The organism is Labilibaculum euxinicum (assembly GCF_009795715.1).
Lineage (GTDB): Bacteria > Bacteroidota > Bacteroidia > Bacteroidales > Marinifilaceae > Labilibaculum > Labilibaculum euxinus.
The window spans coordinates 1-57671 of the sequence record NZ_WTCR01000018.1; the positions used below are offsets into that span (position 1 = coordinate 1).

The following is a 57671-nucleotide window of genomic DNA, read 5'->3' on the forward strand; positions in this document are numbered from 1 at the left end:
AGTGAAAAAATTTCAAAAAAATAAAGCCCGTTCCGGTGATAAAAAAATTACTCCCCAAATCACCCAAAATCCTGCCCACTTTCCGTTGAAAGCGGTGCAAAGATAAACCATTATTTTTCCCAATTCCTAATACATTTGAAAAGTTTTTTCACAAAAAGAAATAGCTGCCTGATAATCAGAAGCTATTTTTTTATCCGAATGGGAAAAACAAATTACAAAATTCAAATGAGAATGTCCAGACTAATGGTGAAGATTTTTTAATAAAAGTGATTTTTCTTTATCAAAGACAATATTTGGATATTGACTCTCTAACTTCTTCACATCACTTAATGTACTGGTAATAAACTCCTGATGACTGACCGTGTCTGGATTAAAGGGACGATGACTGGCTGCCAAAACAATTTTATCTACCCGTTTCATCACGGCAAGTGTTTCATTCTCCATATATGTATCAACGAAACGAGTCCAAATATAATTGACTGATGTGGTATTCATATGCAGCATGTCCTCTCCATAAAATCGATAATCTCTTAACTCATCCATAACAATTTCGTAAGAAGGAAAGTAAGACACCTGTTCAAATAACTCCACCAGCTGCTCAATCGCCAAAAGTAAAGTCGCTTTACTAAGCTGATTTCCATGTGCTCCATCTTTCCAATGGCGAATTGGACTCACCGTAAAAACTATTTTTAAATCCGGATTGAAAATTGCTAAAGAAACAATCAATTTTTTATAGAATTGGACAATTTCGTCAACATCAAGTCGGTAACGATGAAATTCCTTTGCTGGTAATTTATGGCAATTGGAAACTATCACTCCAGTATCGAGCAATTCATAAACCCAGGCAGTTCCGAATGTAATGTAAAGAACATCTGAATTTGCGAGATCTAATGATGACTTTTTAATTTCGGTATTGATTGCATCCAAACATTCATTCACATCGGCATTGGAGAATCGTCCGTGATGAGAAAAACTAAACCACATGTCATTGGCAAAATTTAAATCTTCTTCAGAGAATTTTTTGTTCTCGATTAGTATTTTTAAACTATTGCCTACACTGATCGGGTTATAAATTACTCCAAACGGATTGGTATTGACATCAAATTTATATTTGCTGAGCTGCTCACCAATATTCTCGGTAAAACAAGAACCCAGCATAATTGCTTTTGAATTGTAACCAAACTTATCCCGCGATGCTGGAATCTTTACCTCAGTTCTAAAAATTGTCATATTCTAAATAATTTGCTTGTTCTTTGCTAATAGAGCGTCCAACCAATTTATAATATCTGTAAAAACCTCTTGATGACAGAATTCATTATGCAATTCATGATAAGCTTTATCGTACTGAATAAATGTACAGCAATCCTTAATTCCCTCCGAGAAAATTTTACTTGCATTGGATTCTGTAATCTGATCATTATTTCCATGCAACAACAATAATGGCTTTTTTACTTTATCCGGATTCTTCAAAATACCGTATCCGGCATCATAAGCATCAACAAATAACCTGAATGAAACCATATGATGCACCAATTCATCCTCATCATATTTAATGCACACCTCCTTGTTATGAGATAACATTTTAGCATCGAAGCTGGTTTTAATACTAAAGGAAGGAAATAAATTCGCAAGTGTCCGAAGAAAAGGAATTGCAATTTTCGGTGGTGCCTCCTGCGTAACAATCCATGGCGAAGTGGAAATGACGCCCAAATAATCGGATTTCCGGGTGATTAAATGATTCAAAACCTCTCCTCCTCCCATGCTATGTCCGTATAGAAAGCATGGGGTATCTTCAAAATGCTTTTTTACATCCTTAAGAGCGAAATCAATATCGTCCATTAATTTTTCGTAAGATTGAATGACTCCTCTTTTTCCATCAGACAAACCATGCCCCCGCTGATCGTAACTCAAGACAGCAATATTCTTTTCGACGAACAATTCAGCCCAATTGTGATATCTGGAAGAATGTTCACCAATGCCATGAACTAAACAAATTACTGCTTTGGGTGGAACTGCAGGTTGCCAAACTTGAAAAAACAAACGCGTATTATCATTTGTAGTTAGATTGTAAATATTGTGTATCATCAAATTTGATATTAACGACGAATAAAATTCATGTACAGAGGGGCATCAAACTTTTTCGGGAAGAACAAAAAAAGTAAAATCCACTTCTTGAATGTATAAATATAGAAAAAAAGGGAAAACAAAAGTTCATTACTAAAACCTATAGGAAGCAATTCAATATAAGCTATTCGCTCTCTGTATGAAGAAAATCGAGATTGCGTTTTAATCCTTTGAATTTTGTTCGTTTTACAGCAGAGTTTTTAAATATCTCACCAAACTTATACGCATCCAATTGTTCCCACTCTGCCTTTGATAAAGAAAGTAAATCAGAATCAGGTTGAAATTCAGGAACTGAATTGGATTTTACCATTCGATTCCAAGGACAAACATCCTGACAAATATCACAACCAAATACACGATTTTTGAATTTACCCTTCATTTCTTCGGGAATTTCACCTTTGAGTTCTATGGTGAAATAGGAAATGCACTTGCTGCCATTAACCACATAGGGTTCCGTTATTGCTCCGGTAGGACAAGCGCGAATGCACTTACTGCATCCTCCGCAAAAATCCTGATATTTTTCTTCCTCATACTCCAACTCCATATCGATTAGTAATTCGCCCAGGAAAAGAAATGATCCTATTTTACGGTTGAGCAACAGTGAATTTTTTCCAATCCAGCCCAAACCTGCTTTTTTTGCCCATGCATGCTCTAATATTGGAGCGGAATCGACAAATGCGCGACCCGAAACTTCACCAATTTCTGTGTTGATGTATTCCAAAAGCTGGTTTAATCGATCCTTTAATACGAAGTGATAATCTTTTCCGTACGCATATTTTGCAATTACGGGTGCTTCAGGATCTTGTTGCTGCTGTTTTGGGAAATAGTTCAGACCTACAACAACAATTGACTTGGTATTTTCAACCAATAAACGAGGATCCAATCGTTTCTCAATATTATTAGCCATATACAACATCTCACCATGATATTTTTTATCCAGCCAAGATTGAAAATTCTCTTTTTCCTCATCCAGAAAATCTGCTTTTGCGATTCCACAAAGATCCAAACCAAGCTCGATAGCTTTGGCTTTTATGAGGTTTGATTTGGCAGAAAGAGTGAGATTCATGGTGCTAAATTAAGATTGTTACCGAAATTCACGATAAACGTAGATAAACATTTTGCATTTTATAATAATAACAAACTAATATTGAAGCTCATCTTAATAAATAGTTATTTTGGTTTTAGGATCAAGTCATACCCTTACATGGGAGGCTTGATTATAGTCAGAGCATAACATCCTTAAATTTGTTCAATTCTTTGAAATTTAAACATTGTAACTTTTCAATTACCTTATCCTTAAGCCGGACAGCTCTTACTTTTCTCCTTAAATGAGAAAAGTAAGCAAAAGAATCAAGCCAATAGAAAGCTCTTCTGCATTCTAAATCAACTAAAGTATCGCGTGGCACGCTCTATTGACAGCACTCGCTTAGACTTCAAAACTCAAAAAAATATTCATTTAAATAGTTTTATCTGGAAATGCAACAAAGCCGTGTCTTAAGCTTATTATATTGAACCCGAAAACTCGAATTATTTTGCGTTAGGGATTGAAGTGGTTACCCCACAGCGAAGAATGAGCGAGGAGTAAAAACAAAAAGCCCGACCTGAGGAACGAAGGGAACGCCCAAAACAAAAATCAGAAACCAAATTCGCAGAAACTAAAAAAGGACTGTAAAAAAAACAGCCCTTTGATATATTTAGAGAAAACCCAATTCGAGTTTTGCTTCTTCGGTCATCATATCCTTGTCCCAAGGTGGATCGAAGGTTAACACAACGGTTACATCTTCGATTTGCGGCAATGATTTTGTTTTTTCATTTACCTCTTCCAAAATTTGATCGGCCATCGGGCAATTTGGCGCTGTAAGAGTCATCAGGATTTTCACCTCATCTTCCTCATACATATCAATTTCATATATCAATCCCAGATCGTAGATATTCACTGGAATTTCGGGATCGTAAATGGTTTTTAAAACCTCGACGATTATTGCTTCTGTTTCTTTTTTTCCCATCTTTTCCTGATTATTTGCTTACGTGATTGAAAGCAATTCCATACATTTTTATTTGTTTCACCATGGAAACCAATCCATTAGAGCGAGTGGGCGATAAATGTTGCTTTAAGCCGATTTCATCGATGAATTTTAAATCGGCATTCATAATATCTTCAGGAGTTTGATTGTTGAAAACACGAATCAACAAAGCTGCAATTCCTTTTACGATGATCGCATCGCTGTCGGCCTCCAACTTTACAACACCGTTTTCGAGGGATGCATTGAACCAAACTTTTGACTGACAACCTTTTATAAGATTCGATTCTGTTTGATATTTTTCATCCAAACCGGAAAGATCTGTTCCCAACTCAATTAGGTAGGCATATTTGTCCATCCAATCTTCAAAACCTGCAAATTCCTCAATTATATCTTCCTGAATTTCGTTTATTGTCATACTATAGATTTTAGATATGAGATTTTAGATATGAGAAAATATCCCCCATTCAAAATCTGCGAACGTATCTAATTTATATTTTTTCCAGCCGAAAGTTACAATAATTTTCTATCTGTGAAAATCGAACCCACGGACTATTTTACTGCAAACATTTTGCAGACTTTCAGAATTCCGTTATAAAGTGAATCAATTTCTTCCTTTGTGTTGTAAAAGGAAAATGAAGCACGAACAGTACCGTCGATTCCGAAATGCTGCATTACAGGTTCGGTGCAATGCGTACCTGTCCTTACTGCAATTCCCATTTGATCGAGCAACATTCCCATATCGTAGAAATGAATTCCCTCCACCAGAAAAGAAATGACTGAAGTTTTCTCTTTTGCGGTTCCATAAATTCGCAAACCATCAATTGAAAGTAACTTTTCAGTTGCGTATGTCAACAGTTCCTGTTCGTAAGCATCGATATTTTCAATTCCAATACTCTCCACATATTCAATTGCAGCACCCAATCCGATTGCATCGATATAATTTGGCGTTCCTGCCTCGAATTTATACGGAAGTTCGTTATAGGTTGTTTTCTCGAAAGTTACTTCGGAAATCATTTCCCCTCCGCCTTTCCATGGCGGCATTTCATTCAGCAATTCTTCTTTGCCGTATAAAACACCAATTCCGGTTGGTCCGTAAATTTTATGTCCGGAGAACACCAGAAAATCCACATTCAAATCCTGAACATCGATTTTTTTGTGCTGTACCGATTGAGCGGCATCAATTAAAACACGAACATTTTTAGCATGCGCAATCTCAATTATTTTACGAATAGGATTTATGGTTCCCAATGAATTGGAAATGTGATTAACTGCAATAATTTTTGTACGATCCGTAATTAAATCATCCAATTTCTCAATCATCAATTCCCCATGATCGTTAAAAGGCAATACTTTTAAAGTTGCTTTTTTCCGTTCACAAATTAGTTGCCAGGGAACAATGTTGGAGTGATGTTCCAGTTCAGAAACAATCACTTCATCGCCTTCCGAGATAAATCGATCGCCGAACGAATTGGCAACCAAATTTACAGATTCGGTGGCTCCGCTGGTGAAAATCACCTCGTGCGAATGTTTTGCATTGATGAAATTCTGCACAATTACTCTTGCATTCTCGTTTCCATCGGTGGATTTGTTGCTCAAATAATGAACGCCGCGGTGAATATTCGAATTGTACTTGTAATAGTACTCAACCAACTTATCAACTACCTGACGAGGCTTTTGCGTAGTTGCAGCATTATCAAAGTAAACAAGAGGTTTACCGTGAATCAGTTCCTCAAGAATGGGAAAATCTTTACGTATTTTATTGATATCTATTGTCATTCTATAAGAGAATCAAGTACCACAGTACCAGAATTAATTAAATCTAATTTTTACAAGCAAGTGCGCAAGTATTGCATTTCGATATTTCACCTCTTAATCTTGTATCAACCAAGGCATCAATTCGATCTTTAAGCGGCTCCACTCTAATTTTTTCAATTATTTCGTGAGCGAAAGCAAACATCAACATCTGACGCGCTTCTTTCTCATCAATTCCTCTTGCGCGCAGGTAAAACAGTGCATCCTCATCCATTTGACCTACTGTAGCACCATGACTGCACTTCACATCGTCGGCATCGATAATCAACTGAGGTTTTGTGTTGATTTGAGCATCATCGCTCAATAACAAATTGTTGTTTGATTGATAAGCCAATGTTTTTTGAGCATCGCGGCGAACATATATTCGACCTGCAAATGCTGCAGTTGCCTCACCATCCATTACTCCTTTAAAATGCTCGTTGCTTAAACAATTCGGTTTTGAATGATCTATCGATGTGAAATTATCAACATGTTGTTTGTTGTCCATCAAATACATTCCGTATGTATTGTTTTCACAATGTTCACCATCCAACAATACATGATGATTGTTGCGAATGGTTCCTCCGTAAAGAGAAATGGTATTGGTCAACACATTTGAATGTTTATCCTGACGAATAAAAATGGAATTCAATATTACTGAATTCAAATGCTGATTTTGCAAGGTATACAAATCGAACACCGCATTGGGTGCCACATTTACTTCTGTAACTGAATTGCTTAAATATTTATGATGCGTTAAGGTATGATCGCAAACAATAATTTTGGCTTGCGCGTTTTCCTCAATCACAAATAAATTACGTTGAGTTGCCATTAAATCGCGATCGGAACGCAAAAGGTTCACCACCTGAATAGGCTTGTCGATTACGACACCTTTAGGCACATAAATGAATAACCCATCTTTTGCCAAAGCTGTATTCAATGCTACGATACCATCCTCTTCAGGCTTGGCATACTTGCCGTAATGTGCATTAAAAATATCAGGATATTTTTGTGCAGCTTCCTGAACTCCACAAACGATAACTCCTTCGGGTAATTCGGTAAGCACTTTATTATTTCCGTAAAACCAGCCATTTGTCAGCAATACCATATTGGTATCCAACTCGGGCACATCGCACTGAAAAATATCATTCAGGTCAACATCCACTTCCATATAACGAAGATTTACATTGTATGGATGATCAAAAGCTGGTATTAGATTGGTGTATTTGTAATTCTCGTTGACACGAGTAGGTACGCCTAATTCCTGAAACTGAACAAAGGCTTTTTCACGAGTCTTATTCATGCAATCAGAAGAACCATTCGAAAGCAATTCTTTACCTTGTTCGAACAGATCAGCAAAATCCTTATTTATTGTATCTATGTTGGCCATGTTATTTTAGATATTAGATAATAGATATGAGAAATAAGATAAATCCAATTTCCAACACCTCTACTATTTTCCGTTTTCTTCTTTAATCCAGTCGTATCCTTTTTCTTCCAGTTCAAGAGCAAGCTCTTTACCGGCAGTTTTTACAATTCGACCGTCAAACAAAACATGAACAACATCAGGAATGATGTAATCTAATAAACGTTGGTAGTGAGTAATTACAATTGTTGAATTCTCAGCAGTTTTTAATTTATTCACCCCATTTGCAACAATACGAAGAGCATCAATATCCAATCCTGAATCGGTCTCATCTAAAACTGCCAATTTAGGTTCCAGCATCGCCATTTGAAAAATCTCATTCTTTTTCTTCTCTCCACCCGAAAATCCTTCGTTTACCGAACGATTTGTCAGTTTTGAGTCGATCTCAACCAATGCTTTTTTATCGCGCATTAGCCTTAAGAAATCAGATGCAGTTAATGGATCCAAGCCTTTGTGCTTTCGATGTTCGTTAACCGCAGTTTTCATGAAATTAACCGTTGAAACTCCAGGAATTTCTATCGGGTACTGAAACCCCAGGAAAATTCCTTCTTTAGCACGATCTTCAGGTGCCATATCCAACAAATTTTTCCCTTGAAAGATAATTTCACCTTCGGTTACTTCATACAAATCTCTTCCTGCCAATACTGAAGCTAAAGTACTTTTACCAGCACCATTAGGTCCCATAATAGCATGAACTTCTCCCGGCTTAATCTCAAGATTAATTCCTTTTAAGATTTCTTTTCCATCAATGGAAACGTGTAAATTTTTAATACTTAACATTTCACTTCTATTTTGTCGCAGTTATGCGTTGGGTTCTACTTATTATATATCTATTATCCTACAGATCCTTCCAAACTAATCGCCAAAAGCTTTTGAGCTTCTACTGCAAATTCCATTGGCATTTTGTTGATTACCTCTTTGGCGTATCCATTTACAATTAAACCAATGGCATCCTCGGTAGAAATACCCCGCTGATTGCAATAGAAAATCTGGTCTTCACCAATTTTAGAGGTAGTAGCTTCGTGTTCGACTTTAGCCGATTTATTGCCAATTTCGAGATATGGGAATGTATGTGCACCACATTTGTCTCCTAAAAGTAATGAATCGCATTGAGAAAAATTACGGGCTCCTTCACAATTCTTGGTTACTTTAACCAATCCCCGGTAAGAGTTGCTGCTTTTTCCTGCTGATATTCCTTTTGATATAATCGTGCTTTTGGTGTTGTTACCAATGTGAATCATTTTTGATCCGGTATCAGCCTGCTGATGATTATTGGTTACAGCAACCGAATAAAATTCACTCGACGAGCCATCTCCTTTTAATATGGTAGACGGATATTTCCAGGTTACTGCCGATCCGGTCTCCACCTGAGCCCACATCAATTTCGCATTTTTACCTTCGCAAATACCCCGTTTGGTTACAAAATTGTAAATACCTCCCAATCCCTCTTTGTTACCAGGATACCAGTTTTGAACTGTTGAGTATTTCACCTCTGCATTGTCCTTCACAATAATTTCAACGATAGCTGCATGCAGCTGATTTTCATCACGCATTGGTGCCGTACATCCTTCCAGATAACTCACGTAACTATCATCTTCACATACTATTAATGTACGTTCGAACTGCCCTGTATTTTCCGCATTAATACGGAAATAGGTAGACAGCTCCATTGGACAGCGAACCCCTTTCGGGATGTAAACAAATGATCCGTCGGAAAATACTGCTGAGTTAAGGGCTGCAAAAAAGTTATCCTGAATTGGAACAACCGTGCCCATATATTCCTGAATTAAATCGGGATGCTCCTGAACTGCATCACTAAACGAACAGAAAATAACCCCTTTTTCAGCCAAAGCTTGTTTAAATGTCGTTTTTACCGACGATGAATCCATCACCACATCAACTGCAACATTCGATAACAGCTTTTGTTCATCCAAAGGAATACCCAGCTTATCGAAAGTAGCACGAATTTCAGGATCAACATCATCCATACTCTCCAACTTTGCTTTTTGTTTTGGCGATGAATAGTAAATGATATCCTGATAATTAATTTCAGGTATTTTTAAATAGGCCCATTCCGGCATTTTCATAGTCAGCCAATGACGATAAGCTTTTAATCTAAATTCAAGCATAAATTCAGGCTCATTCTTTTTAGCCGATATCATGCGGATAACATCCTCGCTAAGACCTCTGCCTATATCATCATTTTCAATATCAGTAACAAAGCCATATTTATAATCGCTCTGCGTTACCTCATCTAATATTTTATCTTGTTCTTCTTTTGCCATGTTGTTTAAGTATCAGGTAGAAAGCTTCAAAATCACATGAGATTTATCGCATTTCCTTAAAAGAATTCAATATTTTAAATTAAAGGGGAAGAGTACAGACCTCAAATTCCGTAAGAAATTTTAAATCGTTCAGCTTACTCACAATTGCATGCCCCAATGGAATTTCATGCAAATATAATAAAGTATTTAGATATCTTTTTACTTGAAACGAATAAAATACCTCCAAGTCCTTTTATTTGTTAACGTAATTTAAACGGAAAGGATACATTTACGAAACGAAGATTTTCCAATGCTTTTTGATACTACATTTTCTATTTCGGATTACTCCTAAACAGTTCCATGAATCATTTCGAATAACTTAGCTGAAGTATGATAAATACAACAGCTTAACTGAATTAAATAATATCTAACAGAAATATTCCATCTCGCAATTTAAGAACTAACAGTTTGAAAACATTACACTTACATAACATTCTCAAAGTTCACCATTAATAACTTAACAATATTTAACAGATGATCGGGTTACCTTTTTAACATTACAGGAACTAATGAGTAAATCACAAACAGCCAAAAAAGTAATCATATGACACATTTAGACTTTTTAGAAAAGACTGAGTATATTAAAAAACTAATAAACACTGGAAACACCGGCACTCCGGCAGAATTAGCCCAACGTTTAAACATATCGGAACGCAGTCTTTTCCGACTAATAAAAACACTAAAAGAGAATAAGAACCCCATTACCTACAGCCGCACAAAACAATCCTACATAATAGATTAATTACAAATAAGCTCACCGCCGATTAGTGGCGGTGAGCTTTTGTAGATTTATTGCTGTTATTTTTAATAAAACAAGTTTTCTTGGACTTCGCGTATAGAAAGCAATATTAAAACGCGGCTCGCGTATCAGAGCCAATAATTGTAAAAAATGAAAAAAATATTATTAATTATTCTGCTTTGCTCTCCATTGTTATGCAATTCACAAAGTCTGCATATTGATAGTGCAGCAAAAACGGTTGTTTATAAATATGAACAAGATAGTTTATATTCAAATGTTCAATCAATTCATCAGCTTATTTTCAACATAACTGCTAGCTTCCAGATGTTTAGCGACGATTCAACGAGTGTGATATTTCGTCCACTAATATTTTTAGACGACAAAGTTTACATCGAAGACAACTACCCTGATATTAAATTTAAAGACATTGAAAAATTTGAGATTATAAAAAGTCACAATGGTAAGTTTCGCTATGGTGAGGATAATTCGAATATTTCCATAATAATAAAAACAAAAAAATAATTTAGCACAACTACCTCTGAAAAGAGATATCCAATTTCACTACTAGCTCTCTTATTTGTGCTGATAGGTATTATACAGCAGCCAATTATACGCCTGGCTATAAAAATCCAAGTGGTATGTATAACCTACTGGAACATATCGCAGATCAGTTCTCAATACTTAGCTGTTGGAGCAGTTTTGTTATTTATCCTAATGCCAACTATCTCAAAGTTGAAACGAGATGACAAAAAGCAGCCTAACAGACAAAGTAATCGTTCAGAAAAATTAACCCATGCAAACCCTACTTGCATACCATATTATTAATATTTTAAAATAACTGAAAATGAAAAACAACGATTTAATCCAGGTCACATTTACAGCAGAAGAATTGACAGAAAATAATGCTCATTTGGATGCCTTGCTGGCTTTTGCCGGGAAAAGTGCCCCTCAACTATCGTCGGAAGACAGAACGAACTATGGTTCGATTAACGAAACCAATAAATTATTGGTGAATAAAGCAAAATCGTTTATGGATCAGCATCCCGATTTGGTTCCTCAGTTTGTGAATATAGACGAGTTTGAACGCGATTACAGTGCACGGGAAACTATAGAAGAAATGATTCAGAAACTCGACTTAATTAAACGCAAACTAAGTGATACTAAAATTCTTTTGGATCATGATAACTATCAGGATACAATGGCATTTTACCGGTCTATTCGATATTACGCTGCAGAACAGCAGCAAGGAGCAATTCCTATTTACGAAGAATTGAAACAATTCTTCCCTCATGGCAAGAAAAAAGAGGCCGAAGTGGTTAAATAATTACTTTATACCGATCAGTATCTAAAATTGTATTAAGCATTCATCAGCGAAAGCGAAACTCAAAACATGCGGGTTTCGCTTTTCTTTTGAAGCATTTATACATGCACAGGATGAATTGAAGCCCCACCAAGGCATCTCGAAGCTTGATTTAGATGGCTTGAAGAATGAATTTCATGCATTTTTTCACGAAGAAGATGCTTGGAAACATCAAAGTCAAGCCTCGAAGCATCATTTTACTGCTTCGAAGCTTGATTTTCAAGAGTGGAAGCACCTGCTTCATTCTTCGACCTTTGATCGGAATGCATAAACCCAACGATTTGGTAAACCCATTGGGTAAATTCATGCATGGAACCATCAGAAAACCTAAAAGTTTTGCCAATAAGGCTAAAAAATTAAAGTTAAATTCAAGGCAACCAGACCTGACAACATCCTAAAACCCGTCCCATCTCCTCTCAATTCTATTTCCAATTTTTATTTTTCAAAAAAAACAGCCGTCAATTGACGGCTATTCCTATTCATTTTGCAATATCTCAGATTCCTCCAATAGGATCTGCATTGCCATCAGGATCTCCATTTACAAAACCGTCGGTTACTGGATTCCCATCGGTCATTAGCAGAATACCGCACATGTGCGGAGCAGCCATTGAAGTTCCACTTATTGTATTGTATGCATCGCCTTTCCAGGTTGAATAAATACTAACACCTGGCTCGCAAAAATCAACAGGCGGATTTCCATAATTTGAAAAGTAGGCGAAATTATCATTTATATCCATTGCCGAAATAGTCCAAATATAAGTTCCATTAACTCTTGCCGGAGAGTGATTGTTAGCATCATCACTTTCGTTTCCGGCAGCTAATGCGAAGTAAATGCCATTTTGAGAAGCGGCATATACAGCATCATCCAAAGCAATAGAAATACCTCCGCCTAAACTCATATTGGCAGCATCGCCGGGAGAAGCAGCACTTGCAACATAATCAACTCCTGCAATAACTCCGGAAGTGGAACCACTACCCCTACGATCTAAAACCCGAACTGCAACAAGATTTGCTCCTGCAGCAACTCCAACTACTCCAATTTCATTATCAATAGCACCAACCGTACCAGCGCAATGGGTTCCGTGTCCATTTTGATCATCAGCTCCCACACGAGAACCAGTGAAATCTCTGCTTCTGGCCACATCAACATTTAAATCAGAGTGATCTAAATCGATACCGCTATCAATAATCCAAGCTGTTTTTCCAATACCACTTCCATAACCAACCCGTGTAATTCCCCAGGGAATAACCTCACTAGTAGGTTCTGGTGTTGGAACAGTTCCAGGCTTTTTTAGAGCAATAATTTTATCTTGTTCAAGGTATTTTACTCTGCTATCCAATTTCAATGCTTCAACAAAATCAGGTGTTGTTTTAACACTAAAACCTTTAATTACAGTAGCAAAAGCTAAACCTACTTCAAATTCAGAACTCGATTTTGTTTGAAACATAGAATTGGCAAAAGCTTTTACTTCGGCAATTCTCTCATCGTAACTGCCTTGATTAGCAGATTTAACCGAGCTCTCATTCAGAACAACAATATACTGTCCTTCAATTGGCTCACCATTCTGAACATCGGTTAACACTAGGTTATCCCCATCATTTTCTTTAAGATCGGCGGTATTGTCATTCTGACAATTGGTAATGGTAAATAAAGCAGCCACTACCATCAATAGCATAAGTTTATTTTTCATTATAATTTAAATTAAGATTTAGTAATACCTACTTAATTTATGAAAGAGATACCACAAATACAAATCTTTTTTACGTCTAAAACATTCACTAATAACAATTTATTCACCATTAGTCACTAAAATCAGACCATTTACACAATTTCATTCCATACACTTAAAGCTTTCCATAACTATAAAAAAAACTAAATCTATAAAATAATCACCTCCTTAAAATTATAAACCATGACCAATAACATCACCTTCTCAGTTTCCAATTTTTATCTACCTTTGCAGACAAATATCAATAACTAAGGAGACTATGCAGGAAAATAATGCTAAAGGAACCGATATTGCCACATTGGGCGAATTCGGATTGATTAAACACCTTACCAAAAATATAAAACTAAAACACGCAAGTACCAACGTTGGTGTTGGCGATGATGCCGCTGTTTTGGATTATCAGAATAAAAAAACTGTTGTTACCACCGATTTACTGCTGGAAGGTATCCATTTCGATTTAATGTACACACCGCTTAAACATTTAGGCTACAAGTCAATTGCTGTGAATGTTTCGGATATTTATGCCATGAATGCCCTGCCAAAGCAGGTGACTGTTTCTATTGCCATCTCGAAGCGATTCACCCTGGAAGCTATCGAGGAGCTTTACGAAGGAATTAATTTGGCCTGCGAAAATTACAATGTCGATTTAGTGGGTGGCGACACCACATCCTCTTTAACCGGATTGTGCATTTCGGTGACTGCAATTGGCGAAGCTGATGCTGAGCAACTGACTTACCGCAGCGGAGCCAAAGAGAATGATTTAATCTGCGTAAGCGGAAATTTAGGAGCGGCCTTTGCCGGATTACAGCTGTTGGAGCGCGAAAAACGTGTTTACGACAACAATCCAGCCATGCAACCCGATTTAACGGGGCATGACTACATCTTAGAGCGTCAGTTGAAGCCTGAGGCCCGAAAAGACATTTATGAGCGTTTGCAGGATGCGAAGATTGTTCCTAGTTCGATGATTGATATTTCGGACGGATTGTCATCGGATATTATGCACATCTGCGAGGAATCGAAAGTTGGCTGCCAGATTTACGAAGAGAAAATTCCTGTTGACTACGAAACACACAAAATGGCCGAAGAGCTGAACATGAACTACAGCACCTTTTCGTTAAACGGCGGTGAAGATTACGAGTTGCTGTTTACTGTTCCTTTGGATCAATTCGATGCCATTGAAAAAATAGAAGATGTGAAAATAATCGGTCACATCACCGATATCTCGAAAGGAAAATATTTGGTAACACGGGATGGTGTGGAAATTGAATTGCAGGCTCAGGGCTGGAATCCGATAAAGGAGGATTGAAAACTTTAAACATTCGGGCTGAAAGCCCAATTAAATTCAGCCCGGGGTATTTCCCCGGGTATTTTTATTGCTGCAGGAAAACGCCCTGAAAGGGCAACTTATACCGGCAAACTCTAAAAATACCTTTAACATATATGAACAATAACCTGCTCAATCAGGCATGTTATATCAGCACTAAATATTAATCTCTCCACAAATATTCTTCGTTATATTCGATTCCATACTCTTTTAAAAATAGAAGATATTCGTCTCTAAATGTTAATTTTCGGTGATGTTCTTCCTGATTTTCAATATACTGCTTCGTTTTATCATGCACAGAAGAACTAACAGAAAAGCCAATATATCCTCCTTGCCAGGCAAATTTTGAATAGTCTGACCCCTTTGTCTTGATCCAACGACTACTATGTCTTTTGATCTCTTCAACCAGTTTTGCAAGAGCAATGTTCTTCGACATTATACACAATACATGCACATGATCTTCTACTCCATTAATTATTATTGGAATTGAATCATTATCCTTTATAAGAGCACCAATATATGCATACAATTCTTTACGGTTTTCCTTTCTTATTTTAATCGTATTGTTCTTCACATGAAAAATAATGTGAACGAACAGTTTGGATAATGATTGTGCCATGAGATCAAATATAAAACTGCCCTTTCAGGGCGTTTAATTACTCTATATATTTACCAACCCAAAGCAATGCTTTGGGCTGAAATAAATTGCCGCTTTGCGGCGCTAAGCTGCACTTAAATTAACAATATAATTTAATATTAATCTCCTCTATAACTATTATAAAATAAAAAAAGTGAGACTCTCAATTGAAAGTCTCACTTTTTATATCAAACATCTATCGGGATTACTCAGAATAAAAATGATATAATTCCGCTGGATAAATCTATCGGGATTACTCAGGAAAATATCCTCTCATAATTCCACGTTTCGAATTTTTTACAAATAAGATAATGTCATCACGCTCAGGAGAAGCAGGCATCTCGGCCTCGATAGCTTCCAGTGCATTAAAGTTATTCATTCCTTTTTGGTACAGGTAACGGTAAACATCCTGAATTTCACGGATTTTTTCATTTCCAAATTCACGACGACGCAATCCAATTGAATTCACACCAATGTAGGAAACCGGCTCGCGACCTGCTTTTACAAAGGGAGGAACATCTTTACGAACCAACGATCCACCTGAGATCATTACGTGTGAACCAATGTGAACGAACTGATGAACAGCAACCAGTCCGCTAAGAATAGCGAAATCATCGATAATTACCTCACCGGCAATTTGAGTTGCATTACCAATGATACAATTATTACCAATAACACAATCATGCGCCACATGCACATATGCCATCAACAAACAGTTACTTCCGATGATGGTTTTTCCTTTGGCTACAGTACCTCTGTTAATGGTAACACACTCACGAATGGTGGTGTTGTCGCCGATTTCAACAGTTGTTTTTTCGCCACGAAATTTTAAATCCTGCGGAACAGCACCAATAACGGCTCCCGGAAATACCACGCAATTTTTACCAATATGGGTTCCTTCCATGATTGTGGCATTCGACCCAATACGTGTTCCTTCTTCAATTACAACATTTTTGTCAATGGTAACAAAGGGCTCAATCACTACATTATCAGCGATCTTAGCCTCAGGATGTACATATGCTAACGGTTGCTTCATTTTTTTTATATTTCGTTTTATGCAAAACTCCCGTTACAAGAAGTTGTTGCGTAGCAGTAGTTACTAATTAATTATTTTTTCTTTGCGATTTGAGCCATAAACTCACCTTCGGCAACAACAGTATCACCAACAAAAGCTAAACCGCGCATGTTAGCAATTCCCCTACGAATAGGAGATAAAAATGACAATTTAAAAATTAAAGTATCACCAGGAACTACTTTTTTTCTAAACTTGATATTGTTTTGAGTCAGGAAATAAGTAGAATAATTTTCAGGATCTTCGACCTGATTAAGTACTAAAATACCACCGCACTGTGCCATAGCTTCCACCATTAAAACGCCTGGCATTACCGGTTCTCCAGGAAAATGGCCAACAAAAAACGGCTCGTTCATAGACACATTCTTCACCCCAACAATACTGTCATCCTGAATATCAATAATTTTGTCAACCAACAAGAATGGAGGACGGTGAGGCAACAAGCCCATTACGCCATTAATGTCTAAAACAGGCTCTTTGTTTGGATCATAAGCCGGAACTGAATCTTTTCCCATTTCTTTCTTAATTCGTTTGATTAATAATTTTGCCATTTCAGTGTTTGGTCCGTGACCAGGACAGGTTGCAATAACCCTTCCTTTAATAAACTTACCGCAGAGAGCAAGGTCGCCAATCACATCTAATAATTTGTGACGTGCACATTCATTATCAAAATAAAGTTCTAAATTACTTAAAATTCCTTCCTTTACCTCAACATGCTGATGGTCGAATAAATCTGCAATACGATCCAATTCTTTTTGATCCATCATTTGGTCCATTATAACAATGGCATTATCCAAATCTCCACCCTTAACTAAATTGTGGTTTAACAGAAACTCCAGTTCCCGTACAAATACAAACGTACGACACATCGAAATTTCCTCTTTATAATCTTTTAAAGAACGTAGGCGGGCATACTGATTTCTCAACACTCTAGAATCGAATGAAATCATTGTATCCACACTATACTCATCATCAGGCAGAATCGTAATTTCTGAACCACGGGCTTCATCCCTGTATGTTATCTTTTCTTTTGGCACGTAATACTCACGAATTGCATCCTGCTCTACAATACCAACTTTTTCAATTCCTTCTACATAAAATTTAGCACTCCCATCTAAAATTGGAGGCTCAGTAGAATTCATCTCAATCAAACAATTGTCAATACCCAATCCATACAAAGCAGACAATGCATGCTCAATAGTCTGAACTTTACATTCTCCTTTTTCCAATACAGTTCCTCTCGATGTATCACCAACATACTCGGCACTTGCTTCTATAACAGGCTGACCTTCTAAATCTACCCGTTTAAACTGATATCCATGATTTTCGGATGCAGGCAGAAACTTTATAGAAACTTCCAGTCCTGTGTGAAGTCCTTTTCCTGTAAGAGTAAATTCTTTTGCTAATGTTCTTTGTTTATCTGCCATAACTTGACATCAATATTTTTAAATCCCAGGTTAACTAATTGAAAGCAAAACTTCCCTTTACTCTTCCTTTAATCTTTTTATTTCCTTTTCCAGTTCAATAATTTGCTCTCTCATCTTAGGCAAATTCTTAAACAGCACATATGATTTTTGATAAGGTCCAAAATCAAAAGCCGGTGATCCTTGCAATACAGTTCCTTCTTTCTTAATCGTACGGCCAATACCAGATTGAGCAGCAATTTTCACTTCATCTGCAATTGATAAATGACCTACGATTCCCACCTGGCCACCTATCATACAATTTTTACCAATCTTTGCACTTCCTGCAATACCGGTTTGAGAGGCAATAACTGTATTTTCATCTATTTCTACATTGTGAGCAACCTGAATCAAATTGTCCAGCTTCACTCCTTTACGGATGATTGTTGATCCCATAGTAGCACGATCAACACACGTATTTGCACCAATCTCTACATGATCTTCAATTACTACATTTCCTACCTGAGGAACTTTTTTGTAGTCGTTTGCCGATGAAGGGGCAAAACCAAATCCGTCACCGCCAATTACAACGCCGGAGTGAAAAATGCATTCAGCACCAATCTTACATCCTTCGTAAATTTTAACTCCTGAATTTAATATGGTATTGTCGCCAATAATCACATTATCGCCTACATAGCAATGAGGATAAATTTTTACATTATTTCCAATCTGAACATTACTACCTATATATGCAAAGGCACCAATATAAATCTTCTCACCCAATTTCGATGACTTGCTCACAAAAGAAGGCTCTTCAATTCCTGTTTTCTGAGGTTTGCTTTGCTCATACATTTCCAACAACTGAGCCAATGCCTGATAAGCATCATCGACACGAATAAGTGTTGTCTCAATCTCCTTTTCAGTCTCAAAATCCTTGTTTACCAAAACAATTGATGACTGTGTAGAGTATATATAGTGCTCGTATTTAGGATTTGCTAAAAATGAAAGAGTTCCAGGCTTCCCTTCTTCAATTCTGGAAACATTGGTTACTTTAACCTTAGCGTTCCCATCTACCTCTCCGTTAAGAAACTCTGCAATATCTTCTGCTGTAAATTCCATTCGTTCTATTTTTTATCAGATCAAAAAAAGATTCATTATATCCGGTATTCACAATACAAACACCAAGCACAAATCATCCAATATAGCTGATTTATAAGAAAAAAATTTCTGCAAATCTAATAATTATTTCATGCGCATGAAATTTTTTCTCCTATTGCCTGCTTTATCTATAGAAAAAGTATTCTTGAAAATGAAGTTGAAATCACTTCTTAAAAGCTGTTGAATCAAACAAATGACTCCTGGATTTTAGGATAACAGAGGTAATATTTTTTTACTGTTTTAGACAAGACAGAAGCATCCAGCATATCCGAAGCCTCTCCTATATCGCACTGCGTGCCATCCTTATATAAAATATTTATTTGATCATCATCCGAACTATATGCATTATTGCTGATCGAATTTGAAATCACCATAAATTCGAGAGCATGATCTGAACATCCAAAATAACGCCCCACCCGTTTTTTCACTTGATCAATATATTCTTTAGTGAAGGTTGTTTTTTGAATCTCAATTTTAAACAATTGGCGATCGCGTATGCATTTACACAAATAAGAAAGAACTTTATCGCTGTGGTCAGCCCAAACCTTAATGCTAACCATGATATCGTCATCATCAAGATCGGCAAACATCTCCAAGGCATTTCGACCATTACAAACAACATTCGGATTTTCAAACTCCACCTTACCTACTTTGTTATACAAAAAGTAGGTTAAAGATGGAGTCGCAAACAATTCATCTCCCTTTTCGGCAAGGTATTTAGCCCTCTTCAAAATATGAACCAACATCTCTTCTGCAGCAATAACTGTTTTGTGCAAATACACCTGCCAATACATCAAACGCCGGGCGATCAAAAATTTTTCAATTGAATAAATGCCTTTAGCCTCCACTACCAACTGATCATTACGAACATCCAGCATTTTAATAATCCGTGCCGATCCAACCACCCCTTCGGTAACACCGGCAAAAAAACTATCGCGCCGTAAATAATCCAAACGATCCATATCCAACTGACTCGACACCAACTGATTCAAAAACCGTTTTGGATATTCATTCCGAAATATTTTTACGGCCACATCCAACTCACCCTTAAATTGATGATTTAAACGTTTCATAAATAATTCAGAAATCTGCTCGTGAGTTATACCATCAACAATACTATACTCTAATGCATGAGAAAATGGCCCATGTCCAATATCGTGAAGTAATATTGCCGCATGTACTCCTTCCTCCTCTTCCTGAGTAATTACGTGTCCTTTCAATCGAATGGTTTCTATCGCAAGACTCATTAAATGAGTTGCACCCAAAGCGTGCTGAAATCTGTTATGAAAAGTTCCCGGAAAAACCAGGAAGGAGAGCCCCAGCTGTTTTATTCTTCTCAAACGCTGAAAAAAAGAATGCTCAACCAAATCGTACGATATCCCGGATGGGATATGAATAAATCCGTGAACCGGATCATTTACTATTTTTTTCTTACTACCAGTATTTAAACTCATGCGCTTTTGTATCATAGGCTGGTAACAAATGTATAAAAAGTAGCGAAAAAAGCCTATCTTAGTACTATTCAAACCCCAATTAAAATTGGCTTGTGAATAAAAATATCTTTCTTGAAATAAAGTAAAATCGTTCAAATGGGTTAAAATCATTCAATTGAACAAAGGAAGAGATCAAATTTCATTAAAAAAACTCATTTTCAAGAGAATAATTTTTCATTAGCGATTAGAATACAATAATTTAGAGGGATGTCATTTGTTTTTTAGAACATTTATCTCTAATTTTGCATCGAAAAGTAAACAAATTGTGAGCTTTAGGGGACAAAAAGTCCCCTATTTTATTGATATTAACCGATATATGATTGATAAGAAAACTATAACTGAAATTATTGAAAATGAAATTGCTGATACCGACCTGTTTCTGGTTGATGTGAGTGTTTCATCTGGAAATGCCATTTCAGTTGTAATTGATAGCTATAACGGAGTACCGATCATTACTTGTATCGAACTAAGCAAAGCTATCGAAGGGCATTTTGATCGTGAAGTTGAAGACTTTGAATTACAAGTTGCTTCAGCTGGAATCGGTCAACCCTTTCAGGTTTTTAAACAATACCACAAATACATAAATAAAGATGTTGAGGTATTGACTACTGAGGGGATTAAATTCTCAGGAAAACTGATCACCGTTGGTGATAATGAAATAGAAATTGAAGTTGAAGAAATGGAAAAGGTTGAAGGAAAAAAGAAGAAGCAACTTGTTGTGAAAAATTACTCCTTCACTTTAGATCAAATTAAATCAACAAAAGATATTATTACTTTTTAACAGGTAAACAGCTGAATACATGAACCTTATTGAGACTTTTTCAGAATTTAAGGAGTTGAAAAGCATCGACCGCGCTACAATGATGAGCGTGTTAGAAGATGTTTTCAGAAATCTTCTATTGAAAAATTATGGCACCGACGAAAACTATGATATCATTATTAATCCAGACAAAGGTGACTTAGAGATCTGGAGAAATAGAGAAATTGTAGAAGACGGACAAGTAGAAGATGAAAACCTGCAGATCTCACTTTCTGAAGCAAAAAAGATAGATGATGATTACGAAGTTGGTGAAGAAGTTACTGACGAAGTGAAATTTATGGATTTTGGCCGACGATCGATTTTAACTTTACGTCAGAATCTTTCTGCGAGAATTTTAGAATTGGAGAAAGACAATATCTTTAACTTATACAAAGACCGGGTTGGCGAAATTGTCACCGGTGAAGTTTATCAAATCTGGAAAAAAGAAATTCTTATTCTGGATGATGAAGAAAATGAATTAATTCTGCCGAAAACAGAACAAATCCCTTCTGACTATTTCCGCAAAGGAGAAACAGTTAGAGCGGTAGTTGTTCGTGTTGAGGTGAAAAATAACAGTCCTCTTATTGTTGTTTCAAGAACTTCTCCTGTTTTCCTTGAGAGATTATTTGAACTGGAAGTACCGGAAATATTTGATGGTTTAATCACTATTAAAAATATTGTTCGAATTCCAGGTGAAAGAGCTAAGGTTGCAGTTGAATCATACGATGAAAGAATTGATCCTGTTGGAGCATGTGTAGGTATGAAAGGATCGAGAATACATGGTATTGTTCGTGAATTACGTAACGAAAACATCGATGTGATCAACTACACAACCAACACTCAGCTATTTATCACAAGAGCTCTTAACCCAGCGAAAGTTTCCTCGGTAAAACTTAACGAAGAAACCAAGCGTGCTGAAGTTTATCTGGATCCTGAAGAGGTTTCCTTAGCTATTGGTAAAGGTGGTTTAAACATCAAACTGGCAAGTCAGTTATCAGGATATGAAATTGATGTATATCGTGAGAAGTCTGAGGAGGAAGTTGAAGAAGATGTAAACTTATCAGAATTTACGGATGAAATTGATGCCTGGATAATTGATGAGTTAAAGAAAATTGGTTGTGATACAGCAAGAAGCGTTCTTGATTTATCTCCTGAGGAGTTAGAAAAAAGAACTGATCTTGAAATAGAGACCATTAATGAGATTTTGAATATTCTTAAATCCGAGTTCGATAATTAAATTCTTCAGAATCATGATGTAAATTTTTGAAACGGGACATTTTAACAGTTAACTTTTAAATATGGTGAAAGTCGATAAAAATATAAGACTTAGTAAATTAGCAAGAGAACTAAACGTTGGTACTTCAACAATTGTTGAATTTCTGAACAAAAAAGGCATTCCGATTGATTCCAATCCAAATACCAAAGTTTCAGAAGAGGCTTATAATATCCTCGCTAAAGAGTTTAGCTCTGACTTGAATCTGAAAAAGGAATCTGAAAAGGTAAATCTGAAAAGTACCCGCGAAAGAAAAGAAACAGTTTCAATTGAAAAAATTTCTGAAGATTCAGAGCCTGAAACTCGTAGTAAAGAAAAATCTGTTGAAAAAACAGAAGAAGTAATTGCTAAAAAGGAACCTGTTAAAATAGTTGGTAAAATTGATTTAGATGCATTAAAACCTAAAGCAAAAAGACCACAGGAAACAAAACAGGAAGTCGTTGCAAAAACGAATCCGGATAAGGTAGAAAAAACTATTAAGCCAGTTCAGTCTGAAGCTCCCAAGAAGGAAGCTCCTAAGGCGGATGTGACTGCAGAGACACCTGTGGTTAAAATAGTTACACCTCCAAAAGTAGAACTTACTGAACAAACATCTGAACCTGCTAAAAATCCAGTTTCTGATGACCAAACTGTTAAAATGGAAACCCCGAAAAAAGAGGAAAAAGCTCGAGCTCCTAAAGAGGAGAAAAAAGATGAGCTTAAAGTGGTTGGCATGATTGATTTATCTGCATTAAATCAAAAAACCAGACCAACCAAAAAAACCAAGGCCGAAAAAGAAGTTGAAAGAAGGGAAAAACAGAAAGCTCCTGCTTCAAAACCTCAGGCTCAGGAAAATTCAGGCTCAGGAAAAGAAGAAATTTTTAAATCTTCTACCCAAAGACTAGCTGGTCCTACTGTAGTTGGAAAAATTGAACTGCCAGTTGAGAAAAAGCCGGGTGCGGGTAATAAAGATAAAGTATCAGCCAATCAGCGTAAGAAACGTAAAAGAATTAAAAAGGATACTGAAAAAGTAAATTTGGCAAATCCCGGACAAGGAAAGCCAGGAAAACCAGGAACTACTGAAGTAAGACTTAAAGGGACTGGCGCTGGTGCTGCTAAGTTCAATAAACTGAAGAAGAAAAGAGTCGTTAAAAAAGAAGTTAGCGAAGAAGATGTACAAAAGCAGATTAAGGATACTCTTGCCCGATTAACTTCTAAAGGAGGTAAATCGAAAGGATCGAGACACCGTAGAGATAAACGTGACATCGAAAGTGCAAAAAGAGAAAAAATAGCAGAACAAATTGAAGCTGAAAAAAATATTTTAAAGCTTACTGAATTTGTTACAGTTAATGAATTGGCAACAATGATGGCTGTTCCTGTTACCAATATTATTGCAACTTGTATGGGATTAGGTTTATTTGTGTCTATCAATCAACGATTAGATGCAGAAACTATTGCTATTGTTGCTGATGAATTTAACTTTAAAGCTGAATTTGTAAGTGTTGAACTTCAGGAGTCAATTGAAGAAGAAGTTGACGAAGAAGCAGATTTATTATCCCGTGCTCCAATTGTTACTGTAATGGGACACGTTGATCACGGTAAAACCTCCCTGCTTGATTACGTTCGTCACGCGAATGTAATTGCAGGTGAAGCCGGAGGAATTACGCAGCACATTGGAGCTTACAATGTGAAGCTTGATGATGGAAGAAGAGTTTCTTTCCTTGATACTCCAGGTCACGAGGCGTTTACCGCAATGCGTGCACGTGGTGCTCAGGTAACTGATATTGCAATTATTATAATCGCAGCTGACGACAACGTAATGCCACAAACAATTGAGGCGATCAATCACGCAAGTGCAGCGGGAGTTCCTATTGTATTTGCAATTAACAAGATTGATAAGCCAGGTGCTGACCCTGAAAGAATTAAAGGGGAATTAGCAAATATGAACTATTTAGTTGAGGACTGGGGTGGAAAATACCAGTGTCAGGAAATCTCAGCAAAAAATGGTATTAACATTGAAGAGTTGCTGGAAAAAGTTCTTTTAGAAGCAGAAATGCTGGAACTTAAGGCAAATCCAAATAAACGTGCTATTGGTTCAGTAATTGAATCCTCACTAGATAAAGGTAGAGGTTATGTTACTACATTATTAGTACAGGCAGGAACCTTAAAAGTTGGAGATGTTCTATTAGCAGGTAGTTACACTGGTCACGTAAAAGCAATGTACAATGAGCGTGGTAATAGAATAGAGAAGGTTGGTCCTTCAGAACCAGCTTTAATTCTTGGTTTGAATGGTGCCCCACAGGCTGGTGACAATTTCAACGTGATGGAAAGTGAAAAAGAGGCTCGTTCCATTGCAAATAAGCGTGAACAATTGCAACGTGAGCAAGGTCTTCGTACTCAGAAACACATTACACTAGATGAAATTGGCCGTCGTATTGCAATTGGAAACTTCCAGGAGCTTAATGTTATTGTAAAAGGTGATGTGGATGGATCGATTGAAGCTCTTTCTGATTCGTTGATTAAACTTTCTACCGAGGAAATTCAGGTGAATGTTATTCACAAAGCAGTTGGTCAGATTTCCGAATCGGATGTATTGCTTGCAACAGCTTCTAATGCTATTATTGTTGGATTCCAGGTTAGACCTTCTATTGGAGCAAGAAAACTTGCTGAGAAGGAAGAAATCGATATCCGTTTGTACTCAATCATCTACGATGCAATTGATGAATTAAAATCAGCAATGGAAGGTATGCTTTCTCCTGAAATTAAGGAAGAAATTACCGCTACGGTTGAAGTTGTGGAGGTATTTAATATTACCAAAGTGGGTAATATTGCAGGTTGTCTTGTTCGTGATGGAAAAATTAACCGTAACTCTAGAATCCGATTAATTCGCGATGGTATTGTTGTTTATACAGGAGTACTTGGTTCTCTGAAACGTTTCAAAGACGATGTGAAAGAAGTAGCGAAAGGTTACGAATGTGGATTAAATATCGACAAATACAACGACATTAAAGTTGGCGATATGGTAGAAGCATTTGAAGAAATAGAGGTAAAAAAGAAATTGTAAAATATACAATTCTATAAATAGTAAAAAGCAGGCTGTTCAGCCTGCTTTTTTTATGTTCTTACTTTGCAATTAGTTTTAATGTCAGGATATTCCTAAATCAGTATTCCAGATTTTTTAAATTGCAGGTTGAGTAATTTAATACTCTATATCGTGCAAAATTATTAATATGCAAGATAAATAAATCCTAAATTATTTTTTACACTAAAGATTTCAATGCATAAAAAAACCCTCACACGGATGGTATGAGGGTTTCATTACATATTGAATAATTACAATAATTCTTTGTATTGTTCTGCAGTTAATAATTCTTCTAATTCTGAATTATCAGAAATTTTAATTTTCACAATCCAACCTTCTCCATATGGATCAGAGTTGATCAAATCCGGAGCCTCTTCCAATTTCTCATTGAACTCTAACACTTCACCCCCAATTGGCATAAACATGTCTGAAACAGTCTTAACTGCCTCAATAGTTCCGAATATTTCTTCTTTATCTAATTCGTCGCCTTCGGTTTCAACTTCAACAAAAACGATATCTCCAAGCTCTCCTTGAGCAAAGTCAGTAACACCAACAAAGGCTTCTTCTCCTTCAACACGAATCCATTCGTGATCTTTGGTATACTTTAAATTTTCAGGTACATTCATGATAGTATGTTGTTTATTAAGAGTATTAAATTACTGCCCAAATTTACATTTTTTTTTTAATTATAAAATATCACGTCATACGTAATTGAATGTTTTAGAACTTATTCTTATTCATTCTATCTGATGAGTAATGATCACTGCAAAATCAGAATATAAGTGCATAACAGTAAAACCTTTAATTCGCAAGAGTAAAACGAATACTAGCACCAAATTCAGTAGTTGTAGTTGGGTATGAAAGTGAAACATAAGGAGTATTTACAATCCGGTCGTAATACAGTCTTAAATTAAATCTGTTACTCAAAACATAGTCAGCACTAAACTTAACTGTTACTACTTTCTGTCCTGATGTTAACTGATCAACTTCATCAACAATTTTTCTAATGATGGTATTGTTCTTACGAATTGATAGATCTCCCCGCAAATTAAGATCACTCTTATATTTTTTTTGCTTAGACCCTGAGCCTATTATCATACCAAAATCATCAAATCGATATCCCAAACCAAAAATCATTTCATTAGAAGCGACTTCTGTTAACTGGGTATTTGATAAACTTAGAATCAAATTTCGTGTGCGCTTAATTTCAAAACTCGTCGAGAAATTATTCTTCCAAATCATATCAACGTTTATCAGAGGATTGAATTGCTCATTAATGGAAATTGAATTGGCTTCATAAAGAGGTAGAAAATTATGCGCCATATCCTGAATAATACTGTATCCGTCGTCACCTTCCTCGTAAGTTAAATTGGTATTATACGAACCCACATCATATGTTGCATTATATGAATGACTCAAATTTATAGATTTGAAATACCTCTTAACTAGCGGCAGTTTGGATAAGCCTTCGAAAGTCACTCTCCAATTTGGTTTCATCCTCGAAATAGCCGGGAACAAACTATTATACCCTTTTCCTCCATTACCATATGCTTTAAGAAAAGCTGGAATTAAAACTTCCTGAGATGTTTCTCCATAACCTTCATAGTAATCCGTCTCTACTTTCGTTGTTTCTGTTCCTACAACAACCTTAGTGAATATTTTTTTGTCCTCATAATTTTCACCATATCTCTCTTTTGCCAATCGTAAACTTTCTTCTTTTCTTAAATCTAAAAATTTATCGAAATAGGCCGAAGAGTAATCTCCTGTATTCCCTATTGTAAAAAAGGCCGATTTCAAACTTAAAAAACTCATGCTGAAATTACCCGATTTAACAAGGTTCTCAGCCGTGAAATTATCATTCCCCGAATCGTAAATATAGTATTCGCTTCGGTTTCTTGAATAATTACGATTTGCCGTTAAATCAATTTTCAATCCTTTTACCGGTTCAATAGTACTTCTTATGGTAAAATTTTGAGTATGACTCATTACATATGGTTCATTCAAAGCTTCATCGGTTGTAATCCAACCTTTTTCAGCTGCACTTCTTGCAAAATTATTATCCTGATTACCAACCAGAAAGTTAAAACCGGGAGCCTTGGTTCCGTTATATGACTCACCACCAAAATAATTTGTTTGCGGCATATATCCAGGTAAAGTTGTTGAGTTAATCTCTGAATAATTAACGGAAATATTACGAACACTCATTACTGTTCTCAGAAAATTCTCCCCTATTAAGGCAAAAACTCCTTCACTCTCCGAAAGCTTGCCATTGACTCTTACCCGAACATTTTTCACATTCTCGCTTGAAGTAATCTTAGCTCTGTTGCCTGTTACAGATTTCACCTTAACCTTTACTTCTTTTCCCTGAGTATCGTAAACCTTAATGGAGATATCCTCGGTTGACAATTTATGGTATATAGAGGTAGGAATTCCAGCTTTCAACTCAGCAACAGTACCTTCATAATTAACCTTCTTGTAATTCTCTGTTTTCTTTTTGTATTTACGGTTCGAACCGTATTTTTGATTAATTCTTTTCAGCAAACCAATTTTATTGTACAAATTAACAAGGTTTAGCTGCCCGTTTACCTGTATATTATTGGAATTTCGAATGGTATTTCCCAACTCGATAGTATCGGCAGTTATTGCTCCGGCATTCCAATCATATGCCCCCGCATACCGTGCTGTAACGGATGTCCAATTCAACAATGGAATTTTATTTATTGGAACTGTATAAGTAAGATTAAAATTATGATGGTACTGAATATTTCGACCACCATCCATTAAATTATTCCAGATGGAATCTTTCCAAATATTATAGGTTTCACGATCTCTATCTCTATCAACAATTCCTTCCGGTTCATCAATTCGAGATGTATTTGTCGCTGAAAAATCAAATTTCAGTCCTTTAGTTAAGTTGTATTTTAAATCGTAATAGCGATACCAGATAAAATCCTTATCGAAAGTAGGCTTAATTTTAATGGTTGCCAGTTCGGTATTCCCGCTTCCTATTTCAGGAATATGTCTTTTCTCAATTTCGCGGTAATAGCGCTGCAAATCAGACCGGAAAGAAAGTTGTGTCGGCAAATAGTAAAAATTAAAATCCTTTAACAGTCTGAACATCGGATTTTGAAATGCTTTAACCCTCTTAAACGGCTGAACATTTTTCGGCACATTATTATAGTTATAGCTCAATACACCTCTGTAATTCTTTTCCAAATCACGAACCGTATTTACATCTCTTGAATAAGTTTCGTTATAGGAATAGGTAAGAGATAAATTCGATACATCAAGCAATTTAGGTTTTCCCTCCGCCTTTTCTATACGAACATTCGTTAAATTAAAACTCTTTCTTTTCGTATATTCCTGAGACATTTTTTTGATGGAGTCCCGCTCTGTTTTTGAATTCGCATTCTCAAGTGCTATATCCAGTGGGATATCCGGATCTAAAGGATTGTATTCCGGACTTTTTGTTTCTTCAGAAATAGCGTAATACAATGGAATACGAACACCCGATTTTTCAGGAAAAAATTTACCTAACTCAAAACTGGCTGATAAATCATATTGAAATATATCATCTTTGTATCGATCATTAACACCATCTTCTATCCCTCCAAAACCTGATGTAATTTTACTTCCAGCCCAAGTTACTGTACCAAAATCAGCTAATTTTGTTGTTACCCGCAGATTTGCAGCCCAACCTCCATCTTCATCAAAATCCGTCAATCGCATTTCATTCAGCCAGACCTCTACCGATTTTAGTTGATGATCATCCATTCCGGTAGCATCATTGGTGGGATTTTTCACCCCAATCATAACCGTTCTAATGTTTGCCAAATTTGGATTTCCTTTTATTCTTACAATATGATTTTGATGTTGCGGATCTGCATCATTAGACAAATCACCAACTGTTAAATCATATATGTCGGAATATTTCGCATTAGTACCGCGTACAGCATCGTTTCTTAACTGCTTTATTGTCTGAAACAAACGAAGCTTAAAATCAAAACGATTTTCATCAGGCCAAACTGCTAAACGATCTTCTTCAATATCGCCGTTATAAAGACCAGCAGGTGTTAACCGCATGGGAATTTCATATTCGTAGTAATTGTCCTGATAATCTGATCCTAAACGAACAAACACACTCACTTCTTCGTCTCTCACAGAATAACCTTCAATCTCCTCAGCATGAACATCCATTTTAAACTTACCATATTTCCTGATGTCCATATTAAGGGTTTTGTAAGCCCCTTTTCCTTTTCCATCTTCCAAATCGGTAACTTTCAATAATATAGCCTGCTCATTCAATTGAATTAACTGAGGATTACTTGGATCCACAACCCGATCAATTCCCGGAGGCAAAATATAGTTTACCGGTTCTTTACTTGCATTCTCTTCAATATTTACCGCTGTAATATCGAAACCAGCTTCTGATACGATATCATCCGTTTCATTTTCGTTAATAGACTGATCATATCTCCGCCAATCATCACGAACCAGATCAAGGGTGGCAAATCGCAGAACCACATCTTCTTCAAAATCCCTCAAGAACATTCTCATGAAACGAATCGACGTAAAGTCACTAATATTACCATACGTATCCTTGAATTCATCAACCGGAATTTTAAACTGATACCAATCAACCGAGCCATTCGTTCCGTTAGCTAAATCCACATTACTGGTCACTTTATCTACAATAAAGTTTTGACCTATCTGCATATCTGCCGGTGCCAAATGTACTTTGCATTGATAATATGCTTCGGTTTCACTCAGAGTATTATCATGGTTAATATCTTCTACATCAGGCAATGTTGTTGCGGATGTAGGATATGCACTTCCTGATAACTCAGATGTTGGTGAATTCCCCTCCGGACCATTATACTTTTTATAACGTTCCAAAATACTTAGCTCATCACTATCGTAATCTGCACCTCTAAAATAATGATAATCATCATTTGACGGATCTTTCTGAGCCAGAACATATGCCTCGGAACCTGTTCCCAAGTTTGCCGAAATACTAATTGCCTGAATGTACTCCTTATAGTAACTCAACTCATCTTTGGAACTCAATCCATCCAATCCAACATCCTGATATCTTCTTGCATTTGTATTATTATCAAAAGCATTTACGAGTGATTGTACCAAAGGAACCCGACCCCATTTTGTACTATCAACCAAAGTAATATTTTCATCCGCAGGCAACCCATTCTCAAATGATTTTCGCGAATCTCTTAATATATCTTCGGAAATATTTCCAAGGTTAAAATATAAATTCCCCCCTTTATGGTTAGGCTCATAAACAAATGGATCCATCATCCAAAACTCAACGTAAGCAATATTCGCAGCTTCAAAATCGTTGGTTTCAATTTTACGCATAATACCACCCCATCTCGATTCCGGAGCTTTAAGAGTACCATCAGGATTCATACCCTGAGAAATCCCGGCTTGTCCATCAACATCAAAATTATAAGGCCCTTTTTCTTCTGGGTAGTAGGCCAAATTCAGAACCGAAATATTAGTAGGAACCCCGGAGGCTCTCTCTTTATTTGGCCAAATTTCTTCTTCAAATATCTCTCGGACAAAGTGATTTGATTGCTGATCCTTATCCGATTTAATGTGCCCTGGTGTTGCAGAACTATTACGCAAGAACAAAGGATCAATTACATACCAAGCCAGTTTTGCCCGGTTATATCCATATGCTAAATCATTGTTCAAATTTCCTTCCTTAAATAAAGCTTCATTATTTTGCGGAGTACTGGCCAAAACCCATGAACTCAAACTCTTCATATCAATCGAAGTCTCTGTTCCCTCAAAATCATCGATATAGGCCGTACCCGAACTACCAATTGCTTTATTATGACCTGGAACCAATTGAGCAAATTCACCTTCAACAGCAATTGATGAAGGTTCTTTTGTTTCGATAAATGGAATTTTATCCACCATGCGGGTCAAGAACTCCGATTCGGTTCTATAGCTGCCATTCAGCCCCCAAATGGTATTAGAAATAGGTTCGTCACCAATATTAACCTTTTGTGTAAGAGGCTGCTCGGAAAGATGCATCATAGTTGCACCCAGATTGAAATCATCATTAAACTGATAATCCATTTGAACCCCAATCAATGTTTTGGTCTGAATGTTAAACAGCGAATTATTCTCCGAAGAAATAGAAATTGGAGTACTTGATTCCAATAGACTTTGGTTGATTATTTTCACCCTTCCCAATGTATAATCAACGGTATAATCAATGTTCTCGATTAGTTCTCTACCACCCGCTTTTACGCTAACAGAACCCGGTTCCACATTTAAAGCATTCAAAGAGATCTCTGAACTTGTTGATGATTTATAACTTCCTTTCAGACTATATTTATTTTTCTCGGCAATTTGCTGTGCATCATTTTGAGTTAAATTATAAAGCTCTTCAAACACATATTGATCTGCAATTGCATCATTATTAATCTTTTTTCTAAGGTAGTTGCCAAAAGGCTCAATTTCCGGGAATATGATTCGGCCATTTGTAGAATAGATTGTAATCCCGTCAATAAAATCAAACATTCCATCTGCACCCGCATCCAATTGTGAGTTCAGATTATCTACATTCAAGACTTCGAGAAGAATTTTATTTTTAATGTCCCCTTCCGGCAAATAATTTACTGCAGTCCCCGCATTATCGTTTTGATACAATACATTTAATATGAAATCCTCTTGATTAACCTGAAAAGCCCCAATGTTATAGATGTTTTTCATCATTAATTTCCATGTTGGCATTTGGGGACTAAGATTGGTTCCTTTCAGCAACTTCATAATGAGTGTTTGAGGAGCACTCACTCCATCACTGGTGAATTCTCCAACTCTAAACACCTGTCCTCTGTAGGTATACTCGAACGAAACCGCCAAAATTTCATCTGCATTTAATGCCTGATTTAAGGATATATAACCCAATTTTTCGTTTACAGAATATTCCGATTCAGATAATTTGCGGGCATTTTCAACTTTTTCGTAATCTGTTCCACTAACAAAACCAGGAGCTAATGGGGATAATGTACTTGTAACCTGATTAATGTCTCTTATACCAGAATAAGTGTTTGTCATTTTCTGATACAAATCATTCAACTCATTATTAGGCAGGTTACCTGTTCCTGTTTGCGAAAATTCTGAAGGATTGGAAATATTTGCACCATCTTCACCCAAATCAACATAAGCCACAAGGTTACGGGAATCCTGAAAATTAGATGTTTTATTAGTCACCCAAACTTCAACTTTATTGATTGTAATTCCTGAATTAATTACAGGAAGATTTCGCAGAGATTGATCGTAGTGATCGTAGAAATATTTGGAAAGAAAGAAATGTCGGTTTGCTTCATATTTATCAACTGATATCTCAAACTCATTTTTTTGCGCTCCATTCTCCATCTCAACAACACTGGTTTCTCCTTTTTGCTGCGAAAAAATAGAAGTTACAGATAACTTCCCAAATTGCATCTGTGCCTTCACACCAAACAAATTTTGTCCACCGGTAATCAATGTATTTGAAATGGGCATGGAAACATTACCTGCTTCAATTTTCTTAATAATCTCATCTTCATCACCGGAATACTCCAGCCTCATTTGATTTTCGAAATCGAAAGTGGCCTCGGTATTGTAATTCACATCCATCTTCAACTTCTCACCAACTGTACCTGTCACATTCATTTGAATCTTCTCATCAAAATCGAAACTAGTTGTTTTTCTTAGATTTACAGGAAGAGTTGGATTTTCGACCTTGGTTGTGTTAATACCAAAAGTTAACTCGGCTGACCCTTGCGGTTTTATGGAAATTGTATTACTGCCAAAAATTTTATCAACAAATTGCCCCCCTAATTTTAAATCCGGCACTAACTCATTACTTCCTGCAGTCCCATCACTCCGACTACGTTCCATCCAATAATCCCGAAGAGATTTTTCTGCTTCGTATTGCTTGTACTCTTCTGCAGTCATACTAATCGGACGACGGTAATCGACATCTCCAATTCGCGTCACCAAAATATAATTACCTGTAACAGCATCGTACTGAATGGATGTCAGAATATTTTTTGGATCCTTAAGATACAATGGAGATTGATTTTGAGAACCAAACTCTTGATTATCGTTTACATCATCAAAGGGGTAAGGAAGTGAATTGTCCTTTGCATCAGGATTGTCTTTATGAAATGGTGATTTCAGATTGATTACGCGTCCTGAGTCATTTTTAGATCGTTTGGTCGTATCCTGCTGCTGCACAGTTTGAATGCCAAATTCAAGATTAGAATTAAGGGCACTTAAGCTGGAATTACTTCCCAAAGCACTACAGAACAACACTATTAATAAGGTCAGAGTATATTTAATAAGTTTCTTCAATGGTTGATTACCTTAGGTTAGTAAAGCAATTACGTTCTTCAATTATAATTGTTTCAAGGCCAGCTTAATCAAATCCTCTACACTCGCATCAAGATTTGCTGTAAATATTTTATCGATAACTTTAGTTACTGAATTCTTCGCAAAACCTAACATCACTAAAGCAGATAACGCTTCTTCTTTAGTAGTATTGTTCTGTGGTAAAGAAAAGTCAGAGATATCAGTATCTTTTCCAAGTTTATCTTTTAATTCGATAATAATTCGTTGTGCCGATTTAGCTCCAATTCCTTTAACTCCCTGTAACGTTTTCACATCACTTGTAACAATAGCAGTTTGAATTTCGGAAGGCGTTAAAGATGAAAGCATCATTCGTGCTGTATTAGCTCCCACTCCTGATACCGAAATTAAATGTCGAAAAACACCGCGTTCGTTAGCATCAAAAAAGCCGAAAAATATATGAGCATCCTCTCGAACAACCTGATGCAAATACAATTGTGCCTCCTTATGCCCGGACAATTTCGAATATGTATTCAATGAAATATTTAAAAAATAACCTATTCCGCTAGTTTCAACAACTACTGAAGTTGGTGTAAGATCATCAATAACTCCCTTAATATACTCAAACATAAAATATGAATTGAATTTTTCTGTTTAGATCCTTAAAATATGTAAAATTATGCAATTTTTACAATCAAGACTTTGTTTTTAACAAAAAATGAAAGAGCGATTCAAATTTAACCGCTCTTTTTACTATTTTGTTAAAAATTTATTACGAATTTTTTGATGCTTCTGATGTTTGCATGGGGTTCTTACTAATTTCCTCAAAATTTTCCCGGTTTCTAAAAACATCAATAGCCATATACAATGCCTGCTGAAAAGATTTTTCAGATGCAACATTTGTTCCGGCAATGGAATATGCTGTACCATGGGCAGGCGATGTGCGTATTTTCGATAATCCTGCGGTAAAATTTACCCCTGAATCAAATGCCAAAGCTTTAAATGGAGCCAAGCCCTGATCATGATACATTGCCAGAATGGCATCAAACTTCATGTAATCTGAAGAACCAAAGAAACCATCAGCAGGATAGGGACCTAAAGCCATTATTCCTTTTTCGCGAACCTGTTCCAAAGCAGGAATTATTTCATCGATCTCTTCTGTTCCAATCAATCCATCATCCCCTGCATGCGGGTTTAGACTTAAGACAGCAATTCGTGGCTTTCTAATTCCAAAATCCTTTTGAAGAGAACTATTCAAAATATTTAGCTTACTAATAATATTCTCTTTTGAAACAACCTCAGGCACCTTGGAAATAGGCACATGCCCTGCAACAACACCCACTCTTAGCTTATCACTGATTAAAAGCATTAACGATTTACCGGAATTCAATTTACTTTCCAAATATTCAGTATGCCCTGGAAATACAAAATCCTTAGATTGAATATTCTTCTTGTTTATTGGCGCTGTAACCAACACATCAATTAATCCCTTTTCTAAATCTGCAACAGCAGCTTCTAAAGCCTTAAATGCAGATTCACCGGCACTGCTTGTTGATTTGCCTAACTCAACTTTTATATTTTCATCAACACAGTTAATAATATTTGTTCTATTAGGATGTGCTTCCTGAGCTTCCTTAATATTATTCAAACTAAAAGTTTCTATGTTGAGTGCTTTTCGATGATAAGCTGCAACTTTTGGAGAGCCATAAATAATTGGAGTACAAATTTCATACATCCTTTCATCCATCAAGGTTTTAATAATAACCTCGTAGCCAATTCCGTTAATATCGCCATGAGTGATTCCAACTCTTATTTTAGTGTTTTTCATCTGCTGTTTATTTTATATCAGTGGACTGATATCACTTTCAAAAGTCCAATTTTAAGCCGTTGCTATTTAAATAGAGTGAACTGGAAAATGATCAGCTATATTGTTACTTCTTATACTCTCTGACTTTATCAATACAATTAACAGAGTGATTAAGAAATACATTTGCAAAACATTTGTGCCTTAAATCTTAAAAAAATCATTACAAAAATAGAAAGATTCAATAAAAGAGCATCATCTTTTCAATTATTCCTACTATCGATATTGTTTAATAAATTCAAATAACAAGCGAACACCAACACCTGTGCCTCCTTTACCTCTGTAATTATCTGTTGTACTTACAAACGCAGGTCCGGCAATATCGAGATGAATCCATGGATAATTTGTAAAATGCTGCAGGAATTTCCCAGCTGTTATTGCTCCACCATCACGACCACCAATATTTTTCAGATCTGCGATATCCGATTTTATCAGCTCTCCAAATTCCTCCCAAAAAGGAAATTCTACCAGTCTTTCGTAAACTTTCTCTCCAGACTCCTTTAATTGAGTCATCTTATCCTTACTATCCTCATTTCCCATTGCCACCATGCCATACTTCCCGATAGCCACAGCCGCTGCACCTGTTAATGTCGCCAAATCGACAACAAATTCCGGTTTATATTGATCTGCATAACTAAGAGCATCGGCCAAAATCATTCTTCCCTCGGCGTCTGTATTTAAAACCTCAACAGTTTTCCCATTATACATCTTAATAACATCGCCGGGTACATAAGCATTTCCACCCGGACGATTGTCTGTTGCAGGAATTAATCCAATTACATGAATTGGCAGTTTAGCTTTCGCAATTGCATAAATTGCTCCGGCTACCGATGCTGCACCACCCATATCAGATTTCATCAAATCCATGCTGTCCTTAGTTGGCTTAAGACTCAATCCGCCGGTATCGTATACAACCCCTTTTCCAACAAAAATAATTGGTTTCGAATTAACTGCCTCTTTCGATTTCCACTCCAATATAGAAAAAGTAGGTTCGTCGAGACTGCCTTTATTCACAGCCAAAAGACCACCCATCTTTAAACTTTCAATCTTTTTCTTTCCAAAAACATCAACAGTAAATCCAGCTTTAACTCCCATTTCCTGAATTTCTTCACTTAATTTTTCTGCTGTAAGATAGCTTAAAGGTTCGTTTACAAGTTCGCGTGCAAAATTCACCCCTTCAACAACTGCAATTAACTCATTAAGCTGTGTTGAGCTGACAGCGTCACTATGGATAATTACTTCTTCCAGAGTATGCTTTTGTTTTTTTGTATCGGTAAAATATTTTAGAAACTGATAATTTGTCAGGGCAACACCTTCAGCAAAAGCAAGTATTGCTTCTGCATCGTTCAGATAATCCTGCAAAACAATTTTGGTGATTTTACTTTCCTGAATCCTGGCATGAAAAGAGAAGCCCAACTTCCTCATTTTCTCCAAATCGGAATTAGTATACTCTTTATTATCTACCACATGCAAATAAATTTTGTGCGTATAACGATTCAACTCTATTAACGTATTCTCGGTGGCAATTTGCTCTTCAGCAAACTTCATCTCCTGCTCTGAAAGAGGAAGATTTTTATAATTCCCGGCAGTTGCCAAAAAAAGAATGTTCTCGTTCTCATCTGGCTTCTGAAAGCTTTTTACTTCTATTTTCATCGGAACTCATGTTAGTGTGAAAAACCATATCGATCAACACAGTAATTCCCCAATACTTCGAACTTGATATTTCCAAATTCTGATAAACAGATATTTCCTGTGGATTTTTACAGCCAAGTAAAAATAGTAAAAAACTAAGCGGAAAACATTACTCCTTGATAAGGAAAAAAGAAAACCGCAGCTTGATGCTGCGGTTTTATTATAATTTATCCGGATTTTCCTTGAAATAATTCCTTATCAATACTTTTTTGAGTTCCCTTAAAATAATTAGCTCAGTAAGTAATTCTGATTTTGGAACATCAGGAAAATTTAATTCCGTTTTAATAATCTGTTTTTCACTCACATCTATCTGATAGAGCAATAGAATTAAACGATGATAATCCCTATCCAATAAATGAGTTAAATGTTCATTTAACTGACTAAAAAGTTCTTCGTATGCATTGTGTATTTCTCCGGAAAATTTCACTTCCAACCCAAACTGATCAAAATCTTTCTCAATCTGGGCAGCAACCTGCCGAATCACCTCTTCGCGATTACGATAAGGTTCAATGCTCAAATTTTTTAAATCGGGTAAATTCACGTTCTATTCCTTTTCTATGCTTGTGTAAGAATACATGATCGCTTCCAGTTCTCTCAACAATTCACGCTTATCGTGGTTTGGATAGTAAACGTACGAATCCATACACACAACTCTGTTGTTCTTTTGATCAAGAAAAGTAATATTTATAAAAGGACCTCCCATAAAATCGCCGTTCACTTTCCATAAACCTCTTGTTTCCACTGCATAGTTATCGAAAAACTTGAATTGACGGTTCGAAATTGGAAAATCCATTTCGGTACTCATATAACTACCCTCCTTAGGTCCCGGAACAAACTTATTAAGTAGTAAATTCCTCTTTTTGATCACCTCATCCTTCGTGAATGAATCCTCGGAAATATAATCGTAGGTATAAATAAACATCCCTTGACTCGTTGAGGGAGTCTCCTTGCTTACCCAAAGAAAATCAGGTTCTTCTTTGTTTATGGTATATCCCGCAGGGAAAGATAGAGTGAAATTATTTTTCTCCTTTAGCTTTTCGAAAATTTCCTGAACAACATTCTTTTTAAAAACCTTAATTTTCCTTTCCCGTTCACCAATATGAAAATAGGCAATAATCTTATTTTTATTTTCGCTCAAGAGCTGTATCATATCCTTGTTGCTCTTAGCTTCGATCTTCATAAACGATTGTGTTTTCGCATACAATTCATTCTTTACAGAGATCTTATTTTCCTTCACTTTCGACGAAACCCTAAGGTCTAAAATACTTCGGTGAGTTTTAAACATACTGGAAAACTCATTGTGCGAAATCTGCAGTATATCAAAAAGTGTCTCATCTTGCGGCAATCCAATTTGAGTATCATTTAGTACCGCCTTTAATGTATCTCCAACACTTCCTTCATATAAAGCATCATTTATTATTACAACTATTTCTCCCGATTTCCCGGTTACTACAGGTCTTAGTCCTTGTGTTGTTTTCTTGCAGGAAGAAATACTTACCGTTACAAGCAAACAAAGTAATGTTGTTTGAATTATTCTCTTCATAATTTTAAATTTACAGAGACAAATGTTTCTATTCGTAATGAACTATTTTTAATACCATTCCCGGCACTAATTTCTTAGAACGGGTTATACTATTTAATTCAACCAAATCGGTAGTCGATTCAAGTTGAAATCTATCTGCAATCGAGCTTAAACTATCTCCAGCCTGAACTTCATAAAGTAAAAAACTACTTTTTTTCAATAAAGGATCCCTTTGTGGTTTTTGAGCCAAGGTATCGGAAGGGTAAACCCAGATTTTCAGTTTTTGTCCAATAAAAATATCAGGACTATCCATCTCATTCCATGCCTTGATATTATTAATTGTACAGCCGTACTTCATTGCAATTTTATGAAAATACTCTCCCGCCTCTACACTATGTATTATACAGTATTTCCCCTCAGTCGTTGAAAGATCCTTTTGAAGATCAAGATATTTTTTAGGCTCATCCTTCATTCCGTAAATAACCTCTTCCAAATCAATAAATTTGCCCACTTTTCCTATTGGAAGAATCAATTTGGCCGGAAGTTCACACAAAGGAATCAAATCACACTTATAAATTGGATTTAACTCCCGAACTGCCTCTATGGGTAAATCAAGCACTTTGGCAACATGTTGAAACGAGATTGGATTATTTACAGTAACGGGAGATATTCTAAAGTATGGATATACATTTTTCGCAGGCACAATATTGTGTTCGGAACTATAATTCATGACATAATTAACGGCTATAAATGCAGGCACGTAATTTCTGGTTTGTTCGGGAAGATAAGGTGATATTTCCCAGAAATCAGTCTTTCCTCCGGAACGTTGAATCGCTTCACGCACAATACCAGGCCCTCCGTTGTAAGCTGCCAATGCAAGTTTCCAATCGCCAAAAATCCGATACAAATACTGAAGATATTTACAGGCTGCTTCTGTCGATTTATCCGGATCCATTCTCTCATCAATATACGAAGTGATTCTTAAATCGAACATTTTACTGGCATTATACATGAACTGCCATAAGCCAATTGCTCCTGATCGTGATTTTGCTTTAGGATCCAAAGCTGATTCTATAACTGATAAATATTTCAATTCCAATGGAAGCTGGTACTTATCCAAATACTCTTCGAACAAAGGGAAATACAATTCGGAACGCTCTATAATTTTTGCAGTTTTTTCACGATGCCTAATTGCATATGCGTCAATATATCTTCTGACAATTGGCTTAAAATCCAACTGAATCGGACTTTTTGCATTGAGTTTATCCATTCTCTCCTGATATACTTCATCAGAAAAAACTGGAATATAATTAGCATCCATTACAGTATTTTCCGGAAGATCTTCTTTCAATATTTCCGAAGTGAAATGAATCAAACGTTGATTGATTTCATTTATATTCTCAGGCTTTTCTTTGTTCAGAATATTGAAAAGCGACTGTGAATCTGCCTGAATAGCAAAAGCAAAGCAAAGAAAAATAAGAAGTAAATATTTCCTCATATATCAGCATTTAAATGCTCCTAAATTTCGTAAAATAATACGAAATGAAGATATTTCATCAACAAAATAACATAAAAAAAACACTTATTTCTAAATGTTCCGCTCAAAATGAATCTAAATAACTAAAAAGTTAGTTTTCAGATCATTATTATTTAATTCCTATTTAGAAAAAAAAAGACGTGACAAAAAAGGCAGGAAGTAACTCCTGCCTTTCCTATCTTATTTATTGTTGGATTCTTTATCCTTACTTTTATCCTTATCGTCATCCATATCAGTAGCCTTTTTAAACTCTTTCATTCCCTGACCCAATCCTTTCATTAGTTCCGGAATTTTTTTTCCACCAAAAAGAAGTACAATTACAAATACTATAATTATAATTTGCCAGGGACCAACCATTCCGGCTAAAACAAAAAGGTTCATATCTATTTATTTAATGATTTGGAATACTAAGTTACTAATTTTACTGAAATTTCTATTTCATATTAGAAATCCATTTTACAACATCATTACCATTTGCAAATATTAAAAGACCAAACAACAGCACCATTCCGGTTATCTGTGCATACTCCATAAACTTATCTCCTGGTTTTCTTCCTGTAATGATCTCATACATCAGAAACATTACATGTCCGCCATCCAAAGCTGGAATTGGAAGAATATTCATGATCGCCAAAATAATTGAGAGGAATGCTGTCAGATTCCAAAAGGCCTCCCAATTCCAAACACCCGGAAAAATATTACCAATAGTTATAAAACCACCTATTGATTTATATGCTTTAGTTTCCGAAGAGAAAATCAGTTTAAACTGTTTTAAATAGGATCCGAGCTTATCAATCCCTTTATTAAAACCTGCAGGAATTGATTCAACGAAAGTGTACTCCAATGTTTCATACTCGAACAAACCCGATTCTATTTGTGGATAGAATCCAATTTTCCCATCATCACCAACAGTAAGCTGAACTTGTTCGGACTTACCGTCTCGATTCAACTGAACCAAAATACTTTGACTCTTCTTCGACTGTAAAAAAGTCTGAAATTGATCGTAGTAGCTGAAACCAACAGAATCAATCGATACAATTTTATCTCCTTTTAAAATTCCGGCCTCACTTGCAGGAGATTCTTTCAACACTTTTCCAATAGAAACAGCACTGTAAGGATAACGAATATCAAACACAGGACTTAAAGAGAATCCCTTACTGCTTTTCTCCAATAATGCCGGCACAAAAGAAGAAGGAATATCAACACTTAGCTGCTCATTATTTCTTATGAATTGAATCGACTTAGGACTATTTAGCAAGATATCCGGAACGATATCATTAAACTTTTTTACTTTTTGATTATCCAAAGCGACAATTTTGTCACCATCCTGCAATCCTATACTCTCGGCCAAAGAATCACAAACAACACCATACTTCACATTTTCAGCAGGCAGATATTGCTCGCCCCAAGTGTAAAGCACTGCAACATAAATAACAAATGCAAGAACAAAGTTCACCAAAACACCACCTACCATGATCAATAACCTTTGCCATGCCGGTTTCGATCTGAATTCATAAGGCTCAGGAGGTAATTTCATCTGCTCCTTATCCATCGATTCATCAATCATTCCTGATATTTTTACATAACCACCAAGAGGCAGCCATCCAATACCATATTCTGTTTCTCCTTTTTTAAATTTAAACAAAGAAAATCCAGGATCGAAAAACATATAAAACTTTTCAACTCTGGTTTTGAACAATTTTGCAAAGGTAAAATGCCCTAATTCATGCAACACAACCAAGATGGACAAACTCAACAAAAACTGTCCTATTTTAACGATTACTTCCATTCAATTTCAATTAATAATTTAAACTCTTTGCCGACTAATAGAATCAGCAAATTAGCGGATGCCTAAGATAGGTATTTTTTACAACATAGATAATGCCAATTTCCTTGCTTCCTTATCTGTTAACACATAATCTTCGTAGGTTGGATTTTTAATAAATCCGGTTTTGTGCATACAGTCTTCTATAATATCGCTCATTCGTAAAAATCCAACTTCATCTCTTAAAAAGGCATCAACAACCATTTCGTTGGCAGCATTTACAATACATGGTAAATTCCCGCCTTTTTCCATTGCCTGAAAAGCCAAATTTAAATTTTTAAAATTCTTTGAATCGGCCGCTTCGAAACTCAAATTCGGATAATCTAAAAAATTAAAACGTGGAAAATCTGTTTTTAATCTTTTCGGATAGGTAAGTGCAAACTGAATAGGTAATTTCATATCCGGCAATCCCATTTGTGCTTTCATCGATCCATCTTCAAACTGCACTATAGAATGCACAATTGATTGCGGATGCACAATCACATCAATTTGAGAAGCTTTTAAATCGAACAGCCATTTGGCTTCAATCGCCTCAAAACCTTTATTCATCATACTGGCAGAGTCAATGGTTATTTTTGCTCCCATGTCCCAGTTAGGATGCTGCAAGGCTTGCTTAGAACTTACGTTTTCTAGAAATTTTTTATCCTTGCCTCGAAACGGTCCTCCGGAAGCGGTCAAATAAATCTTTTCAATCGAATTATCGAACTCGCCGGATAAGCACTGAAAGATTGCTGAGTGTTCCGAATCTACAGGGTAAATATTAACACCATTCTCTAAGGCTAATCTTTGAATAATTTCACCTGCAACCACAAGAGTTTCCTTATTTGCCAGAGCAATATTCTTTTTTGCCTCAATGGCTTTAATAGTGGGAAGAAGTCCTGAATATCCAACCATTGCTGTAACCACAACATCGATTGCCGACATTTGCACGACTTGTGCTATTGCATCAATTCCGGCATAAACCTTTATGGGTTCATTTTTTAAAGCTTCGGAAAGCTCAGTGTATTTTTCTTCGCAAGCAATAACAACCACATCGGGATGGAATTTTTTTGCTTGCTGAATCAACAGCTCAATATTATTATTCGCCGTCAGTACATCCACAATAAAATCATCAGGATTGGCTTCCACCACTTCTAAGGTCTGCGTTCCAATGGAACCGGTAGATCCCAAAATGGCAATATGTTTACTCATCAATAATTAGAGTTTTATTTGTAGTTAGAATTTGATATAATCCTCAGGATTTAATGCTTGTCCATTGTGCCACAACTCGAAATGCAAATGAGGCCCGGATGTAAGCTCTCCCGAATTCCCCAGCAAAGCAATTGCCTCGCCGGCTTTTACGTGCTCGCCAGTTTTCTTCAACAGTTCAGAATTGTGCTTGTAAACCGACAATAAATTGTTCGAATGCTGAATTTGAATAACGTAGCCAGTATTTAGTGTCCATTCTGAAAACACAACAGTTCCATCCAATACCGATGAGATTCTTTCATTCAGTCCCCCGACAATGTCGGTACCAAAATGCTCAATTTTACTATCGTAATGATTAGAAACCATGCCGTTAATCGGCGCAAAAAAGTAGGTGTTGGACAAGCCTCGGGCTTTTGGAGCGCTTCCAAAAGATAAATTATATTTCTCATCCTCCTCATGCTCTTTCCGAAAAGCTGAATCATTTGAAGAGATACTAAAACTTAAATCTTTGTATTTGGGATCAACAATTGAATCATCAGCATTCTCAACAACATTATCGAAATCATTTCCTGAAATAACATTTCGAATTCCTTGAAAAAAGCGATCTCTTTTATCCAGTTCTGCAATAAGGGAATCTGCTAGAATCGCATTATCCTCAATATTTTTTCGCATTTCACCATCGGGGTAACCGGGAATATATTCACGTAACGGAGTAAATGCAATAAGTAAAGTCACCAACACGATAAGGATAATTGAAAACAATCCAGTTACCGTAAAAACATTTAAACGTGATAATCGAATCGATAATACCTCATCAAAAGTACCTTCATTGGAAATAGTTAACCTGTATTTGTTTTTTAATTTCTCAAGTAAAGGCTTTTTCTCTTTTAAACGACTCATAATGAAAGGATCTAAAATATTTACGCAAAGGTAAGAGAATTAGCGTAAAATGTTTACTTCTGAGAAGGTAAAAATTACCACTAAAAAAGGGCTTTGGATTTCTCCAAAGCCCTTTCGCTAGTAGCGGGAGCCAGACTCGAACTGACGACCTTTGGGTTATGAGCCCAACGAGCTACCACTGCTCCATCCCGCAATATATTTTCGAAAGATACTATCTTTTATTTCTTGTTTAGGCCTGCTTAATCCTAATCCTTAGTAGCGGGAGCCAGACTCGAACTGACGACCTTTGGGTTATGAGCCCAACGAGCTACCACTGCTCCATCCCGCAATATATTTTAAGAAATATCTTTCGTTTTGCGGTTGCAAAGATAGGAGGCTTTTGTTCGAAAACAAAATTATACTGATAAAATTTAAACAAATCCTTAGTGATACGGCACTAAACACAGACATAAGCACTGTTTACCATACAGATACGAATCCAAAAAAAATATCCTACACAGCTTGCAATACGACATCTTTAACATCTAAAAATGCTTCTTCCAAAATTGTCATTTTCGAGAACATGAATTCGAAATAGCTTTTCCATTCATCCTTGTTATAAATTAATGCTCCTTCCAAATGGTAATAAATCATACCTACATCTTTAAATCCCTCAATAAAATAGTCTTTTTCCCATTTTAAATCCGTTCCGCAAGTACCCATTATTACGGGCTTATACTTTTCGAACTGTTCATAAACAGAATGTCTTTTCGAATCCAACTTACTATCAATCTGAATAATAACAAATACTCCATTCTCATTCAGATCAAACTTTAACTGCACTTCCTTAATCTGAGTTCCGCGCAAAACCCATGAGGTCATCTTTCTTCCCTTTTCTTTTGAATATCTTTTAAATCCATCCCAAAATTGAATTTTAACTTCTTTAGATTCTTCTTTAGTATACATTATTTTGCTTTTTTTTACAAAAATAAGGATATCTTACAAGATACAATGGTTTACAGGAATATGAATTCGCATTTAATTAAAATGGAAATTAATCTTATCTTTAAACACTCTAAATAATGCAATCAGATAATTAATGCAGATAAAACAGGTCTACATATATTTACTCCTCATATTATTGCTTGGTTCCTTTCAGTCTCGTGCATCTTTTGACCAGGACACAATTTGCAAAGACTCCTTGATTGTTGCCAGCTATGTTGAAGGCCCTCACGTTAGATACATTTCTTCGACAAGAGTTGAGGCTTTTTACATAGTGCACGACAGCATAAAAAACAAAACCAGAAAAATAAGCAAAACTTTCCGGTTTAAGAATGACACCGTGACCTTCCTCGGATTTGCAGGAAATGATACTCTGACTTATATTATTCCTCATAAAATCAAGCCAGAATCTGGGGAAAATCCTTCAAATAATAAGATAGTCGTTCTGGGGGATATCCATGGCGAATTTGAATCATTATTAGCTATTCTTCGTTACAACAAAATTATTGATGAAAAAAACAAATGGAATTTTGGGGATGGACAAATAGTTTTTACCGGCGATGTATTTGACAGAGGGGATAAAGTGACAGAATGCTTATGGTTCATTTTTCAATTGGAAATTCAAGCGAAAAAACAAGGTGGAATGGTTCATTACCTTCTGGGAAACCATGAAATGATGGCTTTACTTTTTGATGATAGATATGTTGTTGATAAATATCAGCATGCGGCTCATTATATTCACTTTCATTACTCACATTTTTTCGACAAACATTCGGTTTTGGGTAAATGGCTGCGATCTAAAAATACTATTGTCCGCATAGGAGAACAATTATTTGTACATGGTGGTATTTCTCCTGATTTTTTAGAGAAAAAAATGAGTATTGATGAAGTAAATACTGGTATGAGATACCACTTAAATAATTATACCGAGCTAAAAGACACGACACTAGTTGATTTATTTTTATATTCAAATAGTCCGTTATGGTATCGCGGCTATTTATCAAGAACACCAAAATATGACCGTATATCTTTACAGGAGGTACTAAAGACACTTGATTTTTATCATGCCAACGTTATTATTTTTGGACACACTCCTGTCGCTAAAGTATATGCATTTTATTCGTTTAAACTCATTGGAATGGATGTGCCCATAGGCGATCCCAACTATATTGATCAGGGCTTACTTATAGAGAATCAGAAATATTATCGGATATTTGCACATAAGGAAAAAGAACGGTTACAATAAAACGAAAACAGCATGGAATTTATTACTGATATAATAACGAACCCAAATATTCCAACATCATTTATGGACTCGAATAATATACTTGAATTATTATTCCGGTTCATACTTAATTTAGCAGTAACGGTTTTTGTAATCAATTACGTTTATTTCAGAGCTACAGGAAAAAGATCCTACGTTTTTACCTACATCATGATTAGTACAACCGTATTCTTTCTTTGTTTTTTACTTGGAAGTATTGAATTACAACTTGGTTTTGCTCTGGGATTATTTGCAATCTTTGGAATTATCCGCTACCGTACCGATACCATACCAATCCGGGAAATGACCTACCTTTTTCTTGTCATTACCATATCAGTTATTAATGCATTAACCAGAGGGGAAGTAAGTTTTGGCGAAATTGCTTTTACCAACGCAGCTTTTATGGCAACCACCTGGGTGATGGAAAGGGTTTGGATGAAGCGTCATCTTGCGAGAAGAACCATAGTATATGATCGACTTGATTTAATTCATCCCAGCAAGCATCAGGAATTAATTGATGACATCGAAACCCGGACAGGAATGGTAGTCGCAAAATTTAGTATCGGACAAATAGATTTGGCAAAAGGATATACAAAGCTAATTGTATTCTACAAAGAGTCTGTAACTCCTAATATATTAACCGATGCCGAAATAAGCGACAGGAGTACCTGACTAATAAAGCACTTTTGTTATGATAAAACTAATTCGCCACAAGACTTTTCTCATACTCTTCCTATTCTCACTGGGATGCACGAGACTATTTGCAATTGGTCAGGAAAAAATAGATTCTGTTTATCATGCTCCGGATTTATTTGAATCCGATACGCTTATTGAATTATCAATAACTACTGATCTAAAGTCATTGGTTAAAGATGTAGGTGATAATAACAAATATCACAAGGGGAGACTCTCCTACCTACTTGGCGATTCGATAGTTTCCATGATTGTAGAACTTAAAACCAGAGGTAATTTCAGGAAAGACCGCAGTATTTGTGCATTTCCCCCGTTAACTGTAAAATTCAATAAAGCAGAATCAAACTATTCACTCTTTCACGATAACAATAAGCTAAAACTGGTTTCTCATTGTCAAAATCGAAACGATAGGTATGAACAAATGCTTATCCATGAATACCTGATCTACAAAGCATATAATATTTTCACACCTGAAAGTTTTAGGGTTCGTTTGGTAAAAATATCTTACAAGGACAGTAAAGGAGAGATGAAACCTCTAGAAAAATTTGCATTCTTTATAGAAGACTTTAAAAAAATGGCTGCAAGGAATGGCAAGATAGCACGTTACGACAAAAAAGTTCATCAGGATCGTACTAACATCAGTAAGGTAACCAAACTTGCTATCTTTCAATACATGGTTGGGAATACAGATTGGGGAGTTCCAACCCTTCATAACATCAAACTTATTTCGAAGACACCAACTTCTCGCTTAATAACAGTACCCTATGATTTTGACTGGGCCAGTTTGGTAGATGCTCCATATGCCACCCCTAATGCAAAATTAGATATTCAGTCTATTCACGAACGGCTTTACAGAGGTTATCAACGAACCGCTGAAGAACTGGAATGTATTTTCAGGGAATTTAGAATGAAAAAAGAGTTTTTATACAAGCTGTACACAAATTGTCCTTATCTGGATGATAAAGAAAAAGAACGTGCCTTGAATTATTTCGATGAATTCTATGAAATAATAGACAATCCTAGAAGTGTAAAATCAGAATTTATTGACGGCGCCCGAATTATTAAATACAAAAATTAATTTAACAGATGCAATTTGATTCCATAGAAAATTCGATCTATTTTTACAGACAAATATTGCATCTATGAATGAATTAGCCTCCTATTTACACAAAAATATGATTGAAGCAGGTTGCGACGAAGCAGGACGAGGTTGTCTTGCCGGCCCCGTATTCGCATCGGCAGTAATCTTACCTAAAAATTTCTCGAACAAAATATTAAACGATTCAAAAAAACTCTCTGAAAAAAACAGATATTTGCTTCGCGAAGTAATTCAGAAAGAAGCAATTGCCTGGGCAGTTGGAATTGTCAGCCACACCGAAATCGATCAGATTAATATTCTGAATGCTTCTTTTTTAGCCATGCACAGAGCTGTTGAGCAACTCAAAATTACACCTGAACATCTGCTTATTGATGGAAACCGCTTCACTCCTTATCCGAATATCAATCACACCTGTATCATAAAGGGAGATGGGAAATACTTATCGATTGCAGCCGCTTCTGTTTTGGCAAAAACCTATCGCGACGATTACATGTTATCCGAGCATGAGAAATTTCCTTGTTACGATTGGAAAAATAACAAAGGTTATCCAACCAAAAAACATCGCTTGGCCATTCAGGAACACGGAATCAATCCCATCCACCGAAAAACCTTTTCTCTCCTGCCAAATCAATTAGAGTTGAAATTTTGAGGAAAAACAGCTCATTAACAAGCAATTATCAATTCTATTTAACGAGAAAAACACAGGGTTCATCTAATTTTCAGCATCCAATAAAAACACAACACACTGATTAGCAATTGATTGTTTTTTCATGCGCTTTTTAGCACTTTTCCAAGAAAAATGGAATCGTATATTAATATTAACTTTGCTATTCGACTAAATACTTATAACAACTGATAACCATTCTGGTTTACCAAAAACCAGTTCGGTTATATTAAAAATTTAAAGTAAATCAAATGAGAAAATTTGCATCATTAATTTTGGGATTAAGCTTACTACTTAGCTTTTCCAATGCAAAAGCAGATGAAGGCATGTGGCTTTTATCTTTATTAAATAAGAACGTTGCCGAAATGAAGGCAAAAGGTTTAAAATTATCTGCCGATGATATTTACAGCATCAATAAAAGTTGTTTAAAAGATGCGATTGTAGGTTTAGGATTTGAAGGAAGACCATTCCGTCATTTCTGTACTGGTGAAATTATTTCTGATCAAGGTTTATTTCTTACAAATCATCACTGTGGATTCAGTGCTCTTCAATCACACTCTACAACAGAGCATGATTATCTTTCAGATGGATTTTGGGCTTACGATAAAAATGAAGAGCTCACCAATCCAGGTGTTACAGCCTCTATATTAGTTCGCATGGAAGATGTATCGAAAGAAGTTCTTTCGGCAGTGAATGACGAAATGACTGAGGAAGAGCGCTACAAAGCAATTGAAAAAGTTGCCGTAGAATTGGAGAAAAAAGCTGAAGAAGGAACAGATTACAAAGCGAATGTTAAAAGCATGTTTGAAGGAAACCAATATTTCCTTTTCGTATATGTAATTTATAAAGATGTTCGTTTAGTTGGAGCTCCTCCACAATCAATGGGTAAATTTGGCGGTGATACAGACAACTGGATGTGGCCGCGTCACACTGCAGATTTCTCTATGTTCAGAATCTATACAGGACCTGATGGAAAACCTGCTGATTACTCGGATAATAACATTCCATTAAAACCAAATCATCACCTTCCTGTTTCTGCCAAAGGCGTAGAAGAACAGGATTTTGCAATGATTATGGGATTCCCTGGAACTACCGACCGCTATCTTACTTCTTTTGGTTTGGAAGAAACAATGAAAATCACCAACCAAAACCGTTACGATATCCGTACTTTAAAATTGGATATTATGAAGGAAGATATGCTTAAAGATGCAAAAGTTCGTATTCAATATGCGGCCAAACATGCTCAGAGTGCCAACTATTGGAAATATTCAAACGAGCAAAACAAAGCCCTTACAAAGTTGAATACAATGGGGCACAAAAAAGAAATTGAAAAGGAATATCTTGAATGGGCAAATAAAAAATCAAAAAGAGAAGCTAAATATGGAAAAGCTCTTGAAATGATTGCTCAGGTTTATGCAGAACGTAAAGAAGTAATGAATGCCAGTTCCTACTTAAGAGAAGCTTTGCTAAGTGGTGCGGAAATGCCTGTTTTTGCGATTCAACTAGGAGGTCTAAAATCGTTACTTGAGGCTGAAACTCCAGATACAACGGCAATTGAAAAGGCAATTACTGGTTACCGTCAAGCCGCTGAAGGTTTCTATAAAGATTACAATGCTCCAACCGATGAAAAACTAATGGCCGGCATGTACAAAATGTACGCAGAGAATATTCCGGCAGATCAACAGCCGGAGATATTCAAAACTTTTAGCGAAGAATACAACAACGACTTTAACAAATTAGCTTCTGACGTTTATTCAAACTCCATTTTTGCTACATCTGAAAGTTTCAATAAATTTCTTGATGACCCAAAACTGGAAACTCTTGAAAATGATATTGCTTTCAAAATAGGTAACTCAATCATTGCTAAATACAAAGAGATTAGAGCTGAATTATCAAAAGGATCTGATCAACTGCAAAAAGGGAAACGCCTGTTTGTTGATGGTTTAATGCAAATCAATAAAAAGAAAAATCTGGCTCCGGATGCAAATTCATCTATCCGTTTAACTTACGGAAATGTTGGTGGATACACTCCAAAAGATGGTGTTTACTATAAACATTTCACAACTCTTAAAGGAGTAATGGAAAAAGAAGATCCTACAAATGATGAATTTGTTGTTCCTGCTAAACTAAAAGAGCTGTACAATAAAAAAGACTTTGGTCAGTATGCCGATAAAAACGGCAACTTACCTGTTTGTTTCTTAACCAACAGTGACATTACCGGAGGTAACTCAGGATCTCCTGTAATTAACGGAAACGGTGAGTTAATCGGTACTGCTTTTGATGGTAATTCTGAAGCTATGTCAGGAGACATCGATTTTGAAGAAAATCTGCAAAGATGTATCAATCTTGACATTCGTTACACACTTTTCATTATTGATAAGTTTGCCGGTGCTCAAAATCTGATTGACGAAATGACTATTGTGAAATAAATAGTACTGAGATTTTAGATGTGAGTAATTAGATTGACATACATGATAATTTTAAAATCATATCAAAATAGATTAACAAGGATGTTCGAATTTTCGGACATCCTTTTTTTAAGGATTTTAAAGGATACAAAGGAGAAATTAAAATATCCAAATTTAATAGTCTGTTCTTGCCTGCTTATCGCAATAAATTGCGAACACTACCGCAAAAATTTGCGGTAAGCAATGCAAAAAGTTGCAGTAAGCAGAGCGAAAATAGTAAGTAAGCATACACCAATTGGTTTGTACCGGTACCTGAAATCTCTTTTCCTTATCCAAAATCATCTTACACCATTTACAAAATAATTTGAGTTGCTTACAACTTGAAAAAATCAGGAACAAATTCGACAGCCAATTTTCTTATACATCCTTTCTGCATCTCATTTTTTCTTACTTTTGATTTGAAAACCGCAAACCAATAATATGTCGACTAAAATAACTATGTATACTGATGGAGCTGCAAGTGGAAACCCCGGACCGGGTGGATATGGTGTAGTTTTAATTTCGGGAAAGCATCGAAAAGATTTAAATCAGGGATTTAAGCTTACTACAAACAACAGAATGGAACTGATGGCTGTTATTGTTGGACTGGAGGCATTAAAAACACCCGGTTGTGATGTTACGATTTACTCCGATTCGAAATACGTGGTTGATTCTGTAGAGAAAAAGTGGGTTTTTGGATGGGTGCAAAAGCGCTTTAAAGGGAAAAAAAATGCAGATTTATGGATGAGATTCCTGGAAGTTTACAAAAAACACAATGTGAAATTTGTTTGGATCAAAGGTCACGCTAACATTCCGGGCAACGAACGTGCCGATCAGTTAGCGGTTATGGCTTCCCAAGCGCCAAATCTTCCCGATGATGTTGGTTATAATCCTGAATAATTCAGCTTTATTCACCTTCCTTCACGCCAAAGAAATCTTCCAGATTCTTTTTCGTTTCTCCGCTGGAGATTAAAATCAAGTAATCACCCGTTGCAACCATTGTTCCCTTTGGCGGATTCTTCATTAACCTGCCCTCCTTCACCATTCCTATCAAAATTGCATTATGATCGAGCTTCAGTTTCATGAAAGCAGCCATATATTCCTCACCGGAAAAATCGCATTCTTCTGTAATTATATACTGCTGAATGTCCGAATCTTCATCAGCAACACTTGTAGAAATTAAATCTTCGGTATAGGTAGCTACATAAGGTTCGAACAAGTAAGATGCAACCAATTTTGAAGCAACTTCACTCTGTGCAATTACATGAACAATACCAGCATTCACAAAAGTTTCCCTCAAACTAGGGTTTAAACAAGTAACAACAATATTTGCCTCAGGGTATCTTTTCTTTAAGTTGATCACAAAAACCAAGGTTTCCGAATCGTCATCGAAATTCACAAATATTCGTTTTGAACGCTCAACATTCACTTTACTTAAAGCTTCAACATTGGAGTAATCAGCAAAAAGACTAAATGTATTTTTAGAAGGATATAAATCAGCAATTAAATCCAGATCAGCTTTATTATTGGTTACAAAAGCTACCTTTTGTCCTGCCTGAATAATTTGGCTCGCTACTTTTTGTCCAAATTCATTCCAGCCAATAATGATGTAATGATTATCAAAATCACTTCCCCAGAAACCACTTTTTTTCTTTTCCATATACTGATTAAATCTAACAGTTACTTCACCAATAACAAATCCCAATATTCCCAAACTTCCAATAATCACAAGTAAACCAATAATTTTACCCGCAAATGTTACCGGATAAAAATCACCGTATCCTACTGTTGTAAGAGTTACAATAGCGTACCAAAAAGCATCTCCAACTGTCTTGATATTTGAATCAGGCGATTGCCCCTCAAAATATTTAATTCCCAGTATGGCAATTACGTATATTAAAAATGCAATAAAAATACTTAGCCTTTTCTTCATGTGATTCTACTTATTCAGGTACACAAATCTCTACACCATCACCGTTCCATTTAATGTCAAGCTTACCGGCATTTACCAAACTTCGGAAATCTTCTGATTTTTTCTGGTTGCAGCTGCTCAGCTCAACATACGACCATCCTTTATCTGGGAAAGTATGAATGGCTAAGTGTGATTCAGCAAGCAACCAAAAAGCAGTATATCCCTGAACCGGAAAATGATGATCGGTAAAATTCAAAATCACAAAGCCAACCTGCTCCAAATAATCTTGGAACTGAGCTTGCAAAACCTTAGGTTCACATTCGGAAACCCAAAATCGAAGATTGTGAATTTTTGCTACTAATATTTTTGTTTTCGTCTTCATTCGACACTAATTTTAGACGCTGATTTTTATGATTGTATAAGATAAAAGCTGATTATTTCTACCTCTGTTTTATCAGTACATTTTCTCTGTTGAGGATTCTGTTTCAATAATAATTCAAATCTGATTTATTATTAATAAAGATCCCAATTGCCTTTTAAATAATACTTATACAGCACAGGTTCATGAATTCTATTGATATAAACACTGTCTTTTTCCCAAGGATAAATATCCTTACCAAAAGATGTAATCAAGGTCATAGCTTCCTTATTGATCCAACGTGTTGGTATACGAAACTCGATATTTTGCAATTGCTTTTTCACATTGGTATCAGCAGGCTGTTTTACCCCTAAACTCCACCCCCATTCGCCTAAAGTTATCACCTGATTGTGCATTGGAACTGTTTGGAAACCTGCACTTTTCATTGTCTCTAAAATACACGAAAATGCCTGCGTTGCAAAATAAGGACTGCCTGCCTGAGTTACAATAACACCTCCGGGACGTAAATGACGATAACAAAGTTTATAAAATTCATGCGAATACAAACGTCCCAGTTCTACACCTCTCGGGTCTGGTAAATCAATAATTATTACATCATAATAATCATCATTCGACAGCAAATACTTGTAACCATCATCATTCAATACCTCAACCTTTGCATTATTCAGCGAGTTTTGGTTCAATTTGGTCAAGATGGGATTCGTCTTTCCCAATTTGGTCATGGCTGGATCCAAATCAACTAAGGTGATTTTCTCAACCTTGGGATATTTTAAAATCTCCCGAACAGCACAACCATCACCACCACCTAATACCAGCACGTTAACCGGATTTGGATGCAAACTCATTGCAGGATGAACCAAAGGCTCATGATACATCAATTCATCACGCGTACATAACTGTTCGTTACCATTTAGGTACAGCCAGTAATCATTCTTCCATTTCGTAATTACAATACGCTGATATTTAGTTTGCTCCGCAAAGATTACCTTGTCGGAATATTTTTGCTGCTCGCCATATTTAATGATAGGATCGGTAACAAAAACCCCGGTTGTCAGCGAAATCATGACAAATGTGCCTAAGACAATCAAGGCTTGCCTTTCTGAGGATTTCAAAAGATCCCAAAGAAAAATCAACACCACAATCGAGACAGAGAAATTTACAAACCCAAGAATAAAAGGAGTATAAATCAATCCAAATACGGGTAATCCGATAAAGGCAAAAAATATCCCTCCAAGCAGACTTCCATAGTAATCGTTCTCTAAAATATTCGAAATATTGAACCTTAATTTCTCGTAATCATCGTTAATGCGGATCACCAAAGGAATTTCCATTCCAATCAACAATCCAATACAAATTGCCAGACTGTAAATAAGAATTCCTATCGATTGAGTATATGCAGAAGCCGTATAAACCAGTAAAGCAGCAAACGAAACGATGAACGATAACACAAATTCTAAGATCAGAAAACGTTTCAATAAACGGGTTTCAAAATTCTTAGTAATTCGACTACCCAAACCCATTGAGAATAACATGAGTGAGATAATCATCACCCAATGAAAAACAGAATTACCTAAGAAATACTGTGCCAAAGTGGACAAAATATACTCTGCCACCACACCTGAAAATCCTGTAGCAAAAATTGCCGCTTTTAATAATGTTGATTTATTCTTGAACACTTTCAGAGAATTATGAATTACGAATTTTCGATCATGAATTGGAATGCACAAACCGACATTATCCAACTCATGATCTTTAATTCATAATTCAACATTTATAATTCATAATTTTATAAGCACCATGTGATTAAAACCGATCCACCGATATAAGCAAATGCTTCAATTAAAGCAGCTCCAACATTGGGTTTTTCCTGATTAATAATTTCATCGGTTAACCGTTCACCCGGCAGTAATATCTTATCTGTTATTAAACGCATAACCGGCAATAGAATAATTCCCACAACAAGCTCAAAACCAGCTTCGGCAAAGCTTGGCAACCATCCTTCAAAATCTCCGGTTAATCCAAAACGAATTAAATTTCCTATCGCAATTATAGCTCCGGCGAAACCAATTCCAACGGCAACATTGTCTTTTTCGATGTGTTCATGCAAATTGTATGGAGTAATCCAATTATAAATGCGTGTAGTTACAATTAAAGCAATTTGACCAAATGCCCAAAAAACAACGGCTGTAAGAATCCCAAACAAAAGTCCTTCGCTCTCGCCCGAAACGGCTCCAAAAATAATTAAACCTGATGCTACCGAAACTGCACCTTCTACAACACCGGTTCCGGCATTCTGATCCTCAATAATCTCCTTACGAACTGAAAATTTTCGAAGTATTAAATAATCAGATAAAAATATAGAAATGTTCAAAAGTACGATGGCCAATAAACCGTAAACGGCAATATCAATCACATCATTTACCAAACCATTTGATGGTCCTACGATTGCACTTCCTATTGAAAACAATAAGCCGATATAGTACCCCACATGAGAAATGGCAAAGGCAAAGTTATCTTTCTTCACCAACTCCTCTTTCACTTTAAAAGAAGGGTGAAGCAATTGATAAATAAATTTTCCAATCAGGAAAATGACAAATGCTGCCATGATATAAACCACAGCATCATAAACGATAAACGAAATTTCTGATAATGATATCATAAGTATTTGTTTTAGTACATTAGTAATTAGTAGTTAGTAAATAGAAATATCGCATTTTGCCTAAAGACTATGGACTAATACTCGTTACGTCAAAAATTATTTTCCAAATCCACCGCTGCGGGAGCGTGTTGAACTTGTGCGGTATCTAGATGAACTTCTTGTTGTTTTGCGTGAAGATCTTGCACTGCTTGAACTTGAAGAACGACTCACCCTACTCCGGACTTTATCTTTAAATGTAGAAGGTTTGCTTCCCCACTTACTGCTGCTTCCCGAACCGGAAGAGGTATAAGATTTCGTTCCATAAACAGGACTGCTTCCGCGAGGGCCGTAATATCCTCTTGAACTTCCATAATATCCACCGCTTCGATAATCATTCCAGTACGAACGTCGGTACGATCCCATATTGAACATGTGCGACATGAAAGCATATTGTCCGTAAAACGCCCAGAAAGAAGATCCTCCCCGATTTTCCCATCGTCCGTATTTCTCATTTCCAACATAGTGATTGTATCCTGCAGGCACAGCCTGCTTGGTCACAACCCCATCCTTTTTAGAAACAATTTCCATTCCCATATTATTCAAATTCTGAGAAAAGAACGGCTCACTCACTTTTTTCCAAGTGGTTTTTTGTTCTACTACCGTGTCCGGACGCTGAATAATCACCTGATATTGATGACGGTAATTGTCAGAACCTTCACTAGCGTCCATATCGAATAGAATTATCGAGAAGTTCTGTTCATTATTCAACTCCTTAATCAAATTATCAACGGGAGATTTTTGCCATGTTTCTGCAACTGAAGAAGAGGAGGAAGATCCTGATCGTCCACAAGTCTTTGCTATAAAAAACACTACAATAATCCCAATGATTACTTTAGTTACTGTGTTCATAAATTGTAGTTTATAATTACGAGTTAAGAGTTATCGATGAAAGTCAGATGTTTTT

46 protein-coding genes and 2 tRNA genes are annotated in these 57671 nt (G+C 36.1%); 13 read left to right on the top strand and 35 right to left on the bottom strand.

What is annotated here, in order from left to right; translation table 11 throughout:
* Nucleotides 1-240: 240 nt before the first annotated feature.
* From GQR60_RS18485 to sufB, 9 genes are all read right to left on the bottom strand, one after another.
* Entirely contained in the window at nucleotides 241-1230 is a 990-nt protein-coding gene (locus GQR60_RS18485; RefSeq protein ID WP_124994362.1) for a GSCFA domain-containing protein, read from the bottom strand.
* A gap of 3 nt (nucleotides 1231-1233) precedes the next feature.
* Complete coding sequence (locus GQR60_RS18490; protein WP_124994363.1) at nucleotides 1234-2085, bottom strand: alpha/beta hydrolase; 852 nt, start codon at nucleotides 2083-2085, stop codon at nucleotides 1234-1236.
* A gap of 163 nt (nucleotides 2086-2248) precedes the next feature.
* Nucleotides 2249-3190 carry a tRNA epoxyqueuosine(34) reductase QueG gene (gene queG, locus GQR60_RS18495; RefSeq protein WP_124994364.1) on the bottom strand — a complete coding sequence of 314 codons (942 nt, stop codon included), beginning with the start codon at nucleotides 3188-3190 and terminating at the stop codon, nucleotides 2249-2251.
* 628 nt (nucleotides 3191-3818) lie between these two features.
* Entirely contained in the window at nucleotides 3819-4130 is a 312-nt protein-coding gene (locus tag GQR60_RS18500; protein ID WP_101309896.1) for a metal-sulfur cluster assembly factor, read from the bottom strand.
* Nucleotides 4131-4140: 10 nt separating this feature from the next.
* Nucleotides 4141-4563 carry a SufE family protein gene (locus GQR60_RS18505; protein WP_124994365.1) on the bottom strand — a complete coding sequence of 141 codons (423 nt, stop codon included), beginning with the start codon at nucleotides 4561-4563 and terminating at the stop codon, nucleotides 4141-4143.
* A 134-nt stretch (nucleotides 4564-4697) separates the two neighbouring features.
* The gene (locus tag GQR60_RS18510; protein WP_191991653.1) at nucleotides 4698-5924 is read right to left on the bottom strand and encodes a cysteine desulfurase; all 1227 of its coding nucleotides are present in this window, start codon (nucleotides 5922-5924) and stop codon (nucleotides 4698-4700) included.
* 43 nt (nucleotides 5925-5967) lie between these two features.
* Nucleotides 5968-7329 (bottom strand): Fe-S cluster assembly protein SufD, encoded by a 1362-nt coding sequence (gene sufD, locus GQR60_RS18515; RefSeq protein WP_124994366.1) that lies wholly within the window; start codon nucleotides 7327-7329, stop codon nucleotides 5968-5970.
* Between the two features lie 63 nt (nucleotides 7330-7392).
* On the bottom strand, nucleotides 7393-8145 hold the full coding sequence (gene sufC / locus GQR60_RS18520; RefSeq protein ID WP_124994367.1) for a Fe-S cluster assembly ATPase SufC: 753 nt from the start codon (nucleotides 8143-8145) through the stop codon (nucleotides 7393-7395).
* 53 nt (nucleotides 8146-8198) lie between these two features.
* Complete coding sequence (sufB, locus tag GQR60_RS18525; protein WP_124994368.1) at nucleotides 8199-9650, bottom strand: Fe-S cluster assembly protein SufB; 1452 nt, start codon at nucleotides 9648-9650, stop codon at nucleotides 8199-8201.
* 583 nt (nucleotides 9651-10233) lie between these two features.
* Here sufB and GQR60_RS18530 point away from each other — a divergent pair.
* The 3 genes from GQR60_RS18530 to GQR60_RS18540 all read left to right on the top strand — a co-directional run bounded on the left by GQR60_RS18530 (nucleotide 10234) and on the right by GQR60_RS18540 (nucleotide 11752).
* Nucleotides 10234-10431 (top strand): HTH domain-containing protein, encoded by a 198-nt coding sequence (locus GQR60_RS18530; RefSeq protein WP_124994369.1) that lies wholly within the window; start codon nucleotides 10234-10236, stop codon nucleotides 10429-10431.
* Between the two features lie 147 nt (nucleotides 10432-10578).
* On the top strand, nucleotides 10579-10950 hold the full coding sequence (locus GQR60_RS18535; protein ID WP_124994370.1) for a hypothetical protein: 372 nt from the start codon (nucleotides 10579-10581) through the stop codon (nucleotides 10948-10950).
* A 322-nt stretch (nucleotides 10951-11272) separates the two neighbouring features.
* Complete coding sequence (locus GQR60_RS18540) at nucleotides 11273-11752, top strand: hypothetical protein (protein WP_124994371.1); 480 nt, start codon at nucleotides 11273-11275, stop codon at nucleotides 11750-11752.
* A 530-nt stretch (nucleotides 11753-12282) separates the two neighbouring features.
* Here the strand turns inward: GQR60_RS18540 and GQR60_RS18545 are convergent.
* A complete protein-coding gene (locus tag GQR60_RS18545) occupies nucleotides 12283-13479 on the bottom strand; it encodes a S8 family peptidase (RefSeq protein ID WP_124994372.1) in 1197 nt (398 codons plus the stop codon).
* Nucleotides 13480-13777: 298 nt separating this feature from the next.
* Here GQR60_RS18545 and thiL point away from each other — a divergent pair, with 298 nt between their 5' ends.
* Entirely contained in the window at nucleotides 13778-14824 is a 1047-nt protein-coding gene (gene thiL, locus GQR60_RS18550; RefSeq protein ID WP_124994373.1) for a thiamine-phosphate kinase, read from the top strand.
* 181 nt (nucleotides 14825-15005) lie between these two features.
* Here thiL and GQR60_RS18555 read toward each other — a convergent pair whose 3' ends face one another.
* The 5 genes from GQR60_RS18555 to GQR60_RS18575 all read right to left on the bottom strand — a co-directional run bounded on the left by GQR60_RS18555 (nucleotide 15006) and on the right by GQR60_RS18575 (nucleotide 20566).
* Nucleotides 15006-15461, bottom strand: coding sequence for a transposase (locus GQR60_RS18555; RefSeq protein WP_124994374.1), 456 nt, complete (start codon nucleotides 15459-15461; stop codon nucleotides 15006-15008).
* Nucleotides 15462-15732: 271 nt separating this feature from the next.
* A complete protein-coding gene (gene lpxA / locus GQR60_RS18560) occupies nucleotides 15733-16515 on the bottom strand; it encodes an acyl-ACP--UDP-N-acetylglucosamine O-acyltransferase (RefSeq protein ID WP_124994375.1) in 783 nt (260 codons plus the stop codon).
* Between the two features lie 71 nt (nucleotides 16516-16586).
* On the bottom strand, nucleotides 16587-17978 hold the full coding sequence (locus GQR60_RS18565; protein WP_124994376.1) for a bifunctional UDP-3-O-[3-hydroxymyristoyl] N-acetylglucosamine deacetylase/3-hydroxyacyl-ACP dehydratase: 1392 nt from the start codon (nucleotides 17976-17978) through the stop codon (nucleotides 16587-16589).
* A 57-nt stretch (nucleotides 17979-18035) separates the two neighbouring features.
* Nucleotides 18036-19073, bottom strand: coding sequence for a UDP-3-O-(3-hydroxymyristoyl)glucosamine N-acyltransferase (gene lpxD / locus GQR60_RS18570; protein WP_124994377.1), 1038 nt, complete (start codon nucleotides 19071-19073; stop codon nucleotides 18036-18038).
* A 224-nt stretch (nucleotides 19074-19297) separates the two neighbouring features.
* Nucleotides 19298-20566, bottom strand: coding sequence for an HD domain-containing protein (locus GQR60_RS18575; RefSeq protein ID WP_124994378.1), 1269 nt, complete (start codon nucleotides 20564-20566; stop codon nucleotides 19298-19300).
* Nucleotides 20567-20921: 355 nt separating this feature from the next.
* On the opposite strand from GQR60_RS18575, the gene rimP reads away from it, so the two are divergent.
* The 3 genes from rimP to infB all read left to right on the top strand — a co-directional run bounded on the left by rimP (nucleotide 20922) and on the right by infB (nucleotide 25720).
* Nucleotides 20922-21386 carry a ribosome assembly cofactor RimP gene (gene rimP, locus GQR60_RS18580; protein WP_124994379.1) on the top strand — a complete coding sequence of 155 codons (465 nt, stop codon included), beginning with the start codon at nucleotides 20922-20924 and terminating at the stop codon, nucleotides 21384-21386.
* A 19-nt stretch (nucleotides 21387-21405) separates the two neighbouring features.
* Nucleotides 21406-22641 (top strand): transcription termination factor NusA, encoded by a 1236-nt coding sequence (gene nusA, locus GQR60_RS18585; RefSeq protein ID WP_101309910.1) that lies wholly within the window; start codon nucleotides 21406-21408, stop codon nucleotides 22639-22641.
* 61 nt (nucleotides 22642-22702) lie between these two features.
* Nucleotides 22703-25720 carry a translation initiation factor IF-2 gene (gene infB / locus GQR60_RS18590; protein WP_124994380.1) on the top strand — a complete coding sequence of 1006 codons (3018 nt, stop codon included), beginning with the start codon at nucleotides 22703-22705 and terminating at the stop codon, nucleotides 25718-25720.
* A gap of 269 nt (nucleotides 25721-25989) precedes the next feature.
* Here infB and gcvH read toward each other — a convergent pair whose 3' ends face one another.
* The 15 genes from gcvH to GQR60_RS18665 form a co-directional block, all read right to left on the bottom strand.
* Entirely contained in the window at nucleotides 25990-26364 is a 375-nt protein-coding gene (gcvH, locus tag GQR60_RS18595; protein ID WP_124994381.1) for a glycine cleavage system protein GcvH, read from the bottom strand.
* A gap of 175 nt (nucleotides 26365-26539) precedes the next feature.
* Nucleotides 26540-34108 (bottom strand): T9SS outer membrane translocon Sov/SprA, encoded by a 7569-nt coding sequence (sov, locus tag GQR60_RS18600; RefSeq protein ID WP_124994382.1) that lies wholly within the window; start codon nucleotides 34106-34108, stop codon nucleotides 26540-26542.
* A gap of 42 nt (nucleotides 34109-34150) precedes the next feature.
* Complete coding sequence (gene ruvA / locus GQR60_RS18605; RefSeq protein ID WP_124994383.1) at nucleotides 34151-34732, bottom strand: Holliday junction branch migration protein RuvA; 582 nt, start codon at nucleotides 34730-34732, stop codon at nucleotides 34151-34153.
* A 142-nt stretch (nucleotides 34733-34874) separates the two neighbouring features.
* A complete protein-coding gene (gene pdxA / locus GQR60_RS18610) occupies nucleotides 34875-35930 on the bottom strand; it encodes a 4-hydroxythreonine-4-phosphate dehydrogenase PdxA (RefSeq protein ID WP_124994384.1) in 1056 nt (351 codons plus the stop codon).
* A 252-nt stretch (nucleotides 35931-36182) separates the two neighbouring features.
* Nucleotides 36183-37619: a leucyl aminopeptidase family protein gene (locus GQR60_RS18615; protein WP_124994385.1), complete on the bottom strand. Its 1437-nt coding sequence runs from the start codon at nucleotides 37617-37619 to the stop codon at nucleotides 36183-36185.
* A gap of 199 nt (nucleotides 37620-37818) precedes the next feature.
* On the bottom strand, nucleotides 37819-38199 hold the full coding sequence (locus tag GQR60_RS18620) for a hypothetical protein (protein ID WP_306599001.1): 381 nt from the start codon (nucleotides 38197-38199) through the stop codon (nucleotides 37819-37821).
* Nucleotides 38200-38202: 3 nt separating this feature from the next.
* Complete coding sequence (locus GQR60_RS18625) at nucleotides 38203-39201, bottom strand: DUF4837 family protein (RefSeq protein ID WP_124994386.1); 999 nt, start codon at nucleotides 39199-39201, stop codon at nucleotides 38203-38205.
* Between the two features lie 28 nt (nucleotides 39202-39229).
* Nucleotides 39230-40678 carry a lytic transglycosylase domain-containing protein gene (locus tag GQR60_RS18630; protein WP_124994387.1) on the bottom strand — a complete coding sequence of 483 codons (1449 nt, stop codon included), beginning with the start codon at nucleotides 40676-40678 and terminating at the stop codon, nucleotides 39230-39232.
* 219 nt (nucleotides 40679-40897) lie between these two features.
* The gene (gene tatA / locus GQR60_RS18635; protein WP_124994388.1) at nucleotides 40898-41098 is read right to left on the bottom strand and encodes a twin-arginine translocase TatA/TatE family subunit; all 201 of its coding nucleotides are present in this window, start codon (nucleotides 41096-41098) and stop codon (nucleotides 40898-40900) included.
* 52 nt (nucleotides 41099-41150) lie between these two features.
* Nucleotides 41151-42506 carry an RIP metalloprotease RseP gene (gene rseP / locus GQR60_RS18640; RefSeq protein WP_124994389.1) on the bottom strand — a complete coding sequence of 452 codons (1356 nt, stop codon included), beginning with the start codon at nucleotides 42504-42506 and terminating at the stop codon, nucleotides 41151-41153.
* A 78-nt stretch (nucleotides 42507-42584) separates the two neighbouring features.
* Complete coding sequence (locus GQR60_RS18645; RefSeq protein WP_124994390.1) at nucleotides 42585-43733, bottom strand: 1-deoxy-D-xylulose-5-phosphate reductoisomerase; 1149 nt, start codon at nucleotides 43731-43733, stop codon at nucleotides 42585-42587.
* Nucleotides 43734-43757: 24 nt separating this feature from the next.
* A complete protein-coding gene (locus GQR60_RS18650; RefSeq protein WP_124994391.1) occupies nucleotides 43758-44630 on the bottom strand; it encodes a M23 family metallopeptidase in 873 nt (290 codons plus the stop codon).
* 121 nt (nucleotides 44631-44751) lie between these two features.
* Nucleotides 44752-44823 (bottom strand) — tRNA-Met (locus GQR60_RS18655).
* Nucleotides 44824-44886: 63 nt separating this feature from the next.
* A tRNA-Met gene (locus GQR60_RS18660) sits at nucleotides 44887-44958 on the bottom strand.
* 164 nt (nucleotides 44959-45122) lie between these two features.
* The gene (locus GQR60_RS18665) at nucleotides 45123-45575 is read right to left on the bottom strand and encodes a DUF4268 domain-containing protein (RefSeq protein WP_124994392.1); all 453 of its coding nucleotides are present in this window, start codon (nucleotides 45573-45575) and stop codon (nucleotides 45123-45125) included.
* A 133-nt stretch (nucleotides 45576-45708) separates the two neighbouring features.
* Here GQR60_RS18665 and GQR60_RS18670 point away from each other — a divergent pair, with 133 nt between their 5' ends.
* The 6 genes from GQR60_RS18670 to rnhA all read left to right on the top strand — a co-directional run bounded on the left by GQR60_RS18670 (nucleotide 45709) and on the right by rnhA (nucleotide 52678).
* Entirely contained in the window at nucleotides 45709-46857 is a 1149-nt protein-coding gene (locus GQR60_RS18670; RefSeq protein ID WP_124994393.1) for a metallophosphoesterase, read from the top strand.
* 12 nt (nucleotides 46858-46869) lie between these two features.
* On the top strand, nucleotides 46870-47547 hold the full coding sequence (locus GQR60_RS18675) for a DUF4956 domain-containing protein (RefSeq protein ID WP_124994394.1): 678 nt from the start codon (nucleotides 46870-46872) through the stop codon (nucleotides 47545-47547).
* A gap of 19 nt (nucleotides 47548-47566) precedes the next feature.
* The gene (locus GQR60_RS18680) at nucleotides 47567-48646 is read left to right on the top strand and encodes a hypothetical protein (protein WP_124994395.1); all 1080 of its coding nucleotides are present in this window, start codon (nucleotides 47567-47569) and stop codon (nucleotides 48644-48646) included.
* Nucleotides 48647-48710: 64 nt separating this feature from the next.
* Nucleotides 48711-49316, top strand: a complete 606-nt coding sequence (locus GQR60_RS18685) for a ribonuclease HII (RefSeq protein ID WP_101309927.1) — start codon at nucleotides 48711-48713, stop codon at nucleotides 49314-49316.
* 266 nt (nucleotides 49317-49582) lie between these two features.
* On the top strand, nucleotides 49583-51760 hold the full coding sequence (locus GQR60_RS18690) for a S46 family peptidase (RefSeq protein WP_124994396.1): 2178 nt from the start codon (nucleotides 49583-49585) through the stop codon (nucleotides 51758-51760).
* Nucleotides 51761-52219: 459 nt separating this feature from the next.
* Nucleotides 52220-52678, top strand: coding sequence for a ribonuclease HI (gene rnhA / locus GQR60_RS18695; RefSeq protein ID WP_124994397.1), 459 nt, complete (start codon nucleotides 52220-52222; stop codon nucleotides 52676-52678).
* 7 nt (nucleotides 52679-52685) lie between these two features.
* Here the strand turns inward: rnhA and GQR60_RS18700 are convergent, their stop codons facing one another.
* The 5 genes from GQR60_RS18700 to GQR60_RS18720 all read right to left on the bottom strand — a co-directional run bounded on the left by GQR60_RS18700 (nucleotide 52686) and on the right by GQR60_RS18720 (nucleotide 57616).
* Nucleotides 52686-53711 (bottom strand): potassium channel family protein, encoded by a 1026-nt coding sequence (locus GQR60_RS18700; protein WP_124994398.1) that lies wholly within the window; start codon nucleotides 53709-53711, stop codon nucleotides 52686-52688.
* A gap of 10 nt (nucleotides 53712-53721) precedes the next feature.
* Entirely contained in the window at nucleotides 53722-54072 is a 351-nt protein-coding gene (locus tag GQR60_RS18705) for an S-adenosylmethionine decarboxylase family protein (protein ID WP_124994399.1), read from the bottom strand.
* A 131-nt stretch (nucleotides 54073-54203) separates the two neighbouring features.
* Nucleotides 54204-55745, bottom strand: a complete 1542-nt coding sequence (locus tag GQR60_RS18710; protein ID WP_306599010.1) for a polyamine aminopropyltransferase — start codon at nucleotides 55743-55745, stop codon at nucleotides 54204-54206.
* Nucleotides 55746-55855: 110 nt separating this feature from the next.
* Complete coding sequence (locus GQR60_RS18715) at nucleotides 55856-56728, bottom strand: DUF350 domain-containing protein (protein WP_124994400.1); 873 nt, start codon at nucleotides 56726-56728, stop codon at nucleotides 55856-55858.
* Between the two features lie 96 nt (nucleotides 56729-56824).
* Nucleotides 56825-57616, bottom strand: coding sequence for a hypothetical protein (locus GQR60_RS18720; protein ID WP_124994401.1), 792 nt, complete (start codon nucleotides 57614-57616; stop codon nucleotides 56825-56827).
* Nucleotides 57617-57671: the final 55 nt, after the last annotated feature.

Coding starts and splice junctions, on each gene's coding strand:
- GQR60_RS18705 (WP_124994399.1), bottom strand. CDS start 54,072: ATGAAGACGAAAACAAAAATATTAGTAGCAAAAATTCACAATCTTCGA.
- GQR60_RS18555 (WP_124994374.1), bottom strand. CDS start 15,461: ATGGCACAATCATTATCCAAACTGTTCGTTCACATTATTTTTCATGTG.
- GQR60_RS18645 (WP_124994390.1), bottom strand. CDS start 43,733: ATGAGTAAACATATTGCCATTTTGGGATCTACCGGTTCCATTGGAACG.
- GQR60_RS18540 (WP_124994371.1), top strand. CDS start 11,273: ATGAAAAACAACGATTTAATCCAGGTCACATTTACAGCAGAAGAATTG.
- pdxA (WP_124994384.1), bottom strand. CDS start 35,930: ATGAAAAACACTAAAATAAGAGTTGGAATCACTCATGGCGATATTAAC.
- GQR60_RS18490 (WP_124994363.1), bottom strand. CDS start 2,085: ATGATACACAATATTTACAATCTAACTACAAATGATAATACGCGTTTG.
- GQR60_RS18630 (WP_124994387.1), bottom strand. CDS start 40,678: ATGAGGAAATATTTACTTCTTATTTTTCTTTGCTTTGCTTTTGCTATT.
- GQR60_RS18650 (WP_124994391.1), bottom strand. CDS start 44,630: ATGAGTCGTTTAAAAGAGAAAAAGCCTTTACTTGAGAAATTAAAAAAC.
- gcvH (WP_124994381.1), bottom strand. CDS start 26,364: ATGAATGTACCTGAAAATTTAAAGTATACCAAAGATCACGAATGGATT.
- GQR60_RS18530 (WP_124994369.1), top strand. CDS start 10,234: ATGACACATTTAGACTTTTTAGAAAAGACTGAGTATATTAAAAAACTA.
- GQR60_RS18575 (WP_124994378.1), bottom strand. CDS start 20,566: ATGAGTTTAAATACTGGTAGTAAGAAAAAAATAGTAAATGATCCGGTT.
- tatA (WP_124994388.1), bottom strand. CDS start 41,098: ATGAACCTTTTTGTTTTAGCCGGAATGGTTGGTCCCTGGCAAATTATA.
- infB (WP_124994380.1), top strand. CDS start 22,703: ATGGTGAAAGTCGATAAAAATATAAGACTTAGTAAATTAGCAAGAGAA.
- sufB (WP_124994368.1), bottom strand. CDS start 9,650: ATGGCAAAAGAAGAACAAGATAAAATATTAGATGAGGTAACGCAGAGC.
- GQR60_RS18535 (WP_124994370.1), top strand. CDS start 10,579: ATGAAAAAAATATTATTAATTATTCTGCTTTGCTCTCCATTGTTATGC.
- GQR60_RS18680 (WP_124994395.1), top strand. CDS start 47,567: ATGATAAAACTAATTCGCCACAAGACTTTTCTCATACTCTTCCTATTC.
- lpxD (WP_124994377.1), bottom strand. CDS start 19,073: ATGGAATTTACAGCAGAAGATATTGCAGAGTTTCTTAACGGAGAGGTA.
- GQR60_RS18690 (WP_124994396.1), top strand. CDS start 49,583: ATGAGAAAATTTGCATCATTAATTTTGGGATTAAGCTTACTACTTAGC.
- GQR60_RS18615 (WP_124994385.1), bottom strand. CDS start 37,619: ATGAAAATAGAAGTAAAAAGCTTTCAGAAGCCAGATGAGAACGAGAAC.
- sufD (WP_124994366.1), bottom strand. CDS start 7,329: ATGGCCAACATAGATACAATAAATAAGGATTTTGCTGATCTGTTCGAA.
- ruvA (WP_124994383.1), bottom strand. CDS start 34,732: ATGTTTGAGTATATTAAGGGAGTTATTGATGATCTTACACCAACTTCA.
- rseP (WP_124994389.1), bottom strand. CDS start 42,506: ATGGAAGTAATCGTTAAAATAGGACAGTTTTTGTTGAGTTTGTCCATC.
- GQR60_RS18565 (WP_124994376.1), bottom strand. CDS start 17,978: ATGGCAGATAAACAAAGAACATTAGCAAAAGAATTTACTCTTACAGGA.
- GQR60_RS18625 (WP_124994386.1), bottom strand. CDS start 39,201: ATGAAGAGAATAATTCAAACAACATTACTTTGTTTGCTTGTAACGGTA.
- GQR60_RS18700 (WP_124994398.1), bottom strand. CDS start 53,711: ATGAAGAAAAGGCTAAGTATTTTTATTGCATTTTTAATATACGTAATT.
- GQR60_RS18675 (WP_124994394.1), top strand. CDS start 46,870: ATGGAATTTATTACTGATATAATAACGAACCCAAATATTCCAACATCA.
- GQR60_RS18670 (WP_124994393.1), top strand. CDS start 45,709: ATGCAGATAAAACAGGTCTACATATATTTACTCCTCATATTATTGCTT.
- rnhA (WP_124994397.1), top strand. CDS start 52,220: ATGTCGACTAAAATAACTATGTATACTGATGGAGCTGCAAGTGGAAAC.
- GQR60_RS18510 (WP_191991653.1), bottom strand. CDS start 5,924: ATGACAATAGATATCAATAAAATACGTAAAGATTTTCCCATTCTTGAG.
- sufC (WP_124994367.1), bottom strand. CDS start 8,145: ATGTTAAGTATTAAAAATTTACACGTTTCCATTGATGGAAAAGAAATC.
- queG (WP_124994364.1), bottom strand. CDS start 3,190: ATGAATCTCACTCTTTCTGCCAAATCAAACCTCATAAAAGCCAAAGCT.
- rimP (WP_124994379.1), top strand. CDS start 20,922: ATGATTGATAAGAAAACTATAACTGAAATTATTGAAAATGAAATTGCT.
- GQR60_RS18715 (WP_124994400.1), bottom strand. CDS start 56,728: ATGATATCATTATCAGAAATTTCGTTTATCGTTTATGATGCTGTGGTT.
- GQR60_RS18685 (WP_101309927.1), top strand. CDS start 48,711: ATGAATGAATTAGCCTCCTATTTACACAAAAATATGATTGAAGCAGGT.
- GQR60_RS18545 (WP_124994372.1), bottom strand. CDS start 13,479: ATGAAAAATAAACTTATGCTATTGATGGTAGTGGCTGCTTTATTTACC.
- nusA (WP_101309910.1), top strand. CDS start 21,406: ATGAACCTTATTGAGACTTTTTCAGAATTTAAGGAGTTGAAAAGCATC.
- GQR60_RS18505 (WP_124994365.1), bottom strand. CDS start 4,563: ATGACAATAAACGAAATTCAGGAAGATATAATTGAGGAATTTGCAGGT.
- GQR60_RS18485 (WP_124994362.1), bottom strand. CDS start 1,230: ATGACAATTTTTAGAACTGAGGTAAAGATTCCAGCATCGCGGGATAAG.
- lpxA (WP_124994375.1), bottom strand. CDS start 16,515: ATGAAGCAACCGTTAGCATATGTACATCCTGAGGCTAAGATCGCTGAT.
- GQR60_RS18500 (WP_101309896.1), bottom strand. CDS start 4,130: ATGGGAAAAAAAGAAACAGAAGCAATAATCGTCGAGGTTTTAAAAACC.
- thiL (WP_124994373.1), top strand. CDS start 13,778: ATGCAGGAAAATAATGCTAAAGGAACCGATATTGCCACATTGGGCGAA.
- GQR60_RS18665 (WP_124994392.1), bottom strand. CDS start 45,575: ATGTATACTAAAGAAGAATCTAAAGAAGTTAAAATTCAATTTTGGGAT.
- GQR60_RS18720 (WP_124994401.1), bottom strand. CDS start 57,616: ATGAACACAGTAACTAAAGTAATCATTGGGATTATTGTAGTGTTTTTT.